51 protein-coding genes and 2 pseudogenes (1 of these 53 cut by a window edge) are annotated in these 57,671 nt (G+C 43.5%); 8 read left to right on the plus strand and 45 right to left on the minus strand.

The window, feature by feature from the left end:
- Positions 1-69 precede the first annotated feature (69 nt).
- Genes DTQ70_RS10485 through DTQ70_RS10495 form a run of 3 tightly spaced genes read right to left on the minus strand, consistent with a single transcriptional unit; the run spans position 70 to position 5,325 of the window.
- Positions 70-552 carry a RidA family protein gene (locus DTQ70_RS10485; RefSeq protein ID WP_122930757.1) on the minus strand — a complete coding sequence of 161 codons (483 nt, stop codon included), beginning with the start codon at positions 550-552 and terminating at the stop codon, positions 70-72.
- Between the two features lie 21 nt (positions 553-573).
- Positions 574-2,121, minus strand: coding sequence for a SusD/RagB family nutrient-binding outer membrane lipoprotein (locus DTQ70_RS10490; RefSeq protein WP_122930758.1), 1,548 nt, complete (start codon positions 2,119-2,121; stop codon positions 574-576).
- Positions 2,122-2,142: 21 nt separating this feature from the next.
- Positions 2,143-5,325 carry a SusC/RagA family TonB-linked outer membrane protein gene (locus tag DTQ70_RS10495; protein ID WP_206019686.1) on the minus strand — a complete coding sequence of 1,061 codons (3,183 nt, stop codon included), beginning with the start codon at positions 5,323-5,325 and terminating at the stop codon, positions 2,143-2,145.
- Between the two features lie 275 nt (positions 5,326-5,600).
- Here DTQ70_RS10495 and DTQ70_RS10500 point away from each other — a divergent pair, with 275 nt between their 5' ends.
- Positions 5,601-6,359 (plus strand): DeoR/GlpR family DNA-binding transcription regulator, encoded by a 759-nt coding sequence (locus DTQ70_RS10500; protein WP_122930760.1) that lies wholly within the window; start codon positions 5,601-5,603, stop codon positions 6,357-6,359.
- A gap of 48 nt (positions 6,360-6,407) precedes the next feature.
- Here the strand turns inward: DTQ70_RS10500 and DTQ70_RS10505 are convergent, their stop codons facing one another.
- Complete coding sequence (locus DTQ70_RS10505) at positions 6,408-7,658, minus strand: PQQ-dependent sugar dehydrogenase (protein WP_122930761.1); 1,251 nt, start codon at positions 7,656-7,658, stop codon at positions 6,408-6,410.
- A gap of 208 nt (positions 7,659-7,866) precedes the next feature.
- Here DTQ70_RS10505 and DTQ70_RS10510 point away from each other — a divergent pair, with 208 nt between their 5' ends.
- Both DTQ70_RS10510 and DTQ70_RS10515 read left to right on the plus strand, forming a co-directional pair.
- Positions 7,867-9,084: an AAA family ATPase gene (locus DTQ70_RS10510; RefSeq protein ID WP_122930762.1), complete on the plus strand. Its 1,218-nt coding sequence runs from the start codon at positions 7,867-7,869 to the stop codon at positions 9,082-9,084.
- The gene (locus DTQ70_RS10515) at positions 9,041-11,176 is read left to right on the plus strand and encodes an ATP-binding protein (RefSeq protein WP_122930763.1); all 2,136 of its coding nucleotides are present in this window, start codon (positions 9,041-9,043) and stop codon (positions 11,174-11,176) included. Before DTQ70_RS10510 ends, DTQ70_RS10515 begins: the two co-directional genes overlap by 44 nt.
- 16 nt (positions 11,177-11,192) lie before the next feature.
- Here the strand turns inward: DTQ70_RS10515 and DTQ70_RS10520 are convergent, their stop codons facing one another.
- From DTQ70_RS10520 to DTQ70_RS10540, 5 genes are read right to left on the minus strand one after another with little or no spacing between them, the layout of a single operon-like run.
- Complete coding sequence (locus DTQ70_RS10520; protein ID WP_122930764.1) at positions 11,193-11,666, minus strand: cyclophilin-like fold protein; 474 nt, start codon at positions 11,664-11,666, stop codon at positions 11,193-11,195.
- A gap of 12 nt (positions 11,667-11,678) precedes the next feature.
- Positions 11,679-12,242: a sugar O-acetyltransferase gene (locus tag DTQ70_RS10525; protein WP_122930765.1), complete on the minus strand. Its 564-nt coding sequence runs from the start codon at positions 12,240-12,242 to the stop codon at positions 11,679-11,681.
- Positions 12,239-14,413, minus strand: a complete 2,175-nt coding sequence (locus DTQ70_RS10530; RefSeq protein ID WP_122930766.1) for a xanthine dehydrogenase family protein molybdopterin-binding subunit — start codon at positions 14,411-14,413, stop codon at positions 12,239-12,241. The genes DTQ70_RS10525 and DTQ70_RS10530 overlap by 4 nt, the downstream gene beginning before the upstream one ends.
- A gap of 27 nt (positions 14,414-14,440) precedes the next feature.
- Positions 14,441-14,911 (minus strand): (2Fe-2S)-binding protein, encoded by a 471-nt coding sequence (locus tag DTQ70_RS10535; protein ID WP_122930767.1) that lies wholly within the window; start codon positions 14,909-14,911, stop codon positions 14,441-14,443.
- A 16-nt stretch (positions 14,912-14,927) separates the two neighbouring features.
- Complete coding sequence (locus DTQ70_RS10540) at positions 14,928-15,707, minus strand: hypothetical protein (RefSeq protein WP_122930768.1); 780 nt, start codon at positions 15,705-15,707, stop codon at positions 14,928-14,930.
- A gap of 147 nt (positions 15,708-15,854) precedes the next feature.
- Between DTQ70_RS10540 and DTQ70_RS10545 the strand changes: the two genes are divergently transcribed.
- On the plus strand, positions 15,855-16,745 hold the full coding sequence (locus DTQ70_RS10545; RefSeq protein ID WP_122930769.1) for an AraC family transcriptional regulator: 891 nt from the start codon (positions 15,855-15,857) through the stop codon (positions 16,743-16,745).
- A gap of 71 nt (positions 16,746-16,816) precedes the next feature.
- Here DTQ70_RS10545 and DTQ70_RS10550 read toward each other — a convergent pair whose 3' ends face one another.
- From DTQ70_RS10550 to DTQ70_RS10620, 15 genes and pseudogenes are all read right to left on the minus strand, one after another.
- Complete coding sequence (locus DTQ70_RS10550; protein WP_122934354.1) at positions 16,817-17,470, minus strand: 3-oxoacid CoA-transferase subunit B; 654 nt, start codon at positions 17,468-17,470, stop codon at positions 16,817-16,819.
- A 108-nt stretch (positions 17,471-17,578) separates the two neighbouring features.
- Positions 17,579-17,821: pseudogene (locus tag DTQ70_RS10555) on the minus strand (endonuclease domain-containing protein); the annotation flags it as partial.
- Positions 17,822-17,926: 105 nt separating this feature from the next.
- Positions 17,927-18,616, minus strand: a pseudogene (locus DTQ70_RS10560) (CoA transferase subunit A); the annotation flags it as partial.
- A gap of 127 nt (positions 18,617-18,743) precedes the next feature.
- On the minus strand, positions 18,744-19,193 hold the full coding sequence (locus tag DTQ70_RS10565) for a DUF3237 domain-containing protein (protein WP_122930770.1): 450 nt from the start codon (positions 19,191-19,193) through the stop codon (positions 18,744-18,746).
- 89 nt (positions 19,194-19,282) lie between these two features.
- Positions 19,283-20,518, minus strand: a complete 1,236-nt coding sequence (locus DTQ70_RS10570) for a flavin-dependent oxidoreductase (protein WP_122930771.1) — start codon at positions 20,516-20,518, stop codon at positions 19,283-19,285.
- Between the two features lie 25 nt (positions 20,519-20,543).
- Entirely contained in the window at positions 20,544-22,328 is a 1,785-nt protein-coding gene (locus DTQ70_RS10575) for an acyl-CoA dehydrogenase (RefSeq protein WP_122930772.1), read from the minus strand.
- Positions 22,297-23,523, minus strand: coding sequence for a multidrug effflux MFS transporter (locus tag DTQ70_RS10580; protein WP_122930773.1), 1,227 nt, complete (start codon positions 23,521-23,523; stop codon positions 22,297-22,299). Before DTQ70_RS10580 ends, DTQ70_RS10575 begins: the two co-directional genes overlap by 32 nt.
- A gap of 169 nt (positions 23,524-23,692) precedes the next feature.
- Complete coding sequence (locus DTQ70_RS10585; RefSeq protein WP_122930774.1) at positions 23,693-24,031, minus strand: type II toxin-antitoxin system RelE/ParE family toxin; 339 nt, start codon at positions 24,029-24,031, stop codon at positions 23,693-23,695.
- A complete protein-coding gene (locus DTQ70_RS10590; protein WP_122930775.1) occupies positions 24,021-24,233 on the minus strand; it encodes a hypothetical protein in 213 nt (70 codons plus the stop codon). Before DTQ70_RS10590 ends, DTQ70_RS10585 begins: the two co-directional genes overlap by 11 nt.
- Positions 24,234-24,302: 69 nt before the next feature.
- Positions 24,303-25,511 (minus strand): 3-oxoadipyl-CoA thiolase, encoded by a 1,209-nt coding sequence (gene pcaF / locus DTQ70_RS10595; RefSeq protein ID WP_122930776.1) that lies wholly within the window; start codon positions 25,509-25,511, stop codon positions 24,303-24,305.
- A 200-nt stretch (positions 25,512-25,711) separates the two neighbouring features.
- Positions 25,712-26,404, minus strand: a complete 693-nt coding sequence (locus DTQ70_RS10600) for a DUF6843 domain-containing protein (RefSeq protein WP_164489964.1) — start codon at positions 26,402-26,404, stop codon at positions 25,712-25,714.
- 49 nt (positions 26,405-26,453) lie between these two features.
- Positions 26,454-27,212, minus strand: coding sequence for a malonate transporter subunit MadM (gene madM / locus DTQ70_RS10605; RefSeq protein WP_122930778.1), 759 nt, complete (start codon positions 27,210-27,212; stop codon positions 26,454-26,456).
- A gap of 1 nt (position 27,213) precedes the next feature.
- The gene (gene madL / locus DTQ70_RS10610) at positions 27,214-27,582 is read right to left on the minus strand and encodes a malonate transporter subunit MadL (protein WP_122930779.1); all 369 of its coding nucleotides are present in this window, start codon (positions 27,580-27,582) and stop codon (positions 27,214-27,216) included.
- A gap of 55 nt (positions 27,583-27,637) precedes the next feature.
- Positions 27,638-29,125 (minus strand): acyl-CoA synthetase, encoded by a 1,488-nt coding sequence (locus DTQ70_RS10615; RefSeq protein WP_122934355.1) that lies wholly within the window; start codon positions 29,123-29,125, stop codon positions 27,638-27,640.
- Positions 29,126-29,198: 73 nt separating this feature from the next.
- On the minus strand, positions 29,199-30,542 hold the full coding sequence (locus tag DTQ70_RS10620) for a 3-oxoacid CoA-transferase (RefSeq protein ID WP_122930780.1): 1,344 nt from the start codon (positions 30,540-30,542) through the stop codon (positions 29,199-29,201).
- Positions 30,543-30,585: 43 nt separating this feature from the next.
- Here DTQ70_RS10620 and DTQ70_RS10625 point away from each other — a divergent pair, with 43 nt between their 5' ends.
- Together DTQ70_RS10625 and DTQ70_RS10630 are read left to right on the plus strand one after the other, a co-directional pair.
- Positions 30,586-30,825 (plus strand): hypothetical protein, encoded by a 240-nt coding sequence (locus tag DTQ70_RS10625; protein WP_122930781.1) that lies wholly within the window; start codon positions 30,586-30,588, stop codon positions 30,823-30,825.
- A gap of 67 nt (positions 30,826-30,892) precedes the next feature.
- Positions 30,893-31,210, plus strand: a complete 318-nt coding sequence (locus DTQ70_RS10630) for an HNH endonuclease signature motif containing protein (protein WP_229600112.1) — start codon at positions 30,893-30,895, stop codon at positions 31,208-31,210.
- Here DTQ70_RS10630 and DTQ70_RS10635 read toward each other — a convergent pair.
- Genes DTQ70_RS10635 through pcaH form a run of 5 tightly spaced genes read right to left on the minus strand, consistent with a single transcriptional unit; the run spans position 31,170 to position 36,344 of the window.
- The gene (locus tag DTQ70_RS10635; RefSeq protein ID WP_122930782.1) at positions 31,170-32,426 is read right to left on the minus strand and encodes a 4-hydroxybenzoate 3-monooxygenase; all 1,257 of its coding nucleotides are present in this window, start codon (positions 32,424-32,426) and stop codon (positions 31,170-31,172) included. The genes DTQ70_RS10630 and DTQ70_RS10635 overlap by 41 nt on opposite strands.
- 33 nt (positions 32,427-32,459) lie before the next feature.
- A complete protein-coding gene (gene pcaD / locus DTQ70_RS10640) occupies positions 32,460-33,608 on the minus strand; it encodes a 3-oxoadipate enol-lactonase (RefSeq protein ID WP_122934356.1) in 1,149 nt (382 codons plus the stop codon).
- Positions 33,609-33,654: 46 nt separating this feature from the next.
- Complete coding sequence (locus tag DTQ70_RS10645; protein WP_122930783.1) at positions 33,655-34,950, minus strand: lyase family protein; 1,296 nt, start codon at positions 34,948-34,950, stop codon at positions 33,655-33,657.
- A gap of 59 nt (positions 34,951-35,009) precedes the next feature.
- The gene (gene pcaG / locus DTQ70_RS10650) at positions 35,010-35,591 is read right to left on the minus strand and encodes a protocatechuate 3,4-dioxygenase subunit alpha (RefSeq protein ID WP_122934357.1); all 582 of its coding nucleotides are present in this window, start codon (positions 35,589-35,591) and stop codon (positions 35,010-35,012) included.
- Between the two features lie 48 nt (positions 35,592-35,639).
- Complete coding sequence (gene pcaH, locus DTQ70_RS10655) at positions 35,640-36,344, minus strand: protocatechuate 3,4-dioxygenase subunit beta (RefSeq protein ID WP_122930784.1); 705 nt, start codon at positions 36,342-36,344, stop codon at positions 35,640-35,642.
- A gap of 146 nt (positions 36,345-36,490) precedes the next feature.
- Here pcaH and DTQ70_RS10660 point away from each other — a divergent pair, with 146 nt between their 5' ends.
- The gene (locus DTQ70_RS10660; RefSeq protein ID WP_122930785.1) at positions 36,491-37,294 is read left to right on the plus strand and encodes a hypothetical protein; all 804 of its coding nucleotides are present in this window, start codon (positions 36,491-36,493) and stop codon (positions 37,292-37,294) included.
- 32 nt (positions 37,295-37,326) lie between these two features.
- Positions 37,327-38,199: a helix-turn-helix domain-containing protein gene (locus DTQ70_RS10665; RefSeq protein WP_122930786.1), complete on the plus strand. Its 873-nt coding sequence runs from the start codon at positions 37,327-37,329 to the stop codon at positions 38,197-38,199.
- Positions 38,200-38,266: 67 nt separating this feature from the next.
- On the opposite strand, the gene DTQ70_RS10670 is transcribed toward DTQ70_RS10665, so the two are convergent.
- The 16 genes from DTQ70_RS10670 to DTQ70_RS10745 all read right to left on the minus strand — a co-directional run.
- The gene (locus tag DTQ70_RS10670; RefSeq protein ID WP_122930787.1) at positions 38,267-39,565 is read right to left on the minus strand and encodes an MFS transporter; all 1,299 of its coding nucleotides are present in this window, start codon (positions 39,563-39,565) and stop codon (positions 38,267-38,269) included.
- A 138-nt stretch (positions 39,566-39,703) separates the two neighbouring features.
- A complete protein-coding gene (locus DTQ70_RS10675) occupies positions 39,704-41,038 on the minus strand; it encodes a TolC family protein (protein ID WP_164489965.1) in 1,335 nt (444 codons plus the stop codon).
- Positions 41,039-41,056: 18 nt separating this feature from the next.
- Positions 41,057-44,113: an efflux RND transporter permease subunit gene (locus DTQ70_RS10680; protein WP_122930789.1), complete on the minus strand. Its 3,057-nt coding sequence runs from the start codon at positions 44,111-44,113 to the stop codon at positions 41,057-41,059.
- Positions 44,114-44,119: 6 nt separating this feature from the next.
- Complete coding sequence (locus DTQ70_RS10685) at positions 44,120-45,160, minus strand: efflux RND transporter periplasmic adaptor subunit (protein ID WP_122930790.1); 1,041 nt, start codon at positions 45,158-45,160, stop codon at positions 44,120-44,122.
- A 114-nt stretch (positions 45,161-45,274) separates the two neighbouring features.
- The gene (locus DTQ70_RS10690) at positions 45,275-45,838 is read right to left on the minus strand and encodes a Crp/Fnr family transcriptional regulator (protein ID WP_122930791.1); all 564 of its coding nucleotides are present in this window, start codon (positions 45,836-45,838) and stop codon (positions 45,275-45,277) included.
- Positions 45,839-45,887: 49 nt separating this feature from the next.
- On the minus strand, positions 45,888-46,811 hold the full coding sequence (locus DTQ70_RS10695; protein ID WP_122930792.1) for an AraC family transcriptional regulator: 924 nt from the start codon (positions 46,809-46,811) through the stop codon (positions 45,888-45,890).
- A 12-nt stretch (positions 46,812-46,823) separates the two neighbouring features.
- Positions 46,824-48,365, minus strand: coding sequence for a GMC oxidoreductase (locus DTQ70_RS10700; RefSeq protein WP_122930793.1), 1,542 nt, complete (start codon positions 48,363-48,365; stop codon positions 46,824-46,826).
- Positions 48,366-48,414: 49 nt separating this feature from the next.
- On the minus strand, positions 48,415-49,953 hold the full coding sequence (locus tag DTQ70_RS10705; protein ID WP_122930794.1) for a carboxylesterase/lipase family protein: 1,539 nt from the start codon (positions 49,951-49,953) through the stop codon (positions 48,415-48,417).
- Between the two features lie 14 nt (positions 49,954-49,967).
- Positions 49,968-50,834, minus strand: coding sequence for a TIM barrel protein (locus DTQ70_RS10710; RefSeq protein WP_122930795.1), 867 nt, complete (start codon positions 50,832-50,834; stop codon positions 49,968-49,970).
- Positions 50,835-50,836: 2 nt separating this feature from the next.
- Positions 50,837-51,706 carry a hydroxypyruvate isomerase family protein gene (locus tag DTQ70_RS10715; RefSeq protein WP_122930796.1) on the minus strand — a complete coding sequence of 290 codons (870 nt, stop codon included), beginning with the start codon at positions 51,704-51,706 and terminating at the stop codon, positions 50,837-50,839.
- A gap of 12 nt (positions 51,707-51,718) precedes the next feature.
- Entirely contained in the window at positions 51,719-53,230 is a 1,512-nt protein-coding gene (locus DTQ70_RS10720; RefSeq protein ID WP_164489966.1) for a TIM barrel protein, read from the minus strand.
- A gap of 49 nt (positions 53,231-53,279) precedes the next feature.
- Positions 53,280-54,266, minus strand: a complete 987-nt coding sequence (locus DTQ70_RS10725) for a sugar phosphate isomerase/epimerase (RefSeq protein WP_206019696.1) — start codon at positions 54,264-54,266, stop codon at positions 53,280-53,282.
- 17 nt (positions 54,267-54,283) lie between these two features.
- A complete protein-coding gene (locus tag DTQ70_RS10730) occupies positions 54,284-55,267 on the minus strand; it encodes a sugar phosphate isomerase/epimerase (RefSeq protein ID WP_122930798.1) in 984 nt (327 codons plus the stop codon).
- Between the two features lie 74 nt (positions 55,268-55,341).
- A complete protein-coding gene (locus DTQ70_RS10735; protein WP_122930799.1) occupies positions 55,342-55,713 on the minus strand; it encodes a DUF6379 domain-containing protein in 372 nt (123 codons plus the stop codon).
- A gap of 98 nt (positions 55,714-55,811) precedes the next feature.
- Positions 55,812-56,825: a sugar phosphate isomerase/epimerase gene (locus DTQ70_RS10740; RefSeq protein WP_122930800.1), complete on the minus strand. Its 1,014-nt coding sequence runs from the start codon at positions 56,823-56,825 to the stop codon at positions 55,812-55,814.
- 34 nt (positions 56,826-56,859) lie between these two features.
- Positions 56,860-57,671: the 3' portion of an MFS transporter gene (locus DTQ70_RS10745; protein ID WP_122930801.1), read on the minus strand. It continues 358 nt past the right edge of the window; only the last 812 of its 1,170 coding nucleotides appear in the window; its start codon lies off the right edge, out of view — the gene reads right to left on this strand; its stop codon occupies positions 56,860-56,862.

Here is a 57,671-nt window from a genome sequence, read left to right on the forward strand (position 1 = left end):
TCCCTTGCAAGAGACAAGCTCCTACAAGGGAAATAAATCGGGGTTACGTGAAGGCGTTTGGCTTGTCGGTTATTCGTATAATTCAAACATTGCTTCAATTTCTACGGGAATGTTGTCGGGTAACGTGCCCATTCCAACCGCGCTCCTTACACCAATGCCGTGTTCGGTACCCCACACTTGGGCAAATAACTCACTGCATCCATTGATGACGTACGGATGGCGCAAAAAATCGGACGTACAGTTTACCATTCCCAATACTTTCATTACCCGTTTCACACGGTTCAATGAACCCACGTGCGTTTTTATGGTCGAAAGCATCGTCAAGCCCACTTGACGGGCAGCTAATTTGGCTTGTTCCATGTCTAACTCCTCACCTACCCGCCCGATTATCAAGCTTTTATCGTCTTGTACTGGCCCGTGCCCCGAGAGAAACAAGTACTTTCCATCAATCAAATAAGGTTTATATACGCCCAGCGGTGCGGGTGCTGGTGGTAACGATAATTCGAGGGCTGCAAATGCCTCTTCGGGGCTCAATGTTTCAATCACTGTCATGTTGTTGATTACTTTTTTGAATTATTGCTTATCCCACCAAACGCGCGTCAACAAATCGTCCGCTCCTTGGCGTTGAACGGCCTCATTGTACGAAGTTCGGTTGAGGGTTTGTTCTAAAACTGGGTACAAGAAACGGCGGAATATTTTACCACCTGTGGCGTTTCCTGGATACACGTTGGGTACCAACGCAGGGTAGCCCGTACGGCGGTAGTTGTTATAAACCTCTTGAGCGTCAGGAAATATACCCGCCCAAAATTGATAATAAATTTGTTCAGTTTGCTCAGTCACCGTTCCCGATGTTTTAAAGGCATGAGCCGTGATATAGCTATCAATTCTTGCCTTATCAATGACATTGGTGACACCACTAATCAAATCCCACTGCTGCATGGCGGCCCGAATACCCGTTTCGTACAAGGCAGAAGCCGTTTCGGTTTTATACCAACCTTTGATGGCTGCCTCCGCCAACAAGAAGTTGGACTCTGCTACAGTAAACAGCAACAAAGGCGCATCTACTTTCAAGACGGTCGTTTGCTTCGGCTCCGAGTAGGTTACGAAATCAGAAGGCTTAGTACCGTTGATGGTAGCAGGTAGTCCTTTTTGAATGCTCTCATCTGAACTTGCAGCTCCATTGACATATACCACCGACAACACCCCTAAACGCGGGTCTTTATTGGTTTTCAAGGAGTTAATAAACACATCTTGGTATTTTCCGCCTTCGGTATTGTTTGTTCCATCGGCACGGAGGTAGTTGTCGTTCAGCAATTGCCACGCAATGGGATTTTTGTTGATATTTTGCCCCGAAGCCAAATAACTCACCTTGGCGATGTCAGCATAATCACGAATGACACCACCCGCGATGGCCTTTGTCACCCAGCTTTGCGAGGCCGCCGCGTCAACTTTCGACAAACGCATTCCCAAACGTAACATAAGCGAATACGCAAATTTTTTCCACTTCGTCACATTCCCTTGGTATATCAAATCTGACGTGCCAAAAGTAGTGGTATTTGAAGCATCAAACGAAGTAGCTGCGGCTTCCAATTCCTTGAGCATGTCGGCATAAATCGCGCTTTGGGAATCGTATTTTGGCTGAAAAATCGACAAGTTATAGCCTTGTCCTGCCTCCGAGTAAGGAATATCGCCGTACAAATCGGTCAAGCGGCTAAAGCAGAAAACCCGCCACACCCGAGCCGCAGCATACTGGTTTACTTTGGTGGGGTCATCTTTTACGGCCTTGATGACCTCCCCAATTTGGTTGATTTGAGTAGGGTAAGAATTACTAAAAACACCACCCGTGGCATTTACTTGCGAAGCGGTGTATTTTGAACCGAAGCCCTCTACGTCGTTGTAACTGGTGGTGTATTGCATCAGTCCAAACAATAGGCTGCCTTTGTTTCCGCTGTTGGCAGCTCCGTCGTAGATAGCTTTGCTAAAAATGTAAGGGGTCGTCGGTACCGAAACCGCATTGGGGTTGGTATTGATTTCGACAAAATCTTTATCGCAGGAGGTCAAGCACAAGCCCCCTAGCCCCCAAAGGGGGAGTAAAAACATATTTTTAAGTGATTTTTTCATTTTAAATATAGTTTTGGGGGGTTAAAATTTCAGGTTCAAGTTAATTCCGTAGGAACGTGTGCGTGGCAAACCAATCGACTCAATTCCTTGAGCAGAACCGTTGGTCAGTCCTTGTTCTGGGTCAAAGTTGTCAGTCTTCTTAAAGAGAATCAACAAGTTACGCCCCACCAACGACACGCTCGCCGATTTTACCCCTACTGCTTTCAGTAATCCCGTTGGTAAGTTGTACGAAACGATGATTTGACGGAGCTTAACAAAACTTGCATCGTGGACGAACAACTCCGTATAACGGTTCAGGTTGTTGTAGTAAGCACTGCGTAAATTAGCCACTGGTACGGTGTGTGAGTAAGCATCGCCTTTGGCTGTTACCCCCGTCAACAACAAGCCGTTTTCTCGTCCTGGCAAGGTAGATTTCATCAAGCCCAAACGTGTCGCATACACTTCCATCACGGAGAAAATACTACCGCCAAATTTCCCGTCCACCAAGGCATCAAACGTGAAGTTTTTGTACTTAAAGGTATTGCTCAAACCCATCGTATAAGGATGTACGCCATTTCCTAAGTACTGGTTGTTGTCGGTCTGCAACGGAAGGTTAGAGTTAGTATCGTAAATGATGTTTCCTGCGGCATCTTTCTTCATGCGGTATCCATAAATTCCGCCAAAAGGCATTCCTACTTGGTTGTTGATAAAGGCATTACCGTTGGCTGAGTTTCCAATGGAGAAGGTCGAAATCCCGTCCGCCAGTTTTAAGACTTCGCTTTTGTTGTAGGCAAAATTGAAGCTTGTATTCCACGAAAAGTTGGTTGATTTGATCGGAGTTCCTTCAATCAATAACTCAATTCCTTTGTTGCTCAACTCACCCGAGTTCAAAATGGCACTCGTATAACCAGAAGCCCCCGAAATAGGCACACTTACGATGTCGTTGGTTGATTTTTTGTTGTAAACAGCCGCGTCAATATTGATTCGTCCCCCAAACAAACGCGTTGTAAAACCAAACTCAGTCGTAGTAGAAGTAAACGGTTTAAGCTCGGCATTGGTAATAGAATTGGAGCTTACGTTTTGCAACGGCACCGAACTAGCACTTGGCACACTGCTATAGGCAAGGTTGATAGCGTAAGGATCAGGGCCTCCACCACCTACTTGCGCCCACGAAGCGCGCAATTTTAAGAAATCCACAGCATCGGGCATTTTAACAATATCCGAGAGCATCAAACTTGTCCCAACGCTTGGGTAAAAAATACGGTTGTTTTTGGGGCTTAGGGTTGAAAACCAATCTTGACGGCCTGATAGGGTCACAAACCAGCTATTTTTCAAATCCAAATCCACCGACCCAAACACCGAATTAGTCTTAATTTTACTGGCAACAGGTGTAGCAATGGACGTTGCTAAGTTTGAATAACTGTAGAAATACGGTATGGTATAACCTTGGCCAAAGAAATCAAACTGGTTGTTTTCAAATTGGCGCGTATTAGCACCCGCCAACGCCGACAAGCCAATCGACTCACCAAAACGGGTATTATACGATGCCGTAACCATGCTGTTGGTCTCGGATACATCCGACTTGATACCATCATACTGCCCTTGCGGAATGTACTGTCCGCCCGTAGGCATGATGCTCGTAAAATTATAATTGTAAAAATCGCGCGTAGTCGTTGCTTTCAGTGTGAGGTTTTTTAGGATGTCGTACGACACCGACGCCTGCCCAATAAAGCGGTCTTTGGTATCAGTCTGTTTGAACTTATTGATAAAGAAATACCCGTTGGTCACAATCCCTGCGTCATTCCAGAAAATTTCGTTTCCGTTGGCATCATGGCCAGGGTCTAGCCAACGCACATCCACCGTGTTGGCCACTTCATAAGCCATCCAGTTGGGGTTTCCGAGGGCATCTCCCGCAATCGGGCGGTTGTGTCCCTGTTCACGATTATACTGCATCACAGCCTCAGCGCGAAGACGACTACTTAAATTGGCAGAGACGCTCAAATTGGCCGATTTACGGTTGTACGTGTTGGAGGGCAAAACGCTTTTAGCATCCAAATCAGACACAGATAAACGATACACCACGGCATCGTTTCCACCCGACAGCGCAATTGAGTTGGTAAGATTAATGCCAGTTTGGTAGAAATTTTTCAAGTTATTTTTTTGGGCAACGTACGGGTGCGTTTTTCCGTCGGCGGCTACATAATCGGTAGAACCGTCAATTTTTGACCCAAACGAACGACGAACCGTAGCCTGTGCCTGAGCAAGCGTTGTAGGTTTTACGCCACCATCGCCTTGGCCGTATTCGTACTGAAAATCAGGGAATACCGATACGTTTTCCATCGTAAAAGTACCGTTGTATTCTACCCCAACTCCCTTTTGGGATTTCCCTTTCTTGGTGGTAATCAAGATAACCCCATTGGCTCCCCGAGAACCGTAAAGCGCCGCCGCAGCGCCGCCTTTGAGCACCGTCATCGACTCAATATCGTCGGGATTGATGGCGGCAATCCCATCCCCACGGTCGGTACCTGCTTTTGTTCCCAAGCCATTGACCAACGAGCTTCCACCTGGTACGCTGTTGTCAATCGGCATCCCATTGATAACGTATAAGGGCTGGCTATTGCCTGTCAATGAACCATTTCCACGAATAACAACGCGGCTAGACCCGCCTGGCCCCGTCGATAAACCTGTGGCATTGACCCCCGCAATTTTACCCGTCAGGGCGTTGGCAACGTTGTTTTCTCGGGCTTGGGTAAAACCAGTCCCCGCAATCTCGGTAACCGAATACGACACCGCTTTTTTATCCTTTTTAATACCAAGGGCAGTAACAACTACTTCGGCGAGTTCTTGCGCACTTTCTTTTAGTTGCACTGTAACGGATGTTTGCGAAGGACTAAGGGTTAGTTCGTAGGGTTCATAACCAATAAAACTCACCACAATAGTTACGTTTGTGGTATTTAGTGCTTCAGGAAGGGTTAATTTAAAGTTACCCTCTGCATCGGTACTTGTACCAATCCGTTGGTTTCCTTTCACAATAACCGAGGCACCCACCACGGGCGTTGCGTCTTTTGCAGACACTACAGTACCCTTTAGCTCACCGATTACCGCAAATTTTGCAGTATTTTGCAAATTCACCCTTCCAGTCCCATGTGCATCGGAAGGGACAAAAGGGCTAAAAGTCAAGCACCCTGCCAGCGAAAGCCACAGATAGCGTTGATTTTGCTTCATAAGTCGATTTTTTTTCATATAGAGTTAAAAGATTTGATAAGAACAAGGCAGTAGAAATAGCAATCTTAATTATTTGCAATATTTGCACAATGTTAAAAAGATTATTATTTATTTACCGCAAAATTTGCAATTAAATTTTACCAAACCCCGAATAATGCGTATTTTTACTTAATATTTCTGCTGTTTTTGCAATATTCTAGTTAAAGCTTTAGTAGCCATTTAGAATTTTGCTTATCTTTGTATCGTACAATCGTTTGTTAATTTTTTGCAATAAAATGCCTGTCAATCTGCTTAAAAAAGAGCGGAAGGATCTGATTTTGAAAGAAATCAACGTCCATACGCGTATTTCGTTAAATGAATTAGTGGATAAACTCAATGTCTCGGAGGATACAGTTAGAAGAGACATCAATGAGCTTTCGGAAGAAGGAGAAATTATTAAGATTCGGGGAGGTGCCATGTCAAAGGCGTACCACCATACCTCCAATCTCAAAGAGACCTACGCACATTCTCAGAAAGAAATTATTGGCCGCAAAACGCTCAATTTACTGAAGGAAGGAATGCTGGTCATCATCGGTGGTGGAACCACCATTCGCGAATTTGTAAAGCTTATCCCTGACGATTTTTCGGCAACGTTCATGACGGTTAACCCGCTAACTGCTGTGGAGTTACTGGATAAACCTAACCTTGAAATTATCCTGATTGGGGGTCAATTGTCGCGCTACAGCCAGATGTCGGTGGGAGGTGAAGTACACCATCGACTATCAGAGATGAAAGCCGACCTTTGTATTATTGGTACCAACGCCATTGACGTACAAACAGGTTTAACGGATTCTGACTGGGAAACCGTACAGGTGAAGAAAGCCATGATGAAAGCCTCGGATAAGGTGGCGATTTTGGCAATATCAGAGAAACTAAATTCGGTAATGAAGATGAAAATCGCCGATTTGGACGAAATTGACTACCTCATTACCGAACTTCCCGCCGATGCGGCTATGATGGCGGCGTACCAAAATAGCAAATTGAAGGTGTTATAGGCGGGGGAGTTTTAGAATATATTTTAGTTAAACAAGAATGATATTCAATCATTCCTTATCAATTTTATACATTCTCCCCCCGTCAGTAATGGCATAAAGTGCGCCGTCTGCCCCTTGAACAACGTCTCTAAACCGCTGTCTCTCAGCAACAAGCAATCTTTCTTCTCCCACAACTTTGTTGTCAGTAATTACTAGTCTGGCAATGTGTTGGCCGCTCAACGCCCCAACAAAAAGGTTATTTTGCCATTCGGGAATGCGATTGCCTTGGTAAAAAGTCATTCCGCTGGGCGATATAACAGGATCCCAATAATAAGCTGGCTGTTCCATTCCATTTTGTTGTTGAATGCCCGAACCAATGGTTTGTCCACCGTATTCAATACCGTACGTAATGGTAGGCCAACCGTAATTTGCTCCTGGCAGCACCCGATTGATTTCATCCCCGCCACGAGGGCCGTGTTCGCTTTGCCACAACTCTCCCGTTGTTGGATGCAATGCAATGCCTTGCGGATTGCGGTGGCCAATGCTAAATAACTCAGGCAGCGCACCCGCTCCGTTGAAAGTGGGATTGCCCGAAGCAGGGCCGCCGTCAGTTGTGATGCGAACAATTTTTCCTAAAGCCCCCGAAACCGATTGCGACAGCGGACGAGTAGATATATTAGAGCGTTCGCCCGTACTAACCAGTAAATGTCCCGTTTTATCAAACAAAATGCGGCCACCATAATGCAAGGTACTATTTGCCGCAGGATTTGCTCGGTAAATGACGGTTGCATTTTCAATAGCCGCTTCACCCGTCGCCAATTTCCCTTTGGCTACCGCCGTCACTGTTCCCCCCGTTACATTTTCCGAAAATACCCAATAAACCATTCGGTCGGTGGCAAACGACGGCGAAACGCATACCCCAAGTAAGCCCCCTTGCCCACCTGCGTTGACGGTTGGAATACCCGTGATAGGCGCGCTGACCGTTCCCGAAGCCGTAACGATTCGCATCCTTCCCGATTTTTCGGTGACCAACAATCGCCCATCGGGCAGCGGAGTAATGCCCCAAGGCGCACTAAGCGAAGAGGTCAAAAGGGTAGCTTTATAAGGCGTTGTGGTTTTCACTCCTCCAGCCCGAGTTTGTCCCGAAAAGGCGGGTTTATAGCTCGTATTGGCAGGATTGGTTTCAACAGGTTGCAAAGCGACGGGAAGTTCGGGCTCAGGCACGTTCGCCGTGGTTCCGTCATCGTTTTGTTTTTCCGTACAAGCACTTAATAAACCGAGAGCTACAACAATGATAGCGAGTGGTGTGGTGGTTTTCATGTTCGTTAATTTTAAGAGTAAAACCAGAATCATGTTTTGGTATATTAACGAAAGTAACGACGAGCTTGTTTGATTTAGTGATTGTGAAGGAGGAAAATTATGAAATCAACAATTGCTGTTTTTTGTTTTTTTGACAATATTTTTGTTGTTAGATATTTTTAGCTATAAATTTGTTGTCAAAATTATTTAACAATAAATTTATAGCTAAATGACAAGCTGGGTAAATCCAAAAATTATCGTGGGGCCTACCGCCACAGGTGATTACTATTTTAACCGCCCTTCGATTGTAGCTCAAATTTGGGAGGAAATCTCAAAAGGAAGCCATATCTTGATTGCAGCCCCTCGAAGAGTCGGAAAAACTTCAGTTATGGAATACATGGTCAACAACTGCCCAGAAGACACCAAATGCTTTTTCAAAAATATCCAAGGAATCAAAACGGAAGAGGAGTTTTATAAACAGATATACGAACTTATAATCTTGTGTTTAAACAAACTTGAAAAAAGTAAAAACTTGTTAGCCGACTTTTTAGGCGGTATTTCTATCGAAGAAATTACGTTGGAGGGGGTAAAATTCGGTGATAGAAAATCACTCAACTACTTGGAAGAAATCAATAAAGTACTTCCTAAACTACAATCAAAAAAGGTAAAAATAATCCTCTTCATCGATGAATTGCCCGAAGTATTGAACAACCTTCACAAAGCTAAAAAAACAACCGAAGCCAGTAATATCATAGATAATCTTCGTCAATGGCGACAAATGCCCGTATTGAAAGGCCATTTTTCCATGGTTTTGGCAGGTTCGGTAGGCATTCATCACGTAGTAAAAACCATTGATGGACGTGTATCTGACCTCAACGATCTACATCAAGTTGATTTTGAGCCACTTACCCCTTTTGAAGCCCAAAAATATGTACAATGGGCTACCGACGGTGCTACCGTGCAATACAAAGACGAATTACTTACATACCTGCTTACAAAAATCGCGTATCCGATTCCGTATTTCATTAATTTGATGTTGGATGAAATCAATAAACAAGCATACAAAACAGGAACATCAGAAATATCTCCCGCAGAAATTGATAGTGCGTTTGAGCGTGTTGTGAAACACAGCAATCATTTTACAGAATGGAAAAATCGTTTGGTTCAGTATTTTCCTACTACGGAATCTGACTTTATGAACAAAGTATTGACGTTTATTTCACACAAAGACAAAATCAGCAAACGTCAACTCTACAACTTAGCCCTTGAGTACACCCGTACCAACGACTATATCGAAATCATGGATGGTTTAGAAAGGGACGGCTACATTACGGAGCAAGGCGATAATTACGTATTTATTTCTCCTTTTTTGAAAGCATTCTGGAAACGTTCTAACCCTATTTATGATGGAAACAAAGAGCGAAAAAACAGGCAACTGGTTCGTTGACCAACTGAGTCTTTACCAAAATGCGAATAACGACAGCGCTTCGGTTAGGCGTAACTTCATAGTCAGAACCACCGAATTTGATTTAATAATGAGCGACTTACGTCGCAAAAAAATCAAAGACCCACTCCAACATGAGCTTCTTTTAGGACGACGTGGAAGCGGGAAATCCACTTTATTACGACGTATTCAAATCGAGATAATGGAAGACCCTGCCCTTAATGAGCATTATATTGCTATTAATTTGGCGGAGGAACAGGCAGGCATTTATCGGCTTTCCGACTTATGGTATGAGGTATTGCAGGAAATCATGCTACAAACCAAACAACAGCTTGATTTGCGGGCTTTTTCTAGCTTCCAAAGTAACCAAGAATATACCCGTTATTTGTACGATGAGATTCATAAAATACTAAGAGCGCACCAAAAAAGAGCAGTGTTACTATTGGATAACCTCGACCGTATCGTAGAAAACTTTGACGATGACGGTCACCTTATGCGGGAAACGCTGCTCAACTATAATGACCTACAGTTGGTGGGAGGGAGTACTCGGATGGACGAGCATTTTTGGAAATACGACCAACCTTTCTATGAGTTTTTTAGAAGACACCGCCTAGAGGGACTTACATTTGAGGAAATTCATCAGCTGCTCAATCAGTGGAGTGAGGCATTATCTCTGCCCCAACTAAAAGACTACGCCCTCAAAAACCGAGGAAAAATAGAAGCCCTCCGTATTCTGACCGATGGTTTACCCCGTACGTTGCAGTTTTTTATCAAGATTTTTCTACAAAACTCAACCCTGACGGGCTTCGACCATATCCGACAAACAATGGACTTGGCCTCGCCACTCTACCAAGAACGGCTTAATAACCTCACCGCACCACAACGCAAAATAGTGCTCGAAATGGCATTCATTTGGGAGGCGTGTTCTATCAAACAATTGGTAGATACTTGCCGCATGGAAAGCAAATTGATTTCATCTTACATGAAGCAGCTCAATAGCTACGGCATCGTTGAAATTATCCCCACCTCTACCAAAAACCATTTGTACAGACTATCAGAACGTTTTTTTAACATGTGGTTAATTGTGACACAAGGCAACCCCGACCAAAAACGCAAAGCTCGCTACCTTACAATTTTTTTGGAAACATGGTACGATGCCCACGAAATACAAGCGCTAGCACGCGCCCACGCTCAAAGCCTAAAAGAGCAAAACATGGGGTATGACCAAGCCGTTGTGTTAACAAAAGCCTTTAGCCAATCCAAATACATTGGAGTAGAAGAGAGAGACTCTCTCTTAGATTTAACTTATCAATTATCTGATTACCGCCCAGAAAAAGGTGACTTACCTAAGAAATTTGAAGAGATATTAACTAGAATCAATATGCTAAGAGAAAACGGCAATTTTACCAAAGCATTAGAAGTTATAGATGAAATTGAGAATGAAGAAGATGGACGCAAGTTTGCAATAAAAGGTTATTTACACACAGAATTGGGAAACTTAGAAGAGGCAGAAAAAAACTATCTTCTAGCAGTAGAAAAAGGAAATACCACTGCTTCATTTAATTTAGCTCTTCTGTATCAATATCAAGGCAAAGAAAAAAAAGCAGAAGCTCTTTACCTTTGGGGAATCAAAAGAGGCGAAACTAATTCTCTACATAATGTAGCCTTGATGTATTTTATGTCAAACAGAAAAAAGCAAGAATCATTAGAGTATATTTCAGAATGTAACAAATTTAATCCTGACTTTAAATCAAAATTTTTACAAATAGTTATCGAAGTATGGAATAGCATATTTGATAATTTGATAGCAAGAATAAAAGAAATCATTAAAAACAATCAAGAGCAATACATAGAAGTTTACTTGTACGATTTACTCTACTTGGAACAAACCCACTTAGTTTTATCTCTTTTTGAGGATGCGGAATTGGGTCAGAGTTTACGAGATAAATATCAATTGCTCTACTACGCTACCCTTATACTAAACAATAAAACGGAAGATAATCTACTGTTACGCATTCCACCTGATGTTATGCCCACAGTTGAGGAAATAATAGAAAGAGTAAAAAGTAAGCAGGTTTTTTATGCAGAGGAATAAGTTTTGAAGTGAAGGGTCACTCCTTCACCTCAAAACTCACCGTCACCTCCCCCGTCCCAAGAGCCGCTTGGAGTCCTGTTACATCGTCAATTTTACCCATTTTGGTGTAACTGTATGAAGTGCTAAATCCTTTGTAAAACAACACTAACGTACGAGAACCATACAGCATCAAATCTCCCACCTGAATACTCGGCGGGACAGAGGCGTTGGTTGGTAATGCCTTTGGTAAATCGGCGTATTTTTCGTTATTATTCAACTCTATCATACTGATATTCAGCGGCAATTGAGCAACAAAAGCTTTGGACGTGGCATTATCGACAAGAGTTGCCGTGAAGGTTTTATTACCGATTTTTATCTGTATTTTAGGGGTTGATACAACGGAGGTAGGTGGTTCAATCATCGTAGATTCGGGTTCACTTTGGATGCTTTCTGATTTACAAGCCGTTGAAACAAAAAGTGTACTAAAAAGGATGTAAGTTAGTATTTTCATTTTTGTGTTAGTTTAAATGTTCTTGAGTTCTTTGGCAGGTACTCCTCCCACTATGGTGTTTGGAGCTACGTCTTTTGTCACAACTGCCCCCGCGGCCACAATCGAATTTTCTCCAATTGTGACCCCAGGTAAAATCGTTGCATTGGCTCCAATCCAAACATTTCGTTTAATAGTTACCGATTTTAGGTCGAGCGATTTACGTTTGGTAGGGTCAATTGGGTGGTTTTCGGTAACAATACAGACTTGAGGGCCAATCAGCACATCGTCTTCAATCATAATTCCGCCGAGGTCGAGAAAGGTACATCCATGATTGATAAATACATTTTTTCCCAACTGAATATGTTGTCCAAAATTGGTATGAAAAGGTACAAAAACGGTGGTACTGGAATCAATCTGTTTCCCAATGATTTCGCTCAATCGCTCCCTTATTTGCGCTGTATCGGTAGAGTTATTAAGAGCAGGATTCAGTTTCAAGGTTCGATTTACCTTCTCCCACATATCGGGCAATTGGGGATCGTCAGCGGGAATGACTCCCCCTGACAGCATTCGTTCAAATAGGCTTTTCTGCGAATTCATTCACCTAAGTTGTCTAAATTAAAAGGCATTTTTTTCAATCGAATGCCCGTTGCTGCAAATATGGCATTGGCCAATGCAGGAGCCACGGGAGGAAGACCTGGTTCACCCACGCCTTTAATGGTTGCCCCCCCTTCTGCCAAAATATGGACTTCAACTTTGGGCGCCTCGTTGATCCTCAGCACAGGGTTGTCATGAAAATTGCTTTGTACAGTACGCCCGTTGGCAAACGTGATGCCGTTTTTGGTAGCGGCTGTAATACCCATAATTACCGCGCCTTCCATCTGAGCCTTTACGGTATCAGGATTCACGACTGTACCCAAATCAATAACCACATAAACTTTATCAATTTTCACTGAATTGTCCGACAATTTCGTCACCTCAATCACCTGCCCTGCCAATCCCGCAAAGAAGCTCCATTGCGCCACACCGCGACCTTTGCCCTTAGGTAGCGGTCTATCCCAGTTCGACACTTCTTTCAGTTTTTGCAAAACACGCTTGGTATCAGACTCTTTTGTGAGCATTTCTAAACGGAATGTCATCGGGTCTTTGCCTGCTTTATGCGCCAGTTCATCAATAAAACATTCGTGTGAAAAGGCCAAAGTAGAACTCGTTACCGAGCGCCACCACAACAAAGGCACATGAATATCGGCATATACAAATGTATTTTTCATGTTTGGGATTTCGTAGGCTTGGTGGCTGATACCTTCCACCATTGTTTCGTCCACTTTGGTTTTGTCGAATGCTGGATTAAGAAATGACAAGATGGTTGGTGCAATAACCTTGTGCTGAAAAGCCGCCAATTTACCATCGGTGGTCAAAGCCCCTTTCAATGCTGAGAAAGTAGGCGGGCGAAATGGCCCTAACTGCGTATCGTCTTCGCGGGTCCAAATAAGTTTCACAGGCTTTTTGATGGCTTTTGCCAAGTTTACGGCCTCGATGATAAAATCAATGGCGAGTCTTCGGCCAAAACCGCCGCCATTAAAACAAGTGTGGAGCGTGATATTTTCTTCTTTTAAGCCAAAACGACTCATCATATCACGAACCGTATCAGAAGAAACTTGGGTTGAAGTCCAGATTTCAAGATTACCATTTTCGTACCAATGAGCGGTGCAATTCATGGCCTCCATCGTAGAATGTGAGACAAAAGGTGTTTCGTAGAAAGCTTCCACCTTTTGCACGGATTCGGCAAAAATCTTATCAAAATCACCTTCGCTTTTGTCTATTAACCCTTCATTTTTAGCCAAATCTCTCAAATATTGGGTATAATCAGCCGTGTTAAAATTTTCTTTGCCTTGGTAATCCCAATTGACTTTCAGTGCTTTTCGACCTTTAAGGGCAGCCCAGTAGTTTTTGGCAACGACGGCTACTCCCGTGGTTTTATAAACGCCAAAAACTCGTTCTACCTCTACAACTTGCTCTACACCAGTCACTTTAAGTGTAGCTGTTTTATCAAAGTCTTTGAGTTTAGACCCAAAAACAGGGCAACGTTCCACCGACGCATAGACCATATTTGGCAGTTCGGCGTCTATTCCAAATACGGCCCTACCCGATACTTTCAAAGGAATATCTTGGCGTTTTGCAGGTTTTCCAAGGATTTTGAAATCTTTCGGATCTTTTAGGGTAGGATTTTTAGGTACTTCCAGCTTTGCGGCAGTTTCTACTAATTCTCCGTAAGTCAACGTTTTGCCCGTGGGTTGGTGGGTTACTTTGGCATTTTCGGCCGTACATTCCACCTCTGAAACATTCCATTGTTTGGCAGCAGCCGTAATCAACATCTCGCGGGCAGCAGCACCAACTTTGCGGAGTTCATTATAATTCAACCTAACCGACATGCTACCACCCGACATTTGCATAGGGCCAAATTTTGACTCCCCACCTGTTTGTTTTATTTCATATTGGTCGGACGAAATTCCCAATTCCTCCGCGATTAGGGCAGGAATTGATTGAAATGTACCTTGGCCGATTTCGGGTTTGGTATTAAAAATGGTGATTTTACCCGTTTTTTCGATGATGATATACGGGGTGAGTAGAGACAGGGCCTGCCCTGTCTCTACAACGGCGGTGGCGGTGACAACAGCTGCATTGGCATTGGAAATTCCTAACACCAACCCAGCCCCCGACAAACCCGTATATTTCAAAAAATTACGACGATTAATTGAATTATTTTCCATGATATATTCTTGGGTCTCAACGGCTGATTATTTCTTTTTCATTTCGTTTGCTGCCACATGAATGGCTTTACGGATACGCTCATACGTACCACATCGACAGATATTGCCTGCCATGTAAGTATCAATGTCTTCATCAGTAGGCGTTGGATTTGATTTTAATAATGCCACTGCCGACATAATTTGCCCCGACTGACAATAGCCACATTGAGGCACTTGTTCCTGAATCCATGCTTTCTGTACCACGTGGTCGATATTGGCTGAAATACCCTCGATGGTCGTAATTTTAGCCGTTGCTTTGACAGACGAAATAGGCGTTTGACACGAGCGAATGGCTTGACCATTTAGATGAACCGTACAGGCACCACAAAGCCCCATGCCACAGCCGAATTTTGTACCTTTTAGCCCTATGGTATCTCTGATTACCCATAAAATTGGGGTGTCAGCATCCGCTTCGACTTGCGCTTTTTTACCGTTTATGATTAAGTTATATTTCGCCATTGGAGGTTTATTTTATCTAAAGGTTGGTCGTTTTATTCAAAAATCGTTTGAAATTATAATTCAGTGTTACGTTCCACATAAAATCCTGATTTCCTGGCAAATTTGACGTAAACGTCTGGTTAATAGTAGATTGAAGACTGAACGAGGATTTTTTATGCCCCACCGCCACGGTAGCCGTTAGGTAACTTCCTTGGTAGCCATCGGTGTTGAGGAAGAAAACACTTGGGAATACATTCAAATAGAGGTTTTTATTCAAACCGATGTTGGTAAAAGCTGTATTCAGAAATAAAACGCGGGTTTGTTGAGGCCCCGTTTTTTGCAGCGCATTTCCTTGTAAATACACGGCACTTACCCCAAAATGGTCATTGAACTGATAGCTTGGCACGGCCTCAAAGGCAATGAATCGGAGCATTTCGGTGATTTCGGTGGTTTTGCCGTTTTCGGTGTCTTGGCGTTTTATGAGCGTAAAAGCAGGGTGCGTACCTACCCTAAAACCAAACTTTTTTTTGTCAATCAATTTATAGCGAAACCACCAGAGAAAACCGCCATTTTTGGCATCCAAGGCCACTCGAATGTCAGGGTCGAAACTAAATCTTTTTTTGCGAAACGATAACGTACTTACAATCGCTGGGCTATTCAGAGAAAACGAGGGAATGATAGAAAATCCATTGTTGGTTAAACCCACCGATCCCGAAAAAGTAGCGGTATTGTTAGTGCTATCGGGCGTTTGTCCGATGCTAAATAAAGAGGTTAAAATAAATAGAAACAGAAAAAGAAAATTCGTTAAACAATTCATTGACAGGTATTTATTTATTTTTTTGCAAAGTTAGCGTGAGCATTTAGGATAACTTTTATACATTTCACTGTTTTACCTACCAATTTTACCGATGGTATTCCAATTCAACATTTAAGGATGTAGATTTGGTAAAAAAATACCAAGCCGATGATTATTTATGATAGCATAAAAACCTATAATGAAACCTTCAATCACCCTACCTTACACCCGCTCATCAGTGTGCTGGATTTGAGCAAAGGCAACCCTTTGAAGCGAGACAAATTCCGAATGGATTTCTATGCCATCATCATCAAAGACAGCAAATGTGGCGACTTACGATATGGCTTGAGGTACTATGATTATGACGAAGGAAGCATTATTTTTTTTGCTCCAGGGCAAATTACCACCTCCGAACCCGAAGGCGAATGGCATCAACCCTATGGCCTTGCCCTTATTTTTCATCCCGATTTAATCAAAGGAACGAGCTTAGGCAAGCAAATTCACGAATACACCTTTTTTAACTACGATTCTTACGAAGCACTGCACGTTTCGGAGAAAGAAAGAAACTTGGTGGATATTTGTTTTGCAAATATTGAATTGGAAATCAAGCAAAATATGGATGCCCACAGCAAAAAACTCATCGTGGCCAACATTGAATTGTTATTGAAATATTGTAGCCGTTTCTACGACCGCCAATTCATCACGCGGGAACACGTAAATCACGGAATTATCGAACAATTTGAGCAAAAACTAAATGAATATTTTCAAGGTGAAGAACTAAAATTCAACGGCTTACCTTCGGTGGCATACTTTGCCAATGAATTACATCTCTCTGCCAATTATTTTGGTGATTTGGTAAAAAAACAAACAGGTAAAACAGCTTTAGAATACATACAGCTTCGCTTGATAGATTTAGCCAAAGAACGCATCTTCGACAACAGCAAATCGGTGAGCGAAATAGCCTACGAATTGGGTTTCAAATATCCGCAGCATTTTACCCGATTTTTTAAGCAAAAAGTGGGGGTAAGTCCTGTGGAGTATCGTATTGGAATAAATTAAGAGAAAGGCGCAAAGTCACAGCAGTAAACACCCCTCTGCGGCTTTGCGCCTTTGCGTGCATAAAAATCTCCTTATACCTCAATCACAGGCACTTCGCCTTCCACAATTAGCTTGCCTTCCGTGACTGATTGAATGTATTCGACCGTAATGCCAGGGGCTATTTCGAGCAGTTTGAAGCCTCCCTCGGGCACTACTTCAAAAACCCCGAGTTCGGTCACAATTTTTTTAACGCAGCCAATACCCGTCAGCGGCAACGTACAGCTTTTCAACAACTTAGACTCTCCCGCTTTATTGACGTGCTGCATGGCTACAATGATATTTTTAGCCGAGGCTACCAAATCCATTGCACCACCCATGCCTTTCACCATCTTGCCAGGGATTTTCCAGTTGGCGATGTCCCCGTTTTCGGACACTTCCATCGCACCCAAAATCGTCAAGTCCACGTGCTCACCGCGAATCATGGCAAAACTCTCCGCCGAACTGAACAACGACGAACCTGCTTGTATGGTCACAGTTTGTTTGCCTGCGTTGATGAGGTCTGCATCCACATTTTCCTCCGTTGGGAATGGACCAATGCCGAGCAAACCATTTTCGGATTGAAGTACTACGTTAATGCCTTCGGGGATATAATTGGCGACTAACGTGGGGATTCCAATGCCTAAATTGACGTAATAGCCATCGCGGAGTTCTTTGGCAATGCGTTTGGCGATGCCGAATTTGTCCAGCCCCCCTGCCCCCAATGGGGGAGTTACTTTAATCGCAGTTTTCTTTTTTAATATGGTTTCGATATTATTTAATACTTCGCTACGATTCAGGAGAACATCATCATTGGAAAAGCGAACAACTTGAAATCCTTCTTTTTCCAACCAATCGGTTTGTTCTTTATCAGATACAACGTTATCAGGCATTTGATGAATTAGTCCATCAATTTCGATAATCAAGCCCTCTTTTAAACAAACAAAATCTGCAATGTATTGACCAATAATGTGTTGTCTTCGGAATTTATAACTTTCCAATTTTTTCCCGCTTAATGCCTCCCAAAGTACTTCCTCAGCCTTTGTCGGATTATTTCTCATTCTCTCCGAAAACTCTTTCAATAGTCCATATGTAAAAGGGTCTGCCTTCTGCCAATAAGATGAATCTCTCAACGGCTTTGTTCCCCCATTGGGGGTTAGGGGGCTGGCGATTGTCCGTTGCTCTATCCGTTTTTCGTAATTTTTTCCTTCAAAAATCCGCTGCACATAAATTCCTGGAACGTGAATTTCGTTGGGATCAAGTTCGCCCGCAAGAAGGAGTTCTTCCACTTCGGCAATGCAGACTTTTCCCGCTGCCGCCATCATGGGATTGAAGTTGCGAGCGGTGCCTCTAAAGACCAAATTCCCAGAAGTATCTCCTTTCCAAGCCTTTACAATCGAAAAATCGGCGCGTAGCCACGATTCCAGCAAGTATTTTTTTCCGTTAAATTCGCGTACTTCTTTGCCCTCAGCAACTTCGGTGCCAACACCTGCGGGGGTAAAAAATGCGGGAATACCCGCTCCTCCCGCCCGTACTCGCTCGGCCAACGTCCCTTGGGGAATCAGTTCGACTTCCAGCTCACCCGAAAGCAGTTGCCGTTCAAACTCCTTATTTTCACCGACATAGGACGAAATCATCTTTTTGACTTGTCGCTGTTGGAGCATCAAGCCAATCCCAAAGGTATCGACTCCCGCGTTGTTGGAAATACAAGTCAATTCTTTCACTCCTTTTTCTACCAAAGCTGAAATGCAGTTTTCGGGAATACCGCATAGGCCAAATCCTCCGAGCATTAGTATGGCTCCGTCTTTTATATCTGCCACGGCCTCAGCCGCGCCACTTACTACTTTATTTATCATGTTTTTTCGGTTAATCTGTTTATGAATACATTCGGGTCTGACTATCGTCTGACCCTGTTTTAGCTCACGGTCAGACGGTAGTCAGACCGATACAATTAATTGCGTATAAAACGAACCACGAATGGCGTTAGTTTATTTTATAGACCTGAATCATCACTTTGTCAGGCTTACGAATCCCCGTTGCCACAAACACCGATTGAGACAGCCATACGTACTTTGGGTCGGCGGTTTCAAATACAGGAATAGACCGAAAGTAATATTCTGACGGATCCACTTCTTTTCCTTCCGACAAACGTTTCATCACCTCCGCAGGCCCTCGCCGAAGTCCTTGGTTAACAATCGTAATCAAGGCACCATCATCGGTTTGAAGTACATAACGGGCATCCAACTCCGCTACCCCATCCGTACGAATTACCTGCCAATCGTATCCTCCTGCTTGAATCTTTCCTTTGATGGCTGGCCCTTCAAACGTCCCTCCCGTAATGGGAATCATACGACGATTGCCACGGTGGGTATCGCCCATAAATTGTATATCGGCAACCTCTACCCTCAATTCAAAAGCAAATTCAAATTCCATCTTTATTTTTTGTTCAAAGTCCTATTCGCCCCTGTATTCATTCACTTTTTCAGTTTTAAATTTCTCGGTTTTACAGTTTTGCGATTCCATTATCCTTTCAAATTCAGGGTTTGCACATCAAAGCCCGCTACTTTTTTGTAGTGTTCCATGACTTGTTCCAACTCATCATGCGGAATTTCTTCGGAAGAAAACCCTTGAGGAAAACGTTCTTCCATCAAGTCCATGATTTGGTCGGGGCCTTTGGCGCGGTTTTGAAGCACCACCTTGGCTGCGGCTGGCACTCGCTCTTGGTCGTAAGCCTCCAACGCCGCCAAAGGATTTTTAAATTTGAGCAAACATTCCATCAAATAATCGGCATCCAAAATAGCCTGTGACGCTCCATTTGAACCAATTGGGTACATCGGATGCGCCGCATCACCCAAAAGCGTCACTCGTCCAAACGTCCAGCGGTCGAGCGGGTTACGGTCGCTCATCGGAAACTCATACACCGCTTTGGCTCCGTCAATCATCGCAGGCACATCCAGCCAGTCAAACGTCCAATCTTTGTAAATTTCTACCAATCGCGCCTTATCAGCTTCGCGGTTCCAGTCGCGTGCAGTAAGTTTCGATTTCCCTTCTTTCAAATTACCCACCCAGTTGATAAGAAAATTTCCATTCTCGTCGGGCGTAGGGTCAATGGGATACACCACCATTTTTTGCTGCATACTTCCAATCATTGCCATCGACGTACCGTTCAAAAATGGTTTCATACGAGTTGTTCCTCGATAAAGTACGTTTTCGGAATACACAGGTGGCCCTTCGTTTGGATACAACTGTTGACGAACTACTGAGTTGATTCCGTCAGCACCAATTAATAAATCTCCTGTTTCCTGCCGAATACTTTCACCCGTTTCCCGATTGATAAAAATCGCTTTGACCTCCGTTTCATTTTGCTCAAAATGCGACAAATGATGGTTAGGAATGAGCTTTTCCTCGCCAAGTACTTGTTTGGCTTCCTCCCACAGAAGCATCTGCAACGTACCTCGGTGAATGGAGAATTGAGGCCATTTATATCCTGCAAAACGTCCGCGAGGCTCCGTCCAAAACTGCTGCCCAAACTTATTGAAATACACCAAATCAGTGGTTTCAATGGCATTTTTTGCCATTGTTTCTTGCAGACCAAGGTGGGTAAGTACTCGTACCGAATGAGGCAGCGTATTGATTCCGACGCCGAGGGGTTTTACTTCTTTTACGGATTCATACACGACCACATCAAACCCTGCTTTGTGAAGGCAAAGCGCGGTAGTTAGTCCTCCAATTCCTCCGCCAATTACAATAATTTTCATAGGTTAACTCCTGTGAGTTTATTTATTAAAAAAGGATTTCGGTTTCTGCAACGGTCGTTAGCCGTTCTTTATTTACGACCACTTTTGCTAGATAGTCAATTTTGGAAAGTTCGTAGGTAAAATAAAATTTCATCGCATGAATCTTAGAGTCGTAAAAGCCTGATTTTTCGGACATTGTCGAAAGATTTTGTTGGGAAACCACCCCGATTCTCAGCCACTGCCAAGCAACGTTGAGTATGCCAAAAAACTCCATGTAGAGCGTAGCGTCGGCCAAAAAAGCCTCGTTGTCACCTGCGGCGGCAATAGAAAGTAACTCGCGAGTGACTTGGTCAAACTTCCCTAAAGCCTCTTTCAGTTTCTCACCATAAGCACTCAATTCAGGAGTAAGGAAAGCTTTTGTTACATCTTTTTCAACTTCTTCTTTCCAAATCTGCAACGCAAACCCTTTGTTTTTAACTATTTGTCTTCCTAAAAGTGCCTGCGACTGTATCCCCGTTGTTCCTTCATAAATACTCATAATTCGCACGTCGCGCGCCATTTGTTCCAACGTAAAATCCTCACTATACCCATATCCTCCAAGCACTTGCAAGCCTTGATTAACAGATACATTTCCCATTTCGGCACCGTAGGTTTTGGCCACAGGAGTAAGTAATTCGAGCAAAGCATCGTATTTCATTCGTTCCTCTTCCGTTTGGCAAACTTTGAGCAAATCCATGTAGTAGTAGCACTGCATGATAAACGCCAATGTCCCTTCGGTAATGACTTTTTGGGTCAACAACATTCTACGAACATCGGGATGCTGCTTGATAGCCACCGACCCTTTTTCGGCTAATTTGGCCGACAATCCTTTGCCTTGCACGCGCTCTTGCGCGTACTGTAATGAGGTATGATAAGCCGCAGAAGCAATAGCAATACCTGTCAACCCAACGCCCAAACGCGCACCATTCATCATTTGAAACATTTGAGACAAACCCTGATTCGGTTCTCCCAGCAAGTATCCTGTACAATTATTTTCTTGCCCAAACCCCAAATGCAACGCAGGAGTCGCTTTTTGACCCATTTTGTGAATCACTCCAATAGATTTAACATCATTAGCCCCCATTGGCGGTTTGGGGGCTGGAACCATAAAAAGGGAGATTCCTTTTGTTCCGCGTGGAGCACCTTCGATTCTGGCTAAAACAAGATGAATGATATTATCAGTTACATCATGGTCGCCTGCCGAAATAAATATTTTTTGACCTCTGATTTTGTACGTTCCATCGGCTTGTGGTACAGCCATTGTTGTGATTTCTGACAACGCACTTCCCGCTTGTGGTTCGGTCAAACACATCGTACCTCCCCATTGTCCCGACAGCAATTGGGGTAAAAACTGTTGTTTTTGAGCCTCATCACCATAGGTCAAAATCAGATTGGCACAACCCACCATCAAGTCAGTAAACATGATAAAACTGTTGTGACCACACATACAAATAAATTCTACGGCAGCATTCACAGTTTTGGGCAATTGTTGCCCGCCCCATTCAAAAGGAAAAGTGGCCGATAAAAGCCCCGAGTCTGCATACGCTTTGACAAAAGTATGTATGCCCGCATGTACCGAGACGCTCCCATTTTCTAGCACAGGGGGATGACGGTCGGATGACACATAATTGGCCTGCATGATGCGCTGACTAATCTTCGTTGCATTATCCAATGTCATGGCAAAAGTTTCGGAACTGTGTGCGTTAAAGTAGTTCCAATGAAGCAACTGCTCCACTTCAATTACTTCATTAAGCAGAAAATCAATGGTCTCCCGCGAAAATAATTTCGTCATTTTTATCTGATTTCTGAGTATGATTTGTACCAAACCACAATCCTAACAACCCAACAAATGCCACTCCAGCCATGACACTCACCATAGGCATGGCCGTACCGTCATCAAAATAGCTACAAATGGCTGAGGCAACCGCTCCTGCCCCCATTTGAAAACTTCCAAGTAATGCTGTAGCCGAACCTACATTTTTGGAAAAAGGTCTAATCGCCAAAGCCATCGCATTGGCACCAATCATACCTAAACAAAAGGTATAAACGGCTATCAGGCTCATTAAAGAGCCTAACGAGAGATACGAAAATGCCACGACAACCACCAATGCAACGCCCATTAGCGCTTGTACCAGCAACCCTCTTTTAGCAATGGTTTCGCTGGAATGATATTTCAATAACCAACGATTTAATTGGCTTCCGACCACAAAAAAGGCAGCATTTAGACCAAATACCCAGCCAAAAGTCTGTTCGTTGAGCCCAAGGAGTTTCATATAAACAAAGGGCGCATTGGCTATAAAAGCAAAAATTCCCGCCGTGTTCATGGCAGCCACTAGGGTGAAACCTAAAAACGCGCGGTTTTGCAAAATGGAATAGAAGTCAGTTAGAACAGCTTTTGGTTTTAGAGATACGCTTCGGTCTTTTCCGCGAGATTCAGGTAAAAAGAAATAGACCAAACCTAGTACAAGACTTGCAAATGCCGCTAATACCCAGAAGATAGCTCTCCAACCCATACCAACCACGACAAATCCACCCACTGAAGGTGCAATGATGGGGGCAATGCCCATCACCAATGTCATGGTTGAAAAAACTTGCGCCAAACGGTTGGCAGGAAAAACATCTCTAACAATGGCGCGATTGGCCACCATTCCCATGCTTCCGCCAATGGCCTGAAAAAAGCGGAGCACAATTAAGCCTTCAACGGAATTGACCATCGAACAGCCAATACTTGCTAGAATGTATAACCCAAGCATTATAAGAAGAGGATTTTTACGTCCAAAACGGTCAATAAGAGGGCCATTAAGAAGTTGTCCCAAGCAAATCCCGACGAAATAGCTACTCATCGAATAAGCGACTTCGGCGATGGTTACGTTCAATTCTTGGGCAATGGTAGGAAAAGCCGCCAAGTACATATCGGTCGAAAAAGGACCAATTCCTTGCAAGGCTCCTAATAATAAAATGATGTTTTGTTCTTGTTTTTTTGTCATGAAGAAGAAATTTCAAACCTATGAGGTTTCTAAATCGAGCGAGTACAAAACCTCATAGGTTTAATTAAACCAAAAATGACTAATTATTGGAATAGTGCAAATTTCCAACAATTAGTCAAAAAATGGTTAGGCGAAATGCGTTTTATTTTATGCAGAATCAATCTACAAGTTACTCAAAAGCTTCCTTTACGATTTCAAGTAGGGCTTTTTTAGTGAGAGTACTTTCCTCAGATTTATCATATATTGCGACCAGATAGATGACACACCCCTCCTCCGTTTCTTCAAAAAGGTATGAAATCACCCTAAATCCGCCACTTTTTCCCTTCCCTTTACTCTTTACTGACAACCGAATCTTATAAAGCCCAGCCCCAAGTGCCTCACCTATTTTTGGATTTTCAAGAAGTGCATTAACCAGCTGCTCTACATCTTCATCAAGAGAATTGAACTTTTTAGAAAGCCTTTTATAGCGATTGTCAAAATAAGGCGTTGTGTAAACCTCATTTTTCATTCGCTATTTCCCTTTTTAAATCTGCAAATGTTCGGCGAGGTAATTTCCCTTCTTGAATTAGCTTTACTTCTTTTAACCCTTTTTCAACCCCTTCTACAAACACTTCAACCTTTTCATTTTCGTCTATGAGCTGTTTGAAGCGTCTTTTTTCTTTTGCTGGCAAGTGGCTATAAAGCTCGTATAGTGCGTGTGCTTGTGACATAATTCTTGATGTTGGTTCTCAAAGTTAGCAAACAAAATTCAACAATTCAAAGCTCACACATTCTCCCTACTACACCCGCTCAAGCACCACGGCATAACCCATACCGACGCCTACACACATGGAAGCCAAGGCATAACGTTGATTAGTACGAACAAGCTGATTTACTGCCGCTTGCACAATACGCGTCCCCGACATACCAAGCGGATGCCCAAGGGCAATGGCTCCTCCGTTGGGATTGATACGGGCGTCGTCATCGGCCAAGCCAAGATTGCGCGACACCGCCAAACATTGAGCCGAAAACGCTTCATTAAACTCAATTACCGCCATGTCATCGAGCGTCAATCCTGCTTTTTGAAGGGCTTTTTGGGTTGCTCCCACGGGCCCAATCCCCATAATCCGAGGCTCTACGCCCACTACCGCCGAGCTAATAATACGCGCTTTAGGAGTGAGATTATAGCTTTTCACCGCCTCTTCCGACGCAATAAACATGGCCGCTGCCCCGTCGTTTAAGCCCGAAGCATTGCCCGCCGTGACCGTCCCACCTTCTTTTTTGAAGGCAGGTTTTAGCTTGGCTAATCCTTCCAAAGTGGTACCTGGCTTGATAAATTCGTCTTTGTCAAAAACCGTTACATTGCCTTTGCGGTCGGTCATTTCAACGGGAACAATCTCTTCAGCCAAAATCCCATTTTGCTGAGCCGCTGCTGCTTTTTGTTGAGAACGTAAGGCAAACAAATCTTGGTCTTCGCGACTGATATTGTACATTTCGGCCAAATTTTCCGCTGTCACCCCCATGGCGTCGGTGCCGTACATTTTTTGCATTTTGGGGTTAACAAAACGCCAGCCAAAGCTCGAATCAAACATTTGGGCGTCGTTGCCAAAGGGTTTTGAGGTTTTTGAAATCACCCAAGGGCCACGCGTCATGTGTTCCACCCCTCCAGCGATAAATACTTCCCCATCACCTGCTTTGATGGCGCGATTGGCGTGAACCACGGCTGACATCCCAGAAGAACACAATCGGTTGACGGTTTCCCCAGGAACTGTGTAAGGAAGTCCTGCCAACAGTAACGCCATCCGCGCTACATTACGATTGTCCTCCCCTGCTTGGTTGTGACAACCCAAAATCACATCTTCAATCGCTTCCGCTGGAATCGAAGGGTTCCTTTTTATCAATTCAATGATGGGTAAGGCCGCTAAATCATCAGCTCTTACGGGTGACAAACTGCCACCAAAGCTACCAATCGGAGTCCGAATGGCATCTATGATAAATGCTTCTTTCATGGTAAGTGCTAAAACACAGTTATTTGTTAATTGTTATCCGTTAACCGTTTTAGAGTGCCGATAACGGTTTACGGCTTGGCGATGTGGCGGATTTTTAACACAAAAGTTTAATAGAATTACTGCTGTTGAACTTTGCACAAATGTTTGATATAAGTACTTCAGCCGCCATATTGCCAAACCGATGTTATGGCTCGTTTTTCTTATCTGCATTGTTTCATTATTTCGTATTTCAAACTGTCTGTCCGTTTGTTGTATTGAAAGTCATAATACTTTTCTAAGCTGTCTTTGGAAGAAACTATCATTTCCAAGTATTTGTACTCAGATAGTTTGTCAGGCGGAATCTGTGTCGCCATTCCCATACCTTCAAACCAAATACCAACTTCTGAACTGCTTGTTTTCGTTTTGGCATCATCCCAAAACATATAGTTTGCTCTTTCAGGAATTTTTTTTCTGTCTCCTGCATTTGTCACATAAAAGTATTGGTGATTTATGTAGCCACTTTCTATTTTACCTTTATACAGTAAAATTCCGTTTTCAGGAAAGTTTAGTTGTTCTCGCCCGTCCTTTTTTATAATTTCTTGTCCGCCGTCGATTTGTTGAACTACAATTGCTTTTCCCTTAAAATTGTCTGGAAAATTGAAGTCAAGTTTTTGAGCGGTCGCTGTTCCAATAATTCCTGACAAATAAAAAAACAAATGCATCGAAGGATACCAAAATAATAATGGTAAAACTGTCCAAAGTGTCTTCGCTAAAATCTTTGTCTTACTAAACCATAAAATTCCAACTCCGATAATAAAAGCAGGAACAGTAAAAATTAGCAAATATGGGTTAAGTGAAACCAAAAAGGTCAGAATAATTATTGTCAGTCCGAATATGTATTTTTTATCTTTCAATATAGTGTCGATTTGTCGTTTCGTGTCGGTCTTTTAAAATGAGCCATAACTATACGATTGTTCTTATAATGAGGTAAAAAACGGTAGGGCACAAAAGGCATCCAAGTCCCGTATAAAAAGTAGCAGTAAGTGCGCCATAAGGCACCAATTTCGGGTCAGTAGCGGCTAATCCAGCCATTACGCCTGCGTTTGTTCCCATAATTCCCCCAAAAACCATGGCAGTATGAGGATTATCTAGTCCAATTCGTTTGGCCACCAAAGGGGTGGCAATAGCTACTACCGTCGCTTTGACGACGCCCGTGGCAATGCTCAAAGCAATCACTTCCGAACTCGCTCCAATCGCAGCACCCGTCACGGGGCCAACGATGTACGTACAGGCACCCGCCCCAATGGTGGTGAGGCTGACGGCATCACGAATCCCTAATCCAAAAGCGACGAAAACGCCTAAACAAAAAGAGAGAATAGTACCAATCAGCAATGAAATTGCCCCTACTACGCCCGATTTTTTCATCAGCAAAATACTTGCCCCAAACGCTGTGGACACAATCGCAAAATCGCGAAACATGGAACCTCCCAATTGACCCATTCCCGAAAAGAGTTTCACATCGGCAATGCCCTTTTCTCCTCCTGAAATTGTACCTCCTACATAAGCCAATAGTAATCCAAAAACGATGGCCACCGCTGGAGTTGGCACTTTTTTATTGAGCAATCGCTTGGATACGTTATCAGCCACCAAAATCATCAACCCAACCACCAAAAACGCAACGACTAATCCATTTTTTTCCAAAAACTTGAGAAGAATTTCCATGTTATTGTTCCGTTGAAGGTTTAAAGGCTTTGGTCAAATAAGGGATAGTAAAGTAACAAACGGCAACGGGTAACGCCCCTGCCAACAAGGCCACTGCTCCGCCCGAAACGGCGAGTTTGACATTTTGGGTAGAAGCCATTGCCACAATAATAGGAATGTACATTTGGTTCCAAAACTGGATTCCTGATTGCGTCAGAGTATCCAACTTTCCCTGTTTTTCTAACCAACTGTTGATAACAATCAGCAAAAGCATGGCAAAACCTACCCCGCCGACGTTGGCATCTACGCCTAGCCAAGTTCCGAGGTATTCGCCGACTACTTGTCCGACGAGGTAACAAAATGCTAAAAGGGCGACACCGTAAATGACCATGGGTGTTAGTTGTTCTGTTAACCGTTATCTGTTAAATGTTAATCGTTCAGGTATGTCACAAAAACAACGGCTTCAAGTCATTTTTGGTCACTTTCCCCATCGCATTTCGGGGAAAATCGGCGACTATTTTGTACTGACGCGGGGTTTTGTACGCAGGCATTTTTCCCCGAATCCACGTATTCAACTTCTTCAAATCAACTTCTGCCCCGTCGGTGATAATAGCTGCTACGACCAATTCTCCCCATTCTTCGTTGGGAATGCCAATCACGCTACAGTCTTTGATGGCAGGGTGCGTTCGGAGCACTTCTTCGATTTCAAGCGCAGAGATTTTATATCCTCCCGACTTAATAATATCAATCGAATCACGCCCTAGAATACGATAATAACCTTTTTCCTTGACGGCTACGTCTCCCGTTTTAAACCAACCATCTTCGGTAAACGCTTTTTGAGTAGCTTCGGGACGACGCCAATATTCCAGAAAAACGTTATTGCCTTTTATTTGAATTTCGCCCGCTGTACGGCCTTTTACTTCATTGCCTTCATCGTCCACCAACCGCACTTTCACCCCCGCTAATGGCTTGCCAATATATCCTGCTTTGCGTTCGCCGTCGTACGGGTTGCTAATACCCATACCGATTTCGGTCATACCGTAACGTTCCAAGAGCGTGTGCGTACTTATCGTTTTCCATTTTTCCATCACCGTTACTGGCAACGCTGCCGACCCCGATACCATCAGACGAAACTTCGATAATGCTTCAGTGATTTCTTGTTGACGTTCAGCGGGCAGCCCTTCCCAATAAGCAATGAGTTTAAAATAAATCGTCGGGACAGCCATAAACAAGTTGACTTTCCCCGCTAAAAACAGCTCAAACAACGCTTCGGCGGAAAATGACGGCAAAAATTGCACCGTTGCCCCCGACCATAACGCACACGAAACGACATTGATAATCCCGTGGACGTGGTGCAACGGCAACACACATACGATGTGGTCGTTTTCGCCCCATTTCCAAGATTTTATCAAGGTTGAAATTTGGGCTTCGAGGTTTGCGTGGGTGGTCACCACGCCTTTGGGAAGGCTGGTTGTTCCACTCGTATATAAAATCATCGCCCGACGGCTCTTTTCCAATGTTGGAAGTCCAGTTGCTGAATCATTTGCTTCTTTTTCTTCACCCAATACAATGAAACGCAAGCCTTTTTCCAAAACCCAATCTTTTAACAAAGCGGCATATTCAGGGCCGACAACGACTATTTCCGCTTGGGTATCTTCAATGACGTACTGCAACGATGGCAGCGGATAGGTAATGCACAGTGGCGCCGCGACGCCTCCCGCCAACCAAATACCCCACTGTACATGCACGTAATCGAAGCCTGGCGATACCATAAAAGCGACGCGGGTTTCCTTCAAGTCATCGGAAGTCTCAAGAAGTTGGTGTGCAAAAGCCCTCGATGCGCCGATTAACGCTTGGTAGTTATAACTTTTATCTCCTGTAATAATGGCCTCTTTTGCAGGGTTTTCAAGTGCATTTGTCGTAATTTTCAACATTTGTAATAAAAATGTTTGGGTGACGTCGGTTACAATAACCGACATTGAAGTTTCTCAAAACCTCAGTTAAAATTTATAATGCTACCTCAAAGTTAGCACTTGTTTTCGCAATTACTTCTTTGAGGGTGACGTTTGGCATTAAGCCCGTTAACGTAAGTTTTCCGCTTGGAAATTCAAATACTGCCAATTCTGTAATCACCATGTCCACCACACCCGACGCCGTGAGGGGTAAAGTGCATTGGGGTACGATTTTAGATGAGCCATCGGGATTGGTGTGGGTCATCGTGATGATGAGTTTTTTGGCTCCTTTCGCCAAATCCATCGCGCCGCCTACACCCAGCAACGGCTTTCCTGGCACCGCCCAATTGGCCAAATTAGCAGCTTCATCCACTTCCAAACCTCCCATAATCGCCACGTCGATATGCCCGCCACGAATCATGGCAAACGAATCAGCACTGTCAAAATAGCTACTTCCTTTTAGGGCTGTGACAGGAATCTTTCCCGCATTGACGGGGTAATCCATCGCTCCGCCACCATCGACAGGAACGGGACCAACGCCCAACATCCCGTTTTCGGTGTGCAAAATGATACTGTGTTCTTCGGTGATTAAATCGGCCACCAATGTTGGTATTCCAATACCCAAATTGACAACGTTTCCTTTCTGGAGTTCAGCCAATGCGCGTTTGGCCATGTTCATACGGCTTTCATCCACTTTTTTAGACGACGAAACCGACGCAGACGTCCCCAAGTCTTCCAAAGTAAGTTTTGCGACCACGAGGTAATCGACAAAACAACCTGGCGTATGTACATTTTCGGGCGCAATTTCGCCCACAGGTACTACTTCTTCCACTTCCACAATCACCAAATCGGCAGCGGTAGCCATCGCTTTGTTGAAGTTGTTTTCGGTCATGCGGTATTGCAAATTACCTGCGGTATCGGCCCGCCACGCCCGAATAAACGCGACATTTCCCCGTAAAGCTTTGATAAATACTTGTTCTTCGCCATCGATGACCTTCGTTTCACGTCCTTGGGCGATAAGTGTCCCCGCCGAAGTAGGGGTATAAAATCCACCAATGCCCGCCCCACCCGCTCGAAGCGCTTCGGCCAATGTTCCTTGTGGAAGTAACTCATACTCCACCGCCCCCGACTGTGCAGCCTTAACGGCATCGGGATTGGACGTAAAAAACGAGCCTATCATTTTTTTGAGCTGTCCATTCCGAAGCAAACGCCCTCCGCCCAATCCAGGTTCTCCCGTATTGTTGCCAATAAATGTCAGATTTTTAGTCCCAATTTCGGCCAAAGCGTGCATCAAATGAACAGGATTGCCCGTCATACCAAAGCCGCCTTGCAGCAAAATATCTCCTTCTTTTACCATACTTGCGGCAGTTTGAAGGTCTATAATGGGTACTTGTTTCATATTGTTATGCGAGAAATTTGTATATTCGTAAAAAAAACAGACTATGGTTACGCTTCGCCCAATTGATGAAGTTATTGACTTTATCACTTCATTCCCAGAGCCACAGCAAATCCTTGACTATAAAGCTTCCCCTGCTTTGCAAGAGCGTGTTGAAAACTTGGTTTATAAAAAGAAAACATCTGAGCTTAGTTCGGAAGAGGTACTCGAATTAGAGCGGTATCTTCTCCTTCAACATATCATGATTATGGCAAAAAAAAGAGCGAAAAAACAACTGAGTTTATGAGTCGTTATATTGCTGATTCGCTAAAAAAACAAGTAATTGACCGAGCTAACTACCGTTGTGAATACTGTTGCAACCCGATTTATTTGCTTACATTTCTCACCAAATTGACCACATTATTAGTATAAAACACGGCGGCGAAAATAATTTAGACAACTTGGCTTATGCTTGCTTTCAGTGCAATGTCAATAAAGGAAGTGATATTGGAACTGTCCTCTTACCAGACCGAACTTTAATAAGGCTCTACAATCCTCGAATTGATTATTGGCACGACCATTTTGAAATCGAAAATGGGGTTATATACCCGAAAACCACTATTGGCCAAGCAACCATTAAAATACTTGATTTTAATGACGTTGATAGAATTCTTGAACGTCAAGGGGACTAAACGCCTCAAAAGGCAGTCCAACGTAATTCTCGGCAATGGTGGTCGCGTAGGCTTTTGAGATACTGATGTAATCAAACTTCGCCTTTTGTAAGTGGTACTGAAACGACCCGTGTGCATCTTGTTTGTGAAAAAGCGTGGTCATAAAGTTGGAGAAATCTTGCGCTCTCCAAATTCTTCTCAACGCAATGTCCGAATAAGCATCCAATAGTTTCATGGAGTTGTTTTTGTAAAAATCCACAAAGCCATCTACCAAATGTTTTACGTCGGCTACGGCCAAGTTAAGTCCTTTTCCGCCCGTTGGAGGCACAATGTGTGCTGCATCACCCGCTAAAAACAATCTTCCCGCTTGCATATTATCGGTAAAGAAACTGCGCATTGGCGTAATGCTTTTCTCAAAAATAGATCCTGATTTCAGCGTCCAGCCCTCCGTTCCCAAACGCAGCGAAAGCTCTTCCCAAATGCGGTCGTCCGACCAGTTATCTACGTGGTCATTGTTGTCAACCTGAATATACAAACGGCTTACTTTCTCCGAACGAAGGCTGTGTAAGGCAAACCCATTTTGGTGGTAAGCGTAAATCAATTCTTCCGAAGAAGGAGCCACGTTTGCCAAAATCCCTAACCAACTGAATGGATACGTAATAGAAAACTCATTAAAGGTATTTTTTGGCAACGTTTTGCGACCTACTCCGTGAAAACCATCACAAGCCGCCACAAAGTCACATTCAATCACACCCGCTTCTTCTTCGTGCACAAAGTGGATTTTGGGCGACGAAGTGTCGAAGCCTTCAATTTGAGTGGCAGCGGCTTCAAAATACAATTCTCCTCCGCCCGCCAACCACGCATCGGTCAGGTCTTTTACCACTTCTTGTTGACCATAAATCGTAATGTTTCGTCCATTGGTATGTTCTCCAAATGGCACCCGAATACGGTTTCCATCAAAACTCAAATACACCCCATGATGCTCTTGTCCTTCCCGAACGAGTCGATCGGCCAAGCCCAACTGTTTGTAAATATCAACGGTATTTTGTTCCAACAATCCCGCACGAACGCGCGCTTGGACGTACTCACGACTTCGGTTTTCGATAATCACCGATTCAATACCGTGTTTACGAAGCCAATGAGCAAGCGTCAAACCCGCAGGCCCAGCGCCAATAATACCGACTTGGGTTTTTGCCCCCCGTCCCCCAATGGGGGCTTTTTTTGAATGTTTATCCATCTTTGGTATATATCAATTTCCTCATTAAAATGCTTATGTTCCCCCATTGGGACGGTACGCCGCGCGGGTTAGGGGGCTATTGATAACCTCCTCTGCCGTATGAAAAGCTTCATTGGCAGCGGGTAAACCACAGTACAACGCAGCGTGCATAATGACTTCTTTGATTTCAGTCACCGTAACGCCGTTGTTGAGCGCCGCTTTTACGTGCATTTTAAACTCCGCTTTTCGGTTGAGGGCTATCAACATCGCCATCGTAATCAGGCTCCGATTATGCTTCGACAAGTCGGGGCGAGTCCAAATCTCTCCCCACGCATATCGCGTAATAAAATCCTGAAAATCAGCATTAAAGTCATTGATTTTGGCATTGGCTTTATCGACGTGTTCGTTGCCAAGAACGATTCTACGAACAAACATACCACGAGCTCCCCCATCGGGGGCGGGGGGGGCTATAAAAAAATCAATCAATACCTCAGCATATTCTTTGGGTAATTCGGTACTTGCTAAGTGGCGCGCATGGAGTACGTGAAGGGTAGCGTTGGGAATATGATTGACCAAAAACTGGGCTTGTTCTACGTTTGTGACAGGGTCTTCGTCGCCCGTAATGACCAACGTTTCTACCAACAATTGATGAAGTTGTCCCCGAAAATCAGCATCCCGAATGGCTTCGCAGCACTTGGAATAACTTTTAATATCACTTCGCAAAAACATCGCTTTGGTTTCGGCAACTCGGGTTGGATTAGCTTCTCTAAAAGCCTCCGTAAACCACCGTTCCATGGTATCGTCAACGATGGCCTGCATTCCGTTTTTGGAAATAGTCTCAATTCGTCCATTCCAGCGCTCGTCGTTCCCGATTTTGGCGCCTGTGTTGCTCAAAACTATTTTATGAAAACGTTGCGGATGATGAATCCCCAGCCATTGCCCAATCAAACCACCCATCGAAAGCCCGCAATAGTAGGCGCTTTCAATGCCCAATTCATCCATCAACTGAATGACTTGCTCGCCTAAATCGCCAATTTTTAAGCCCCCATTGGGGGTTTGGGGGCTGTTATATCTTAACACCCGAAAATAGGGCAACAAATATGGAACTACTTCGTCCCACATCATCATTTCTGACCCTAGCGAGTTTGAAAATATCAAAACAGGGCTATTGGGCGTGCCTTGCAATTGGTAGTTAGTGTTCATTTTCTTGATTGGGTTGTTTTTCTCACGGATGCTTTGGGTGAAACAATTACACTTGCCGTAGCACTTCATCTATTAATTCTAAACTCAATCCAATGGAATTTTCTGGCTTAAAAAGTTCCTCTAAATCAGGCAAATCCAATTGAAAATCAATCAGTACCTCTTTTAAATGTTTCTGCTGATGAATGGCCATTTTACACGCCTTTTCTACTAATTCGTGGGCCTGCATTTTGCCCATCTTAGGAGCCAACGCCAAGGACACATTTTCGGCATAAATCAGTCCTTTGGTCACTTCTAAGTTGGCTAACATTCGTTTTTCATCTACTTCCAAACCGCCCACCAGTTCAATCGCTCGTTCGACCGAACCCGCCGTTAAGGTCATCAATTCTACCAAAACCTCCCATTCTGAATGCCACAGCCCCGCAGAGCGCTCGTGTTCTTGGGGCATCGCCGAAAGAACCGTCGCTACCAAATGAGGTGTTCGAGTAGCGTTTGCCAACAATGCCGCGCAGGTCACGGGGTTTCTTTTATGGGGCATGGTGCTTGAGCCTCCTTTTCCTTCCCCCGCTCCTTCCAAAACTTCCCCGACTTCGGTTTGCATGAGGAGGGAAACGTCTTTGGCAATTTTCCCCAAACTTCCTACCAAAATCCCGAGTACACTTGCCCATTCGGACAGCCCCCCAACCCCCGATGGGGGAGCAATTTCTAACAATTCAGCCATCGTTAGCTGCACCTTCCTATTGATTGAATCATTCCCACTTCCAACTGCTCCTCCAAGTGTCAGGCATAGCACTCGTTTTTTTGTCTCTGAAATCAATTCTTGACATTGTTTAACCCTTTGAAGCCACCCTGCCGTTTTTAGTCCAAATGTAATCGGACGGGCTTGCTGAAGTAAAGTCCGTCCAATCATCAAGGTCGAACGGTGTTTTTGAGTTAAAGCTACCAACAGCAGACGTAATTGGCTGAGTTTTGGCTCCAACCACGCCAAAAACGCCTTGATTTGGAGCACCATTGCGGTATCAACTACATCCTGACTGGTAGCGCCCAAATGCACCATTTTCGAGGCTTCTACATCGTTGTTTTTGACGATGCGGGTCAGTTGTTTCACCAATGGTATGGCCGCATTTCCCCCCAACTTTATTTCTGATTTAAGCTTTTCTATGTCAATCAAATACGCGTCGCAACAATCGACAATAATGGCGGCGGAAGTTTCCGAAACAATCCCATTTTTAGCCTGGGCTTGGGCCAAAGCAGCCTCAAAACGCAGCATCTCAGCGATGGTGTTTCTGTCTGAAAACAGCCCATTAATTTCGGTCGAGTAGAATATTTCGGAATATAAAGACATAGTTTGAATGACGAGATACGAATCGGGAATGAATAGATTCCTACGGAATGACAAAGGGGCTAAATATCAAAAAATACGGTTTCTTTTTCGCCTTGCATCCAAATGTCAAATTCGTAGCCTGACGGTGTTTTTTGGGCAATGAGGGTAGCGCGACGTTCTTCGGGGACTACGTTGAGCACCTCATCGGTTGCATTTAGTTCAGCTTCATCAGAAAAGTACAGGCGGGTGTACGAGTGAATCAGCTGCCCACGCATAAACACGATGATACTTAAATGAGGTGCTTGCCCATTGACCGATGCTGGCTTTTTGGTATAGAAAACAAAACGATTTTGTGAGTCCGTTCCTGTACCAAAGCGGCCAAACAATTGCGTTTGTCCATCGTTTTGCCAAACTTCAATCATCGCATCGGGGATAACCACCCCTTCACCATCAAACACTTTGCCTGTGATGGCAATGGCGTTGGGTTCATCGATTGGGTTCACCAACTGATTGCCTACCAGTTGTTTAAAATCGTATAAATATTGCTCGGGCGAAAGGCCGTAGGCAAAATAAGGGCCAACCGTTTGAGAGGGAGTCTGAAAGGCAGCCCCCCTACCCCCAATGGGGGAGTTATATTGTTGCAAAAATGTATTTAGTTCCATGGTGGTTACTTTTAAAAATAAGGAAAAATCCCCCATTGGGGTTAGGGGTTAAAGGGCTTGGACGTTTTGATTGTGGCCTCTTAACACAAAATCAAAACGATAACCCAAGGCAAAATTTGGTTCCGTAATGCTCAAATCAAACTGAGAAATGAGCAAATCTCTGCCCTTGGGTGGTACGCCCAAAAAGATGGGGTCGTACTGAAGCAACGGGTCGCCTGGGAAATACATTTGCGTCACCAAACGATTGGTAATATTAGCGCCAAACAATGAAAAATGGATGTGGTTGGGCCGCCATGCGTTGTAGTGATTTCCCCAAGGATACGCGCCTGGCTTAATGGTATAAAATTTATAATTTCCATCTTTGTCGGTCATGCAACGACCCGCGCCTAAGAAATTGGGGTCGAGCGGGGCATCGTGTTGATCCACTTTATGTACGTAACGCCCCGCAGCGTTGGCTTGCCAAATTTCGATGAGTGTATTCGGAATCGGCTGACCGTTTTCGTTTATAACCCGACCGTGTACCACAATTCGTTCTCCCAAAGGTTGCCCATTGACTACCGAATTTTTGGTTAAATCATGGTCGAGGGGGCCTAAATTAAAATCGCCAAAAAGTGGGCCTGTCAACTCACTGAGCGACTGCTTCACTACAACCAAAGGCTTGGTAGGCGCCCGAAGAACGGTAGATTTGTAGTCGGGAGATAAACGTGGCGGGTGTACCTCTTCGTCAAAACGGTTATAAATGATTGTGCTCATGTCGTGCAACGATTGGGAAAATATCTGCTTAAAGAACACAACAAAAGTAGCGGGAAGGTGAAAGATTATCTTGGATAAATGAAAATATAACTTGTATAAAACAAACATTTTTTGGTTAAATTTGTACAATACAATCCATTCTAACCATGCGTCTGCATTACCTTTTCTTTTTACTCACACCTCTCTGGACATTAGCAACAGGACAAGCTCCCGACCGCCTGATTTGGGAAGGGGATACTTTACCCTTGTACACGCATCCGTTAAGGTCTCATCCAATTTATAAACAACTCCCTAAAACCCTGTTTGGAACGCAACAAGCCCCTTTTAACACGGGCTGCTGGCGGGGACATATCGCCGAGTGGGAAATTCAACATGATACGCTATTTCTTGTTAACATCTATACCTGTGATTACCCTAGCAATAAAACCAAGGCTGATTTAAACGCCCTATTTCCTAATCAACTCATTCGTGAAAAGCTTCCAGCAAGCTGGCTATCAGCACCTTTGCTAGTACCTCAAGGTAAATTACTGTATTACACCCAATCCTACGTGGCCATCTATGAGAAAGAAATAGAATTAACGTTAAAAAATGGAATAGTTACTCATTCTCAGGAATTTGACAACTTTAAAACTCAACTTTCGGTGTATGCAGAAAAGGATGACAGCCTACTGAATTATGTTTACAGCCATATCAATTGGCAGCTATTGCCCGATATATCAAAACCCGTCAAGGTTTTTGCTGAAATAGTCAGCGGCGCTCACCCTTTTCCTGACACTATTCGCTTATTAAAAAAATCGAATCAGGCTGTTTTTGACGATGAAGCACTGCGCGTTTTAAAGTCGATTCCGTCATGGAGTTGTTATTATAAACGGGGCGTTCCCTACCCGATTGGCTACTATTTTGTAGTTGTTTTTGACGAAAATCGTCGAAAAAAATACGCAAAACCTTAACTTTTTTAGCTTGTAATTTTCAAACATTGATTATGCAAAAGGCATTAATCCATTTTAAAGGGCTTTACGGCGACAACCCTCATTCTCTTTTACCCAACTTTATCCATTTTGAAGCCCTCGAAACTCGGAGTAAAATATACGATTGGGAAATTAAAGAACACGTGCACACGGATTTGTATCAGGTGTTTTTGATTAAAAGTGGGGAAGGGTTGCTAGTCTCCGAACAAAAAGAATGGACGCTCACAGGGCCTTGCATTGCGACCATCCCCGCACACAGCCTTCATGGTTTTGTGTTTCAACCCAATATCAACGGGGAAGTACTGACGTTTTCTGATTCTTTTTTGGAAGGATTATTAAAAAATTCGCCCAAAACATTGCTCGAAATCAATCATTTACGGGTGCTTTCTTTTGATGAAGATTTTGAAACTTTTGAACGATTGATGGGATTTAAAAGCCTCATTGTAAAAGAATTATACGAAGATTTCGCCGAAAAACAGGTGGTTTTACAGTCCTTATTTCAACTTTTTTTTACGCACTTATATCGTTTCACTCTTCGACTTTCTACTTCCTCTACAACCTCTGATAATCGAACATTACGCTATTTTCAGCTTTTTCAAAAAAGCATTCGGAAGTCGTTGCAAGAATCAAAACCCATTCATGAATATGCCAAAGAGTTAAATATCACAGCGGTTCATTTGAACCGAATTTGTCAGGCGATTGTCCAAAAATCGGCTTTACAGATTGTGCATGAACATCTGATTAATGAAGCAAAAAAATACCTCCTCAATACGAATTACTCAATTTCGGAGGTTTCTTATTTTCTAAATTTCAAAGACCCCGCCTATTTTACACGGCTTTTTAAAAAAGTAACGGGGGTTTCGCCTAGTGAATTTAGGAAGAACTAGCGTGCTTTATTTTTTGAGCCATATAAGACATATAAGGGCATGTTAGAACTCCACAACAGATGCCGAGTTAACTGATTCGTTTTGACGAAATATAGATGGTAATTATTCCCGCGATGATGGTGGGAATGGAAAAAATCAAGAAATTGACCGTCATTGAAAGTCCCATTCCGATGAGGACACCGCCCAATAATGGCCCAATGATACCGCCCAAGCGCCCCGAGCCAATGGCCCAACCTACGCCAGTTGTCCGAAATTCGGTGGGGTACATCCGCGCTGCTACGGCATAAAGCCCCACAAAACCACCCTGGATACCAAAGCCAATCAATCCAAAAATAACCAATAACCACGAAGAACCTTTGAACCACCCAAAGGCGGCCATCAGGACACCCGTCAAAATCAGAAAAGTGCCAATCGTGCGTTTTAGGCCATATTTGCTTGAAAAATAGCCCTGTATAACTATTCCTACAAAGGCACCAAGATTAAATACCGTGCCCGCATAAATCGCCAATTCCATCGAAAGCCCAGCGTTGGTAGCGAGTTTTGGAATCCAGTTAGTCAAAAAATAAAGGGTAGCAAAGGCCATAAAAAGCGCCCCCCACAGTTGGAACGTAGGAATTTTAAATTCTTCCGTCAACATCGACTTGAACGACACCGCTGCTTGTTCAGCAGGTTTTGTTGGAAGTTGAGACAGGCTCGTTACGCCCATTTTACCCAAAATCTCGTTGGCTTTACCAAGGGCATTGGCTGGTTGTGCTTTAAAGTAAAAATCAAGCGACTCTGACAACAGAAAGTGAATCAATGGGACGGCAAGGGTTGTGAAAAAACCTGCCACTTGAAACATCGTACCCCAACCCAACTGAGGAATCACTTTCGCAGCCACCAAGCCCGATAACACCGCCCCGATGGGATAGCCTGAAATCACAAAACTTACCCAAAAGTCTTTGGTTTTGTTCGGTGTATATTCCGCCGTCAGCGTAGCGGTACTTGCCAACATCGCCCCAATCCCTATCCCACTAATGAGTCGAATAACTACCAAGAACTCAATGGATTGGGCAAATGATGTACTAAAAATGCTAATCCCCATCAGTACCGCACTTAACAAAATCATGTTTTTACGGCCAATTACATCTGCTTTAGGGGCCAAAAACATCGCCCCAAGGGTCATCCCGACTAGCCCTGAACTAAAGACAATGCCGAGGGCTTCGGGTGTAATGCCCCATGCTTTTACAATGGCAGGGGCAGTGTACGAAATCACCATTACGTCCATGCCGTCGAGCATGTTCATCAACAAACAAATAAACACGGTCGCGTACTGCAACCGTGTCATTTTGTGGGTATCAATGTGTTCTTTTATATCAAAAGTCATGCGAGATTGGTAGGCTAAGGGCTTAAATAGATGTATTCCGCGAAAAAATTGAACATAACTTCGCAAAAATAGAGGTTTTTTCAAAGACCCATCACGCAAAATCAATTTCCTTTTGTGCAATATCAATCGCATTTGGGATTATTGCCCAATCAACTGCCTTACCTCTGATACTGACAAAATATAGGCCAATTGAGCCGCATATACATCGGCTTCCGCTTTGGCAATGAGCGCTTTGGTTGTCAGCAAATCCGTTTTGAGGTTCATCCCTACCGATTGCTTGTCTTCTTGAAGTTTCAATTCTTCACGACGGTAATTCAACGCTTTCTCGGCCACCCCAATCAACGATTTACTTTGAATCGTCTTTCGGTATGCTTTTTCCAAGTCGTACGTCAATTGCTGCTGGGTATTTAGAATGTTTTCTTGGGCTTGTTTTAATTGAAACGAACGTTGTTTTGCTACCTGTTTATTAGTATATAAATCCTGCAAATTCCATTTCAGGTTCAGCCCAACAAAGGGGTTGTTCATGGGGCTAATCGGATTCCCACTTTGGAAAACATACCCAGCCACCAAACCTACGTCGGGACGGTCGCTTAGTTTAGCCGCTTTGATGCCCAATTCAGCTTTGCTTTTGGTCAACTGAGCCATTTGAAGGTCAGGATTTGACGAAATATCCCCCGTCAACGCCCCCAAGGATGGCAATTCAGGTAACACTGGCACTTGGCTTTCAACTTCAAAATTGTCATCATTGATACCCGTAAACTTGGCCAAATCTGATTTATAATTCTGAATTTGGTACGTAAGTTTAAGAATGTTTTGCTCTTCGTCGGCAATGCTTGCCAGCAATCCCGCACGGTTCACCCCAATGGTTTTTCCAGCTTCGAGGGCGTTAGTGACGTCTTCCAATTTTGCTTTAGCCAACTCCAATTTTGTTTGTGCCTCCGTCAATTGTTTTTGGTTGATAAGTATTCCAAAATACAACTGTTCGATGCCATGTTTGATTTGGAGCGTTATTTTCTGTTTTTCTTTTTCGGTCAAATTCACCTCCAACTTACTAGCTTCTACTCCTGTTTTGATTTTGGCTTGTTGCGAAAGGGGCTGGTAAGCCGTGACCCCTGCGTTGTACATGTTGTTTTTACCAACAGTAAACGTTTTATCGACATTTGGCAAAGGCACTTGGTTAGTAGCACTCAACGGAATCACCCCGATGGTTCCTGCGGGAATGGTGATTTCGGCCAAATTAAAATTATACTGGTACGAACCATTGACGCTGACCACGGGCAAACGCTTGATTTCGTCTTCTTTGATTTTGGCTTGTCGTTCTTCGATTTGAAGTTGTTTGATGGCCAAAATATGGTTGTTTTTAAGTGCAATGTCTGTAAGCTGACCCAACGAATAAGTCGTCGATTGGGCTAGGGCTGTTCCCCAAAAAAATACAAAAAGCACTACGGGGATGGTTTTATTGAACGTTTTCATGCGCATTTCATTTCGATGTTAATTCTTCTCTTTGATCCAACCAATGTACAAAATAGGGACTGTCAGGAGCGCCATAATCATGCTCCAAACCACGCCAAAGGCCAATACACTTGCCAACGGCGCCCACATTGGAGATTTGGAAATAATCATGGGCAACACCCCAATCGCTGCCGCCATGGCGGTTAGGAAAATAGGGCGCAAACGTCGCTTGCCACTTTCGATGGCCGCCGTTCGGATGTCCATGCCATGTTTGCGAAGTTCATTGGTATAATCCACCAAAATAATGGCGTTTCGTACCACAATTCCCGAAAGGGCAATCAACCCGACAAAGGCCGTAAAGCTGAAGTTGTTCCCAGTTACGTAAAGGCCCAAAATCGCTCCAAACAAGCTCAATGGAATCGTCAACATTACAATCGTGGTTTCCTTGAGGTTTTTAAATTGGAACAACAAAATGAAAAATATAGCCACCAAACTTACTGCCAGCGCCGTCACCATTTGACTCAAGGTTTCTACTTTGTTGCCTTGCTCGCCCCCGTACTCAAGATGATAGCCATTAGGTAACGCTATTTTTGCGATTTCGGGCTGTACTTGTTTCAGCAATTCGGCGGGCAATACATTTTCTACTACTTCCGACTGAATTGTAAGGGTACGTACGCCATTTCGGTGCATAATTTTGCCCGTTTGCCACTGTGGGACAATGTCGGCGATTTGACGAAGCGGCACGTTTACGCCCGTAATCGGCGATTTTAAATAGACTTTTTGGAGGTCGTCGGTGTTTTGCCGTTTGATGTCATCCAATCGAAACACAATGCTTACGGCGTTATTGCCTTCGTACATCGTCGAAATGGCCGCCCCACTAAAACCCGTATAAACCGTTTGGGAAACGCTGGTGGTGGTAAACCCTAGCCGACTTGCTTCGGGCTTGAGGTTAATACCAATTCCGTAATAATCTTCCGCAAAATCTTTTCGTACGTACTTACTTCCGTTGGCTTGTTTGAGAATGGCCTCGACCTGCCCCCCAATTTCCTTCAATCGACTCATGTCATCCCCCACGATTCGCACCTCCACGGGCGCTTTCAACGGTGAGCCTTGCTGCATCAATTTAACGAAAGTCGTTCCTTCGGGAATCGTTGTATCAACTTTTTGGCGCAACTCTTCCGTCAATTCTTCCGCCGTTTTATCGGTGGTTGTGTTGACTAAAATTTGGGCATAATTGGTCGTCGGAAACTCAGGAGAGAAATTATAGTAAAACCGTGGCGCCGCTGTACCCGTGAACGTAGCGTAGGAGGTAACACGCTTATCGTTTTTAATCAGTGCTTCGGCATTCAAAATCGCTTGATTGGTTTTATCTAGTTTAGTGCCCGTCGGCATCCAAAGTTCAATGACAAATTGATTCCGTTCCGCGGCAGGGAAAAACAATTGGCGAATCCCTTTGGCAAACAAAACTCCCGCCAGCACAATTGAAAAGAAACTCACCGCAATCGTTGTTTTGGGGAATTTTACGCACACATCCAACAAGCGATTGTAGCCATCCTGCATGTAATCCAACAACGATTTGCGTTTGGCAGGCGCATGTTCTTCGTGCTGGTGCAAGCCTTTTTTGATAAAGACATAACACAACAAAGGCGTCAGTAACATAGCTACCACAAACGACGAAAGTAAGGCGATGGCAACCGTAATGGGCAAAGCAAAGATGAACTCACCGATGCTTCCATTGAGTAAAATCATGGGCATAAAGGAGGCGATAATTGTCACGGTAGCCACCAAAACAGGCACTACTAAATCGTTAGCACTTCGCCACGCTGCGGTCCAGCGGTCGATGCCCTCGTCAAGCAATTCAACGTAGTTATCGGCAATAACAATCGCATCATCAACCACCATTCCAAGCACCAAAATCAACGCTGCAAGCGATACTTGATGAAGATCAATGCCAAGGGCGTGCATGAGCGCAAACGTCACCGCGACAGTCACAGGAATAGCCGTAGCAGCCACCGCTGCAATGCGAAATGGCAGCAATAAAATCACCACGATAATCACCGAAATAATAGCCAAGAAAAACTCTTTGATGAAGTGCGAGATGTTTTCCTGCACCAAATGCGGCTGGTTAACAATGGTCGTTACGGTAACATTTGAAGGGATAACTTGCTTGGCAAGTTCGATTTTTTGGTCAATGGCTTCGCCAAACTTCACGATGTTGTTTCCCTCTTGCATCTGAACGGTCAACAAGATCGCTTGTTTGCCATTGACGGTAATGAGGCTTTGCGGTTCGGCATAGTCGCGTTTAAGCGTTGCCACATCCCCCAATTTTACTACCGAACCCGATTGCGACGTTCCCACAATTTGATTGGCGAGGTCGTTTTCAGTGGTAAAATATCCGTTGGTATATAAAGGTGTTTTGCTGTTGTCCGTTTTGATGTCACCCGTTGGGTTAATGGCATTTTGCGATTGTAGTACCTTCACCACTTGCTGCAAACTCACGCCGTACTGCGACATTTTTTCCGAGCTTGACGATACCACAATTTCTTCTTTCTGTTCGCCAATGCGCTTTACTTTTGAAGTAGCAGGAATCGCGCGGAGATAATCTTCCAGTTTCTGAGCGTATTCTTTTAATTCCGTTGGGCTTGCGGTTGGACTTTCCAAGGCAATCACCATGGCTTCGGTATCGCCAAAGTCGGAGTTGACCAACGGGCCTCGAACACCTTCGGGAAGGTCGAGCTGCTTGGCAACCAATAACTGATTGCGCAATTTGCTCCAAAAAATATCTGGTTGTTTTACCCTTTCTGTCAATTCCACGTTGATAACAACCACACCGTCTTTGGTGGTAGAGTACGTTTTGGCCTTGTTAACTTCTTCGTATTGAAACAAATACTGTTCGAGTTTCTTGGTCACTTGGTCTTCTACTTGGGCAGAATTGGCCCCTGGGAAATAGGCAACGACCAAACCCGAACGAATGGTGATTTTTGGGTCTTCGCGGCGGGGCATATTCAACAATGACTGTATCCCGACGGCAAACAACATCAGCAAAACCGACAATGTTATTTGCTTGTATTTCAATGATGCTTGAGTGATATTCATGGCTGTCTATTGGTTAATTGAAACCACTGTTCCGTCCGTAATTTTTGCTTGTCCTGCTACCACCACACGCTCTCCTGCTTGTACCCCTTTGGTGATTTCAATTTTATTTTCTATCATTTTACCAATGCCTACCTCGCGCTTAAACGCCTTGTTTTGAGCTTTATCCACGACATAGACGTACGTCTGGTTGTTCAAATCATGGATGATACATTCGGCGGGAAGCAATATGGCTTGCGATATAGCATCGACCTTGATTTTTGCCTCGGCAATCATCCCTGGTCGGATTTGAGAGGCGGGATTGGCCACTTCAATCTTGATGGTAAAAGCGCGGGTTGTGGCATCCGCAGCCGAACCCACCTCAATGACGCGTCCTACAAAGGTTTTTTCTAACGCCGAAACGGTAATTTCGGCGCGTTGACCAATTTTGATGTAATGAAGTTCACCCTCAGGGATATACGCTAACACCTTTACTTTACTAATGTCCGATACGACAAAGGCTGGAATACCGACACCCACAATTTCGCCCGTCTCGGTAAGTTTTTTCAACATCACTCCCCCAATCGGCGAATATAGCTTGGTATCACTTTCGTTTTTGGCGTGAAGTTGCTGCTGAAGTTTGGCTTGTTGCAAAGAGAAATTCACCTTTGAAAAATCACTGTCTGTGACACTTCCTTTGTCGTGTAAGGATTTCAGACGCGAAAATTCGTCCGAAACGGCATTGACCTGAACATCCGACAATTCTTTGGCGATGTGGTAGTTGGTAGGCTCCAAACTTGCTACCAACTGACCTTTTCTGACCATTTGGCCTTCTTTGGCCGAAATAAAATTTACTTTACCCGCCACCAAAAAGGCTAGCTTCACGGTGGTATTTCCTTCGATATTACCACTGACCGACACATCGTTTTTCACGGTCGTGGTCTGCACTTCTTCTATGCTAACTGGAATGGCGGCTTCGGCCGTTTTCTCGGCCGTTTTTTCAGGTTTTGAGTTACAACCTACCAGCAATGCAACCAAGGCTGGTGCGGCAAAAATGACTGTCTTTTTCATGGGGATTGCGTACCTTTTGTTTTGATGCTACAAAGGTCGCGGGTATTTTTCCCCCAATTTTTAAGATAGATTAAAAAATGAACTGATTTTCATTTTTTAATCTACCACCCCATTTTAAGCAATTTGTCCACGAATTACGCTGAGGGTTTGTTGGGTAATGCCCAAATACGACGCCACGTGCCCAAGCGGCGCCCGAAGAAGAATGTTGGGATACTCGGCAATCATGCGCTCGTAGCGTTCTTTGGCCGTGTGAAATTTCAAAAAGTAATTGGTATCGGCTAGTTTTTTGATCACGCCGTACAAAATGAGTTTTTCTAAATGACTCACCTCAGGTAGCTTGTTACTCAGCTCCGTAAAGTCACGAAAATTGAATGAAGTAACCGTGGTTGGCTCTAAGGCATCGCAACCGTAGGGAGAGTGTTGTTGGTAAAAAATGCTCTCGACCGACATCAATACGGAATCTTCGGCAAAAAAACCGTGGGTGATTTCTTTGCCATCTTTTTCGTAAAACATCCGCAAAAGTCCTGATTCGATGAAATAGACGCGTTGGGGAGAATCACCTTCGGCAAATAACACCTGGCCTTTGGGGTAGGTCTTGGTTTTGGAATGATTTTGTACCCAATCGACGAGCGAATCTGAGTAAATACCGTGCTGTTTGAGATACGACAATATGTCCATCAAGAATGCCTGCTTGTAGTTGGGGAGTAAAGTAACAAAAAACAGTACATTAATTCATCATCCGATACTCGCTCGGTTTCATCCCCGTTTGCGATTTAAAGAAACGAGCAAAATCACTTATCTCGTTTTTCCCAATTTTGTAGGCGATTTCGGTAACGGTAAGGTTGGTTTGTTTCAACAATAATTTTGCTTCCAGCAACAGCATTTCATTCAGTAATTCATGGGCCGATTTTCCTAAAGTTGTTTTTACACATTTATTCAAATGATTGGGCGATATGGCCATCAATTCTGCATACTCGGTAGTTTTTTGCTTCTCATAAATGTATTGTGACAAGTACTTTTTATACTGTTCAGTAATCAAAAAAGCAGAATTTGAAATATTTGGTTTAGATGAACCGATAAATATTTTTAATTCAGTGAAGACCGTCATCAAGTACATTCTTAAAATATCGAATCTACAATTTTCCCCCGCATTGTATTCTTGAATGAGCCTTTCGAGTAAAGGAATAATACGCATTTTGGCTTGTTCATCAATCTTAACAATTGGATTGGCGTGAAACTCCAAAAATGTAAATTCATTGATAAGATCTTTTGTTTTATAGTCAACATTCAACAATTCCATATCAAAATGGCAGTAATATCCTTCGCTACCAAAGCATATTTCTTGGTGCGTTGTAATCTGATAAGCAGGGAGAAAAAAAAACGTGTTTTCTCCGAAATCGTAGCTATCTAAGCCTTTACTTCTGATACTTCGCCCTTTGGTTAAAAAAAAGAAACTATAAACCGAGATTCGACGAGGCACAATATCGGATTGAGTTGGAAAGTTCACTATTTTCATGTAGTCCTCGATGCGATTGATATGAAAATTAGAGTGAACTTTCGTAGTGAAAGCAACATGCGTTTTCAATTCTCTATGCAAATTAGACATAAGCTGATTTGCATCAATTATTGGAACAGAACTGCTTTCTTTCATGGTTGTATTATATTATTTGAGTTGTTGTATTACTTTTTCAGCGGAACGCACCGCCAATGCCACACTGGTGAGGGTAGGATTTGATGCCGTAGCAACAGGAATGACACCGTTACCTCCTACAAATAAATTATCGAATCCCCATACTTTAGAATATGTATCACAAACAGATTCTCCATCGTTTTCTATACCCATTCTGGTAGAGCCTTCGTAGTGCAAGGCAGTACCCGGAGGCATGAGGGTTTGGCCGCCATCTTTTATTTCTTTACCAAACGAATGTACTACTTTTTGCTGAAATGCTTTAGCGGCTTCGATGGCTTCCAAGTCTTTTTCGGTGAATTTGAATTTGAAATTCATTTTTGGCATCCCAAAATAATCAAATTCGGTGTCGGAGAAGACGATGCAATCCTCAAAATTGGCTTCTTTCAAAGGGCCCCAACCTAAGCCTACAATATGTTTTGAGTCGTCGGTGACGGTCGTTTTCATAGGAGATAAATCCATGTGCATAATTTGTCCATGAAAAGGATGGTTCGGTGCATCGAAAGGTGTCCAAAATACGCCTACCGTTGGATCGGGAGATTTGCGATTATGGATTTTCGCTGTTGGATTAGGGGAATGATTCTTTACCAAATCTTTGTCTAATTCAACAAAAGTAAAAATAAATGGGTGCTCGTTGAGGTAATGCCCCAAAGCTTTGGGTCTGATACCCGATGCCCACAATAGTTGCGGCGTGCGTAAGGCATCGGCGGCTACAATGACTACCTCGGCTTCGACGATTGTTTTTTCTTGTGTCGGTAAGTGTTCTATTTCAGCCCCCGTGATTCGACCGTCTTGATAGTGTAGCTTTCTACAGATTGTTTCAGAACGAAGCTCAAAATTAGGATGATTGAGGGTATCTCCTAAAATCAAATCTGAGGCTGTCCAATATCGGTTGTACTCGCTATCTACCTTACAAGCCAATGGCATCGGTTGAGCCTGACGTTTAGGTGAATGTTTATCGCCAAGGGTTTGATTGAGGATATGCAAAATGGTTTCTCCTTCTGCCGAAATCGGGAATGCTTCTTGGGTAACGTGCAGGATTTTTTCTGCTTCGGTGAAAGCTTTATCCATTTCTTCTTCGGCAATAAAAGGAATCTGTTCACCTTTGCCTGGTCTTGGACAGGCACAGGTCCAGTGAATGCCCATGCCTCCGATATTGGTGGACATCGAGATTGACGGCATTTCGTTGGTTTTGATATCCTCGGGCTGGTCCAATACTAAATGTGTTCCTGCACGAGCCAACACATCGGCTGTTAGTTCACCACGCTGAACAGCCAATGCTCGTTCTGCTACCGAAATCATGGGATATGGCGTTTTTTTGGGTCCTTGTGAAAGGATTTGAGCCATTTCCATTTTTTTAGGGTCGCTGATATTTTTTACATGTTGTCCAATGCTGTCAGAAACTTTTGGTCCTACTTCAACCATCAAGATTTTGGCTTGTGGTCTTTGTTCGGCAATAATTCGTGCATAAGTAGCCCCTACTGGGCCTGAACCTATTATGAGAATGTTGGTTTTCATGTTAAAGTAGAATTAAACTTGTTGATTTTGTTAAGCGCTCAAACAGCGTTCAATACTTCAATAGCGAATAAAGGACATCCAACGCCCCAGCATCTGGTAAGCTAACCGCCGAAGGCTTTTCATTGAACATCATAATCATTTTCTTTTCGCTATCATAAGGTTGCCATTGGGGTAAAGATGCACCATTCGGATTACCATTTTTGACAAAATTGACCCAATACGACGACATTGCCTTCGCCATTTGGTGGTCTTGTTGTTCCCAATTCCGATTAAAAAACTTCAAATTATCAAAGGCAAAAGGAACTTCTGCCGTGTGAAAAGCTCCGTAGAGGGCATCGCCTTTGGGTTTGATGTCTTGGGCAAAACGATACATATATACCTTACTCCCATTTTTTGAATGGAGATTTGCCCATGTATAATTTTGCAAACCAAAGATTAAGTCACTTTCCAATTTGCCTTTTTTTACGGCTACGTCTTGGTCGTTGATTGGTGCATAAGCAGACAATACTTTGCTACTATTTTCTTTGAATTGTTTTTCAACCGATGCTTGAAAATCGTTCAAAGTTGTTGGGGGTACTTTTTTGCCTCCCTCATATTCATTCCAGCCTGTAAGCAAAATAATAGGATTGTCTTTTTTCTGGGCAACAATGGCAGGAATAGCCTCTGGCAATACATAGCCATCAATCACAGGAGCAAAAAAACGTTTGACATTTTGTACGATTACCTCGGCAGGCAACGCCCTTAGTTCTTTGATTGATGAAACATTGCATTTTTTCAAGAAATTAGCCCCTTCTTGTTCTTCTTGTTGCATAGAAGGCGTTTTTATAAGCGGATTCCCACTGGTAAAACAAGCACCACTTTCGGCAATAGCTTTTTGAAAAAGTCCAGCGGCAAGCGGCGAACTCACCAAGCAATTGACGCTCATCGAGCCAGCCGACTGCCCTGCAATGGTAATATTGTTGGGGTCGCCACCAAAGTTTTGAATATTTTCTTTTACCCAACGTAAGGCTGCAATCTGGTCTAACAAGCCATAATTACCAGAGCTTTTGGTGGGCGATTCGGCAGAAAGCTCCGAATGAGCTAAAAAACCAAATACATTTACTCGGTAATTGATGCTTACGACTACAATGCCTTTTTTAGCCAAAGCTTCACCATCATAAATCGGTACAGCACTGCCCCCTCCCATAAAAGCTCCGCCATGAATCCAAACCAACACACCTTTTTTGGCTGTTTTGCTGGCTGAGTTGGTCCAAATATTTAAGTAGAGGCAGTCTTCGCTAATGGGTGCTACGGGCGGAAGAAACTCCACTGTATATCCTCTGAAAGGGGCAGGTTTCTCCTGCATGGCATTGGGGCCATATATTCGACAAACTTTTTTGCCTTTCCACGAAACCAGCGGCATAGGAGCTTTCCAGCGGTTTTCGCCCACGGGTGGGGCTGCATAAGGAACACCCTTGAAAACATGTATCTTGCTTGGTGTAATATAGCCTTCTACTAAACCATAATTGGTCTTTACAACGCTACTTTGTTGTGCTATGGCAACCCTACAAGAAAGCAAGAATAAGATAACAAAACCCCAATTTTTCATAGTTAATTGTTGATTTACAATGAATTATCAAGATATTTGTACATATCCAGTAGTTTTTGCTCGCCCTCTATTCCTGCCACCGAATTGTAATGTTCCATGCCAAAAATGAAGTTTTTGCCTGTTGCTAATGATTTTTGATAAATGTGCTTGAATACTATCTCGTGGTTGATTTCGCCTGTACCGGGTTCAAAACGTTGGGGTACATCGCCAATCTGGAAATAGCCGATTTCGTCCCAAACCAAATCTATGTTGCGTTGCAAATGCCCTTCGTTTTGTTGTAAATGAAACAAATCGAACAGAATTTTGCAGGCAGGGCTATTCACGGCTTTTGCCAATAAATAGCATTGTGCCGAAGTTTTAAGATAGACTTGTGGCGGAAAACTGAGCGGTTCGAGTAGCATTACCATGCCATGAGGCTCGAAAATTTCGGCGGCTCTTTTGAGGCTTTCCAGTACATTCGCCGTTTGGATTTCGTAAGGCAAGGTAGGGTCTGCGGCATCTGGCACAACGGTGACGTATTTGCCGTTGAGGCGTTTGCCTACTTCTACGGCTTGACGACATTTGTCTAAAAAGATATTTCTAAATTCCTCTTTACCCGACGTAAACGCTGCATTGGGTGGCCAATTGACGGGCCCCATCACAAACGTTCCCATTTCCATATTTAAGTCGGAAAGCGTTTTGCCAATTTTATCTAAGTACTCAGGCGTTTGTCCGAGCATCCCTATGCCCATCAAATTGGGCATGGGTACGCCCGAAAAGGCATTGTCTTCAAAAGCGGTAAAGCCTAAGTCGGCCGAGTATTTAATTTGGTCGATAAGGTCGCTTCCTGCCGAAGCGAATGTCCCAAAATGGGGGGCGTATTTGAGTTTGAAAGTATTCATTTTTAAAAATTATCAGCTTGTTTATAGGCTTCTAATAAAGCTTGTTCGCCTTCAATGCCATCAATTGAGTTGAAATGTTCCATGCCCAAAATGAAGTCTTTCTGACTGGCTTTCGACTTTTGGTAAATGTGTTTGAAGATATTTTTGTAATTGATTTCACCTGTTCCTGGCTCGCATCGCCCTGGTTCATCGCCAACTTGGAAATAACCGATTTCATCCCAAACCATGTCGATGTGGTATATCAATCTGCCTTCATTTTTCTGCAAATGATACATATCGAACAAAATTTTACAGGCATCTCTGTTCACGGCTTTGCACAACATATACGCCTGTGCCGAGGTTCTGAGAAAAAGCTCGTGGTGGTCGGCAAGGGTTTCTATCGCCATTGTTACGCCGATAGGCTCAAAAATATCACTGGCTTTTTTGAGGGCATCAATGGCATGAGCCGTTTGCATTTCGATAGGCAAAGAGCGGTCGAAGCAATCGAGCGTAATGGTTACAAATTTGGCATTGATACGCTTGGCAACTTCTACACCGCTTTTGCATTTAGTAAGAAATTCCTCTAAATATTCAGGTTTGCCCGAAGTGACCAATTCGATAGGCGGCCATTTGGTGGGGGTCAATACAAACGTGCCCATTTCCATGCCTCTTTTTGCCAAGGTTTCGCCAATTTTATTGAGCATCTCAGGCGTTTGGCTGCACATCCCAATACCCATGCGGGTAGAATTAAACTGCACCAAGGGCGACACGAAGCCGCTATCTTCGAGGGCTTTGAAGCCCAAATCAGCCATATAATTGATTTGGTCGATTGGGTCTTTTCCTGCCGAATGCGTAAACGAACCAATATGCGGAGCGTATTTTAGTTTAAACATTTTGTACCACGATTAAAAATTTTGTAAAATTCGTTTCCACAATTGGTGCTGCTTTTCTACCATGTCAAAAGCATCAAACTCGTCGGTAAATGCCGAGCCTTCGTATTCTGATGAAATATAGCCTTTGTAACCTCCTTCGTGGAAAACCTTGAAAATGGCAGGGTAATCTATCGAAGGCTCATCGCCGTTTTCGTCGAAACCATAGAATTTACCATGCACGTGTACAACATAAGGCATGATTTCTTTCCAATTTTCTACGGGCTGACGGCCATTCATGCTAAATGCCATATTCAGACGGCCAATTTGTGGCGGCGTAGCCCCCATTGGAACTAATCTTTGGGCCAATTCGCCAAATTTGGCTGGCGTTGGAATGTCTTTATGCCAAATTTCTTTGGTAATGGCAATCATCTCGTCGGTGACACCTGCCGTTTTAAAGCTGGTCAATAACGCCTCCGGAATGGCACGCATACAAGTCCCCATATCTGGCACAAAGCCTAACACGTGGGTCTGCATTTGTCCAAACATTTCAGCCATTTTAATTACAGAAGGGTGGTCAACGCTGTAAGGCGTATGTAGCTCTATTCCCATCACGACGTTGGCTTTTTCGGCAAAAGGCACGAGTTTTTGATAGACTTCGGCAGGTGCGGTAGTTTGGCAACGCAGGATAGGAAAGCCGAGTTTTTGAGCCGCCAAAATCTGAGGTTTGATGTATTCTACGGTTTCATCAATACTCATTTTGGCGTGGCGTTTGATAGCCACATCAATGTTGGCATCTAAAGCCACTGGCTCAAACTCGTACTTGTCAAGGAGGTTTTTTACTTCTTTTTCGGTTTGGTCAGAGATGTATGGAAATCCTCTAAGGCTTTGAAAGCCAATTATTTCTAAACCGGTACCTAAGTCACGTTTACGAGTTTCGGCAATTACGTCTTCCAACGAAAATTGTCCATAGTTCCATTCGTAAGCGTAGGAAAAAAGGGAGGTGGCGAGTTTTATAGCCCCCCCCGCCCCCGATGGGGGAGTTTTTGCCCCCACCCCCCCGATGGGGGCTTTATTTGCACTATTTTCAGTTTTGGGTTTAAGAGATATATTGCTTTTTTGTACTGAGTTTTCAATGGACGTATTTATTCCCCCATTGGGGGTTAGGGGGCACTTTACCACCGAACTCGCCAATAAAGGCGTAGCTTGGGGACCAACCAAAATGTAAGGAATATGCAAATCGAACTTAAACTCTACTTCATATTCACTTCCTTTTTCCAATGGTTGAGCAACTTCCAAAATACCTCTATCAAGGATAAAGAGCCATTCTTTGTCTAATTCTGGAAGTTGGTCGTAGGAGTATTCATTGCCATTGGCCTTTATTTTGAATAGGCTTTTTTCGATTTCTTGCCCGTTGAGTTTTAGGCTAAAATCCATGCAAGAAAGCGGTAATGCACGATACCAATGCGATTGAAATTTGAGTTGAAAGCCGTTGTCGGTGGCTTCTAAGGCATCTTCTCTTAAAATATATTTGTCTAAAGGACCCATTTTTTTGCGTATTTGAAAATTTGGAAATTTGAAGATTATGTACACATTCTCAACTATATATACTATCAAGCTCATTATCAATATAATACCTCGAAAGTGCCATCGAAGCCAGCAAGTCGGGTGTGCCGTCGGTTTCTACAGTTACCCAACCTTTGAATTGATGCTTTTTGAGTAATTGATACAAACCTTTGAAATCGAGTACGCCTTCGCCAGGTTCCCAAAACCAACGTGTGCCATCGTCCACAATTTCGATGTCTCGACTGTAGCGTATGTCATCGGGTAAAGCGGGCGTAGCGGTATCTTTCAAGTGGAACGTACAGATACGGTCGTGATAGGTATCATAAAATTCCAATATATCTTCGCCCAGTAAAGCTACTTGTGCCGTGTCGAGGCAATAATGCACATAGCGTGGGTCGGTGAGTTCGAGGTATTCACGGTGGTTGTCTTTGTTGATTGCCAAGAAAAACTCGTTATGAATCCCAATTTGTACGCCCTTGTCAGTGGCATATTTGCCCACTTCGGTAATGATTTCGGCCGATGCTTTGATTTGGTCACGACTCAAAGGCCCTACCCCATAATAATTGTTTATCGGGGCAGAATTTAGCTGAGTACCACCAAATTCAACCAACAAATCCACGGCTTTTTTACTTTCTTCAAGCGTTTGTTTATGGTGCGTTCGGTCGTAGGGTTTGTCAATCAAATGAAACATTCCACTTACTTCAACGCCACGCTCGGCTGCAAAATCTTTGAAGGCTTGGGGAGAACCAAAAAGAGGTAACATTTCTGGAAAATCCCACGGAGCAAGCTCTATTCCATTGAATCCCAAGGCTTTTTGGTAACGAAGGATTCTGTCCCAGTCGGTGTAATATGCCGAATTGGTTTTGTCTTCGTAATAAAACTCACGGAAGTTGTCAATCCTTTGGTAAGGAATGTTTTTCCAGTGGTTCATGTGAGAATATTTGATATTTGGGATTGCTGATTTCGGATTTCGGATTTTTTTGAAATCGCTATCTATTTGTTGATTTTGTAAGTCCATATTCACGATTTTTTCAATTATTTTTTGATTCCAAAATCCCCAAGTTGAAGACTCCCCCCCGCCAATTCAGAAATCGTTTTTCTGCTTCTCAGCAAAGCACGCATGGGTTCACGGGTTTGGCGATTACTCACGATTGCCCAGCCATCATAATTGATTTCTTTGAGCGTTTGACAGAATCCGCTCAAATCAACCTTTCCTAAACCTATATCTTTAAAAACCTGCGTAGCACGGTGTTGTGGATATTCGGGCAAAGGCGTTTTCCATGTTTCATTATCATCCATAAATGCTGTGTCGGTTAGATAAATTGAACCAATTTTACTGGCATTATTTTTCAATAATTCAGTTGAATTTTGACCTGCAATACTCAAATTTGCCGAATCAATATTAAAATGAATTGAATCATTTAATTGCGACAGAAACGTTTGATAATCTTGGCTACGAAGCACACTCCAATACTCATTTCTAAGCGAAATTTTGATGCCTTTTTCTTGGGCAATTGTTGCAAAACCATTGATTAACTGAATGGTACGATTCATAAAATCGCCCTCCCAATTTGGATATTTGCCATGATAATGCTGTACCAAACCATAAGGCGGCGTGGGAGTAATGGCTATGTAGTCGCAACCCAATTCGGCGGCATAACGGATGGATTCCCCTCCGAAGTAGCCAGAAGCCCCAAAGTAAAAATCAAGGTTTTCGTTACGCATAAAAATGGTAGGATTGAAATGAATCCCAGCCACTTTTTCGATGCCGTTTGCTTGCAAATGAGCCACAAATTTGGCAACTGTTTCAAATTTTACTTCGATACAATACTTGGTAAAAGGCACACCCGAGCCACCTCTGAAAATCCAAAAGGGGTCAAACGGAATCTCAACAGCCCTAAAACCTGCTGTGGCTATCATGGGGTATAGCTCATCCCAATAATACTTGCTTTCGTAGCGATTACGGTTGGGTTCTTGGTGATGCACATTCACCATATCGAGGCTTATTCCTATTTTCATTTATTTTCTATTTACTGAGGATTTGAGAAGGTGAAGTGGTGAAATTCAAATTTTCAAATCTTCAAATCATCGCATCAAAAATTTACTTTCTTCTCGAAAACTCTGATACTCGGAAAAGGCATATAGCCGATTCGGAGGTTGATTTTCAGCCCAATGGTGTGTTCACCTGCGGACAAATCACCTGCTTTAGCCACCGAAAGGGTCGCTACTTCGCCCATTTCCCAGCGGTCATCCGTTTCATTTTCTCGTTGTTCAAGGTTATAGGTATTGCCATGAACCGTGATAGCTACATCACTTTGGGGCAAAGTTTCGCCATCTAAAGAAACTTCTATTTCTTCGACCATCGAAAGCGAAACGCCTCTGTAATAAGGCAATCTTGCTCCTATTTCAAAGCCTTTTTCGGTCTTTTTTGCCCTTTCTGGCACAATCATATATTTTTCGTACATGGTAATTAGACCCCTAACCCCCGATGGGGGGATTATTTTGAGGCGGTTTTAAGGTTTTACTATTTATTTTATCGCATTAAAGTCCCCCATCGGGGGATTTAGGGGGCTATAAGTCTTTTTAACATTTCCTGATGTCTGCGTACTTGTTCTACGCTATCGACCTCATAAATATCTTGGATATGGCGATTGCCTTCGTATTCGGTAGCGATGTAGCCATTGTAGCCATGTTTTTGTAATACGGCAACTACTTCATTGTAGGGAATACTGTACTCTGTGTAATCTTCCAACATCTCTAAACATTTGCCATGAATATGTATAATTCTGTCGATATGCGGCACTAAACTGAGCGGATTGACAAAAGGTGTATGGCGTGAAAGCTCTGCTACGGCCATATCTATACGTCTATTGCTCATCTTAGATACTTCATAAACCGTATATTCTGCCATTACGCCTTTTTCGTGTTGTTCGCAAACGTATTTGGCTATTTCGGGGTCAGCACCGTTGCGAATCATTCGCTCTACTTGCACACGAGGCAGGCGTTGGGTAAAACCACCCATATCAGGAATAAAGCCAAAGTGTTTTGTACCTGTGCGTTCCATCACTTCCCAGTGGCGTAACATCCATGCACTATTGATATTCCAAGGTGCGTGTACCTCTATGCCCAATTTGATGTCGTGGTCTTCGGCAAAAGGTAATACTTTTTCAATAATCTGCGGCGTAGTATTCACAATCACACGAATGATTTTGAACCCCAAGGCTTTGGCAAAGAGTATGTCTTTTTTGAAAGAGGCTACCGCTTCTTCGTCTGACCAGTAATGCCCTTTTTTCTTGTTATAATCTAAAAACATATCGTGGGCAACAGGCGTAACCTTGTACTTATCCATCCACCCAAACCATTGCTCAATGAATGCTTCTGATGGAATTTTCGGACAGCCCGGCACACTTTGTTCGCCTACAATTTCAATTCCCGTTGCACCCGTAGCCGCAGCCGCAGCGATGCAATCTTCAAGGCTCATTTTTTTTAGGAAATATTCTTCCTGATAGCTGTAGAGGCTTACAGCACGTTGAATAAGCCCCCTAACCCCCAAAGGGGGAATTACATTTGATTCCATATTTTTTAAATTATTTTACTCAGACAAGAGAAGATTATTCTTTGTCGAAAATGAAATTTAGTACTACCAATACCAAGCAAATGATTCCAAAAACCACAAATGCTTTTAGAATATCGCCCGTCAGGCTCCTCACAAAGCCAACGATAAACGGAGAGGTTGAAAGCCCCAAGAAAAACCCACTACTCCATATTCCCATGCCACGCCCTCGGTATTCGACAGGCACCGAACGTAAACCGTAGGCAATCAGTACAGGAATAGCCATTCCGCAACCAATTTGTTGAATAATAGCGCTCATTTTAGCCATTTGGAGGGTAGTAGAAAGCCCTACGCCAATTAAACCAATACCAATGAGGGTAAACATGAGTCCAAATTGAATTCTATTGCTTTTCGTACCCAATAGCTTAAACATGACCGCACCAAGCGGTAACATCAAACTCGCTACGGCCGTAATACTTCCCACTTCTTTTGGATCGCTGATGCCAATTTTATCCAGAGCCAACGAAAAATGCAAGGTGTAAACGTAGTACAAAACCGAGGCGATAAAAGTTGTAAGGAATACTTTTATCAACGATTTTTTTGAAAACTGAAAAGAACTATTTTGAACATTGGCAAGCGACGGGGCTTTGGTTTGTGGCTCGAAAATAAAGAAAAAGGCACCAATCGGAATGATGAGGGTAATGGCATACAACAAAAACGGATATTGCCAACCCATCGTAGCAAGCTGCCCGCTGCCATTGATGACAAAGAAACCAAATACTGGCCCAATAATACTCTGAATCATTAACCAAGTGTTGCGGCGGCTTTGGTCAAAGTAGTCGCCTAAGAGCACATTTGCGATAGTCAAAA

The organism is Runella sp. SP2, from assembly GCF_003711225.1.
Lineage (GTDB): Bacteria > Bacteroidota > Bacteroidia > Cytophagales > Spirosomataceae > Runella.

What these genes read in the sequence shown, in the direction of transcription:
- DTQ70_RS10485 (WP_122930757.1), bottom strand. Translation starts at nt 552, where the DNA reads ATGACAGTGATTGAAACATTGAGCCCCGAAGAGGCATTTGCAGCCCTC.
- DTQ70_RS10490 (WP_122930758.1), bottom strand. Translation starts at nt 2,121, where the DNA reads ATGAAAAAATCACTTAAAAATATGTTTTTACTCCCCCTTTGGGGGCTA.
- DTQ70_RS10495 (WP_206019686.1), bottom strand. Translation starts at nt 5,325, where the DNA reads ATGAAGCAAAATCAACGCTATCTGTGGCTTTCGCTGGCAGGGTGCTTG.
- DTQ70_RS10500 (WP_122930760.1), top strand. Translation starts at nt 5,601, where the DNA reads ATGCCTGTCAATCTGCTTAAAAAAGAGCGGAAGGATCTGATTTTGAAA.
- DTQ70_RS10505 (WP_122930761.1), bottom strand. Translation starts at nt 7,658, where the DNA reads ATGAAAACCACCACACCACTCGCTATCATTGTTGTAGCTCTCGGTTTA.
- DTQ70_RS10510 (WP_122930762.1), top strand. Translation starts at nt 7,867, where the DNA reads ATGACAAGCTGGGTAAATCCAAAAATTATCGTGGGGCCTACCGCCACA.
- DTQ70_RS10515 (WP_122930763.1), top strand. Translation starts at nt 9,041, where the DNA reads ATGATGGAAACAAAGAGCGAAAAAACAGGCAACTGGTTCGTTGACCAA.
- DTQ70_RS10520 (WP_122930764.1), bottom strand. Translation starts at nt 11,666, where the DNA reads ATGAAAATACTAACTTACATCCTTTTTAGTACACTTTTTGTTTCAACG.
- DTQ70_RS10525 (WP_122930765.1), bottom strand. Translation starts at nt 12,242, where the DNA reads ATGAATTCGCAGAAAAGCCTATTTGAACGAATGCTGTCAGGGGGAGTC.
- DTQ70_RS10530 (WP_122930766.1), bottom strand. Translation starts at nt 14,413, where the DNA reads ATGGAAAATAATTCAATTAATCGTCGTAATTTTTTGAAATATACGGGT.
- DTQ70_RS10535 (WP_122930767.1), bottom strand. Translation starts at nt 14,911, where the DNA reads ATGGCGAAATATAACTTAATCATAAACGGTAAAAAAGCGCAAGTCGAA.
- DTQ70_RS10540 (WP_122930768.1), bottom strand. Translation starts at nt 15,707, where the DNA reads ATGAATTGTTTAACGAATTTTCTTTTTCTGTTTCTATTTATTTTAACC.
- DTQ70_RS10545 (WP_122930769.1), top strand. Translation starts at nt 15,855, where the DNA reads ATGATTATTTATGATAGCATAAAAACCTATAATGAAACCTTCAATCAC.
- DTQ70_RS10565 (WP_122930770.1), bottom strand. Translation starts at nt 19,193, where the DNA reads ATGGAATTTGAATTTGCTTTTGAATTGAGGGTAGAGGTTGCCGATATA.
- DTQ70_RS10570 (WP_122930771.1), bottom strand. Translation starts at nt 20,518, where the DNA reads ATGAAAATTATTGTAATTGGCGGAGGAATTGGAGGACTAACTACCGCG.
- DTQ70_RS10575 (WP_122930772.1), bottom strand. Translation starts at nt 22,328, where the DNA reads ATGACGAAATTATTTTCGCGGGAGACCATTGATTTTCTGCTTAATGAA.
- DTQ70_RS10580 (WP_122930773.1), bottom strand. Translation starts at nt 23,523, where the DNA reads ATGACAAAAAAACAAGAACAAAACATCATTTTATTATTAGGAGCCTTG.
- DTQ70_RS10585 (WP_122930774.1), bottom strand. Translation starts at nt 24,031, where the DNA reads ATGAAAAATGAGGTTTACACAACGCCTTATTTTGACAATCGCTATAAA.
- DTQ70_RS10590 (WP_122930775.1), bottom strand. Translation starts at nt 24,233, where the DNA reads ATGTCACAAGCACACGCACTATACGAGCTTTATAGCCACTTGCCAGCA.
- pcaF (WP_122930776.1), bottom strand. Translation starts at nt 25,511, where the DNA reads ATGAAAGAAGCATTTATCATAGATGCCATTCGGACTCCGATTGGTAGC.
- madM (WP_122930778.1), bottom strand. Translation starts at nt 27,212, where the DNA reads ATGGAAATTCTTCTCAAGTTTTTGGAAAAAAATGGATTAGTCGTTGCG.
- madL (WP_122930779.1), bottom strand. Translation starts at nt 27,582, where the DNA reads ATGGTCATTTACGGTGTCGCCCTTTTAGCATTTTGTTACCTCGTCGGA.
- DTQ70_RS10615 (WP_122934355.1), bottom strand. Translation starts at nt 29,125, where the DNA reads ATGTTGAAAATTACGACAAATGCACTTGAAAACCCTGCAAAAGAGGCC.
- DTQ70_RS10620 (WP_122930780.1), bottom strand. Translation starts at nt 30,542, where the DNA reads ATGAAACAAGTACCCATTATAGACCTTCAAACTGCCGCAAGTATGGTA.
- DTQ70_RS10625 (WP_122930781.1), top strand. Translation starts at nt 30,586, where the DNA reads ATGGTTACGCTTCGCCCAATTGATGAAGTTATTGACTTTATCACTTCA.
- DTQ70_RS10635 (WP_122930782.1), bottom strand. Translation starts at nt 32,426, where the DNA reads ATGGATAAACATTCAAAAAAAGCCCCCATTGGGGGACGGGGGGCAAAA.
- pcaD (WP_122934356.1), bottom strand. Translation starts at nt 33,608, where the DNA reads ATGAACACTAACTACCAATTGCAAGGCACGCCCAATAGCCCTGTTTTG.
- DTQ70_RS10645 (WP_122930783.1), bottom strand. Translation starts at nt 34,950, where the DNA reads ATGTCTTTATATTCCGAAATATTCTACTCGACCGAAATTAATGGGCTG.
- pcaG (WP_122934357.1), bottom strand. Translation starts at nt 35,591, where the DNA reads ATGGAACTAAATACATTTTTGCAACAATATAACTCCCCCATTGGGGGT.
- pcaH (WP_122930784.1), bottom strand. Translation starts at nt 36,344, where the DNA reads ATGAGCACAATCATTTATAACCGTTTTGACGAAGAGGTACACCCGCCA.
- DTQ70_RS10660 (WP_122930785.1), top strand. Translation starts at nt 36,491, where the DNA reads ATGCGTCTGCATTACCTTTTCTTTTTACTCACACCTCTCTGGACATTA.
- DTQ70_RS10665 (WP_122930786.1), top strand. Translation starts at nt 37,327, where the DNA reads ATGCAAAAGGCATTAATCCATTTTAAAGGGCTTTACGGCGACAACCCT.
- DTQ70_RS10670 (WP_122930787.1), bottom strand. Translation starts at nt 39,565, where the DNA reads ATGACTTTTGATATAAAAGAACACATTGATACCCACAAAATGACACGG.
- DTQ70_RS10675 (WP_164489965.1), bottom strand. Translation starts at nt 41,038, where the DNA reads ATGAAAACGTTCAATAAAACCATCCCCGTAGTGCTTTTTGTATTTTTT.
- DTQ70_RS10680 (WP_122930789.1), bottom strand. Translation starts at nt 44,113, where the DNA reads ATGAATATCACTCAAGCATCATTGAAATACAAGCAAATAACATTGTCG.
- DTQ70_RS10685 (WP_122930790.1), bottom strand. Translation starts at nt 45,160, where the DNA reads ATGAAAAAGACAGTCATTTTTGCCGCACCAGCCTTGGTTGCATTGCTG.
- DTQ70_RS10690 (WP_122930791.1), bottom strand. Translation starts at nt 45,838, where the DNA reads ATGGACATATTGTCGTATCTCAAACAGCACGGTATTTACTCAGATTCG.
- DTQ70_RS10695 (WP_122930792.1), bottom strand. Translation starts at nt 46,811, where the DNA reads ATGAAAGAAAGCAGTTCTGTTCCAATAATTGATGCAAATCAGCTTATG.
- DTQ70_RS10700 (WP_122930793.1), bottom strand. Translation starts at nt 48,365, where the DNA reads ATGAAAACCAACATTCTCATAATAGGTTCAGGCCCAGTAGGGGCTACT.
- DTQ70_RS10705 (WP_122930794.1), bottom strand. Translation starts at nt 49,953, where the DNA reads ATGAAAAATTGGGGTTTTGTTATCTTATTCTTGCTTTCTTGTAGGGTT.
- DTQ70_RS10710 (WP_122930795.1), bottom strand. Translation starts at nt 50,834, where the DNA reads ATGAATACTTTCAAACTCAAATACGCCCCCCATTTTGGGACATTCGCT.
- DTQ70_RS10715 (WP_122930796.1), bottom strand. Translation starts at nt 51,706, where the DNA reads ATGTTTAAACTAAAATACGCTCCGCATATTGGTTCGTTTACGCATTCG.
- DTQ70_RS10720 (WP_164489966.1), bottom strand. Translation starts at nt 53,230, where the DNA reads ATGGGTCCTTTAGACAAATATATTTTAAGAGAAGATGCCTTAGAAGCC.
- DTQ70_RS10725 (WP_206019696.1), bottom strand. Translation starts at nt 54,266, where the DNA reads ATGGACTTACAAAATCAACAAATAGATAGCGATTTCAAAAAAATCCGA.
- DTQ70_RS10730 (WP_122930798.1), bottom strand. Translation starts at nt 55,267, where the DNA reads ATGAAAATAGGAATAAGCCTCGATATGGTGAATGTGCATCACCAAGAA.
- DTQ70_RS10735 (WP_122930799.1), bottom strand. Translation starts at nt 55,713, where the DNA reads ATGTACGAAAAATATATGATTGTGCCAGAAAGGGCAAAAAAGACCGAA.
- DTQ70_RS10740 (WP_122930800.1), bottom strand. Translation starts at nt 56,825, where the DNA reads ATGGAATCAAATGTAATTCCCCCTTTGGGGGTTAGGGGGCTTATTCAA.